General features: G+C 58.3%; 48 protein-coding genes and 1 pseudogene (1 of these 49 only partly in view). 23 read left to right on the forward strand and 26 right to left on the reverse strand.

The annotated features are described in order from the left end of the window. The 3 genes in view from SH410x_RS18290 to SH410x_RS18300 are tightly spaced (at most 10 nt apart) and all read left to right on the forward strand, a layout consistent with a single transcriptional unit that may run on beyond the window. Positions 1-75, forward strand: the final stretch of a protein-coding gene (locus SH410x_RS18290) for a cytochrome c3 family protein (protein ID WP_473669646.1). The gene continues 1,905 nt to the left of window position 1, outside the view; 75 of the gene's 1,980 nt are visible here — the last part of the coding sequence; its start codon lies off the left edge, out of view; its stop codon occupies positions 73-75. Beyond that, positions 72-488, forward strand: coding sequence for a hypothetical protein (locus tag SH410x_RS18295; protein WP_473669648.1), 417 nt, complete (start codon positions 72-74; stop codon positions 486-488). Before SH410x_RS18290 ends, SH410x_RS18295 begins: the two co-directional genes overlap by 4 nt. Before the next feature lie 10 nt (positions 489-498). Then, positions 499-1,251, forward strand: a complete 753-nt coding sequence (locus SH410x_RS18300; RefSeq protein WP_473669650.1) for a 3-keto-disaccharide hydrolase — start codon at positions 499-501, stop codon at positions 1,249-1,251. Positions 1,252-1,427: 176 nt separating this feature from the next. Here SH410x_RS18300 and SH410x_RS18305 read toward each other — a convergent pair whose 3' ends face one another. Genes SH410x_RS18305 through SH410x_RS18320 form a run of 4 tightly spaced genes read right to left on the reverse strand, consistent with a single transcriptional unit; the run spans position 1,428 to position 6,309 of the window. Next, positions 1,428-2,591 carry an AGE family epimerase/isomerase gene (locus tag SH410x_RS18305; protein WP_473669652.1) on the reverse strand — a complete coding sequence of 388 codons (1,164 nt, stop codon included), beginning with the start codon at positions 2,589-2,591 and terminating at the stop codon, positions 1,428-1,430. After that, complete coding sequence (locus SH410x_RS18310; RefSeq protein WP_473669654.1) at positions 2,588-5,194, reverse strand: sodium:solute symporter family protein; 2,607 nt, start codon at positions 5,192-5,194, stop codon at positions 2,588-2,590. Before SH410x_RS18310 ends, SH410x_RS18305 begins: the two co-directional genes overlap by 4 nt. Beyond that, on the reverse strand, positions 5,191-6,114 hold the full coding sequence (locus SH410x_RS18315; protein ID WP_473669656.1) for a dihydrodipicolinate synthase family protein: 924 nt from the start codon (positions 6,112-6,114) through the stop codon (positions 5,191-5,193). Before SH410x_RS18315 ends, SH410x_RS18310 begins: the two co-directional genes overlap by 4 nt. An 18-nt stretch (positions 6,115-6,132) precedes the next feature. Further along, positions 6,133-6,309, reverse strand: a complete 177-nt coding sequence (locus SH410x_RS18320) for a hypothetical protein (RefSeq protein WP_473669658.1) — start codon at positions 6,307-6,309, stop codon at positions 6,133-6,135. A gap of 339 nt (positions 6,310-6,648) precedes the next feature. Between SH410x_RS18320 and SH410x_RS18325 the strand changes: the two genes are divergently transcribed. From SH410x_RS18325 to SH410x_RS18360, 8 genes are all read left to right on the forward strand, one after another. Continuing rightward, positions 6,649-7,779, forward strand: a complete 1,131-nt coding sequence (locus SH410x_RS18325) for a serine hydrolase domain-containing protein (protein WP_473669660.1) — start codon at positions 6,649-6,651, stop codon at positions 7,777-7,779. A 263-nt stretch (positions 7,780-8,042) separates the two neighbouring features. Further along, complete coding sequence (locus tag SH410x_RS18330) at positions 8,043-9,164, forward strand: metallopeptidase (protein WP_473669662.1); 1,122 nt, start codon at positions 8,043-8,045, stop codon at positions 9,162-9,164. Between the two features lie 300 nt (positions 9,165-9,464). Continuing rightward, positions 9,465-10,502, forward strand: a complete 1,038-nt coding sequence (locus tag SH410x_RS18335) for a LacI family DNA-binding transcriptional regulator (RefSeq protein ID WP_473669664.1) — start codon at positions 9,465-9,467, stop codon at positions 10,500-10,502. Further along, on the forward strand, positions 10,499-11,527 hold the full coding sequence (locus tag SH410x_RS18340) for a nucleoside hydrolase (RefSeq protein WP_473669666.1): 1,029 nt from the start codon (positions 10,499-10,501) through the stop codon (positions 11,525-11,527). The genes SH410x_RS18335 and SH410x_RS18340 overlap by 4 nt, the downstream gene beginning before the upstream one ends. Further along, positions 11,524-12,453, forward strand: coding sequence for a ribokinase (gene rbsK / locus SH410x_RS18345; RefSeq protein WP_473669668.1), 930 nt, complete (start codon positions 11,524-11,526; stop codon positions 12,451-12,453). The genes SH410x_RS18340 and rbsK overlap by 4 nt, the downstream gene beginning before the upstream one ends. Further along, entirely contained in the window at positions 12,450-13,415 is a 966-nt protein-coding gene (locus SH410x_RS18350) for a sugar ABC transporter substrate-binding protein (RefSeq protein WP_473669670.1), read from the forward strand. Before rbsK ends, SH410x_RS18350 begins: the two co-directional genes overlap by 4 nt. Positions 13,416-13,505: 90 nt before the next feature. After that, complete coding sequence (locus SH410x_RS18355) at positions 13,506-15,116, forward strand: sugar ABC transporter ATP-binding protein (RefSeq protein ID WP_473669672.1); 1,611 nt, start codon at positions 13,506-13,508, stop codon at positions 15,114-15,116. Further along, positions 15,113-16,057, forward strand: coding sequence for an ABC transporter permease (locus SH410x_RS18360; protein ID WP_473669674.1), 945 nt, complete (start codon positions 15,113-15,115; stop codon positions 16,055-16,057). The genes SH410x_RS18355 and SH410x_RS18360 overlap by 4 nt, the downstream gene beginning before the upstream one ends. Before the next feature lie 111 nt (positions 16,058-16,168). Here SH410x_RS18360 and SH410x_RS18365 read toward each other — a convergent pair whose 3' ends face one another. Beyond that, positions 16,169-16,666 carry a YbhB/YbcL family Raf kinase inhibitor-like protein gene (locus SH410x_RS18365; RefSeq protein ID WP_473669676.1) on the reverse strand — a complete coding sequence of 166 codons (498 nt, stop codon included), beginning with the start codon at positions 16,664-16,666 and terminating at the stop codon, positions 16,169-16,171. A gap of 144 nt (positions 16,667-16,810) precedes the next feature. Continuing rightward, entirely contained in the window at positions 16,811-19,429 is a 2,619-nt protein-coding gene (locus SH410x_RS18370) for a U32 family peptidase (protein WP_473677341.1), read from the reverse strand. A gap of 355 nt (positions 19,430-19,784) precedes the next feature. Between SH410x_RS18370 and SH410x_RS18375 the strand changes: the two genes are divergently transcribed. Then, entirely contained in the window at positions 19,785-20,981 is a 1,197-nt protein-coding gene (locus SH410x_RS18375) for a DUF481 domain-containing protein (protein ID WP_473669678.1), read from the forward strand. Here the strand turns inward: SH410x_RS18375 and SH410x_RS18380 are convergent. Both SH410x_RS18380 and SH410x_RS18385 read right to left on the reverse strand, forming a co-directional pair. Beyond that, positions 20,969-21,430 carry a flagellar export chaperone FlgN gene (locus SH410x_RS18380; protein WP_473669680.1) on the reverse strand — a complete coding sequence of 154 codons (462 nt, stop codon included), beginning with the start codon at positions 21,428-21,430 and terminating at the stop codon, positions 20,969-20,971. The two genes, SH410x_RS18375 and SH410x_RS18380, sit on opposite strands and share 13 nt — an antisense overlap. A gap of 27 nt (positions 21,431-21,457) precedes the next feature. Continuing rightward, on the reverse strand, positions 21,458-22,387 hold the full coding sequence (locus SH410x_RS18385) for a nicotinate-nucleotide diphosphorylase (protein ID WP_473669682.1): 930 nt from the start codon (positions 22,385-22,387) through the stop codon (positions 21,458-21,460). 99 nt (positions 22,388-22,486) lie between these two features. Between SH410x_RS18385 and SH410x_RS18390 the strand changes: the two genes are divergently transcribed. From SH410x_RS18390 to SH410x_RS18400, 3 genes are read left to right on the forward strand one after another with little or no spacing between them, the layout of a single operon-like run. Beyond that, complete coding sequence (locus SH410x_RS18390; protein ID WP_473669684.1) at positions 22,487-23,038, forward strand: hypothetical protein; 552 nt, start codon at positions 22,487-22,489, stop codon at positions 23,036-23,038. Between the two features lie 31 nt (positions 23,039-23,069). Continuing rightward, entirely contained in the window at positions 23,070-24,074 is a 1,005-nt protein-coding gene (locus tag SH410x_RS18395; RefSeq protein ID WP_473669686.1) for a hypothetical protein, read from the forward strand. Next, positions 24,067-24,198 (forward strand): hypothetical protein, encoded by a 132-nt coding sequence (locus SH410x_RS18400; protein WP_473677448.1) that lies wholly within the window; start codon positions 24,067-24,069, stop codon positions 24,196-24,198. The genes SH410x_RS18395 and SH410x_RS18400 overlap by 8 nt, the downstream gene beginning before the upstream one ends. Positions 24,199-24,243: 45 nt before the next feature. On the opposite strand, the pseudogene SH410x_RS18405 reads toward SH410x_RS18400, so the two are convergent. Then, positions 24,244-24,315 (reverse strand): annotated as a pseudogene (locus SH410x_RS18405) (hypothetical protein); the annotation flags it as partial. A gap of 29 nt (positions 24,316-24,344) precedes the next feature. Further along, positions 24,345-24,941, reverse strand: a complete 597-nt coding sequence (locus SH410x_RS18410; protein WP_473669688.1) for a redoxin family protein — start codon at positions 24,939-24,941, stop codon at positions 24,345-24,347. Between the two features lie 334 nt (positions 24,942-25,275). On the opposite strand from SH410x_RS18410, the gene SH410x_RS18415 reads away from it, so the two are divergent. Beyond that, positions 25,276-26,811 carry a hypothetical protein gene (locus SH410x_RS18415; RefSeq protein WP_473669690.1) on the forward strand — a complete coding sequence of 512 codons (1,536 nt, stop codon included), beginning with the start codon at positions 25,276-25,278 and terminating at the stop codon, positions 26,809-26,811. A gap of 116 nt (positions 26,812-26,927) precedes the next feature. Further along, positions 26,928-28,043, forward strand: coding sequence for a tRNA-uridine aminocarboxypropyltransferase (locus SH410x_RS18420; RefSeq protein ID WP_473669692.1), 1,116 nt, complete (start codon positions 26,928-26,930; stop codon positions 28,041-28,043). Here the strand turns inward: SH410x_RS18420 and SH410x_RS18425 are convergent. After that, on the reverse strand, positions 27,994-28,731 hold the full coding sequence (locus SH410x_RS18425) for a thioesterase II family protein (RefSeq protein ID WP_473669694.1): 738 nt from the start codon (positions 28,729-28,731) through the stop codon (positions 27,994-27,996). The two genes, SH410x_RS18420 and SH410x_RS18425, sit on opposite strands and share 50 nt — an antisense overlap. A 179-nt stretch (positions 28,732-28,910) precedes the next feature. On the opposite strand from SH410x_RS18425, the gene SH410x_RS18430 reads away from it, so the two are divergent. Next, positions 28,911-31,073 (forward strand): AMP-binding protein, encoded by a 2,163-nt coding sequence (locus SH410x_RS18430; protein ID WP_473669696.1) that lies wholly within the window; start codon positions 28,911-28,913, stop codon positions 31,071-31,073. A gap of 109 nt (positions 31,074-31,182) precedes the next feature. Here the strand turns inward: SH410x_RS18430 and gatB are convergent, their stop codons facing one another. The 4 genes from gatB to SH410x_RS18450 all read right to left on the reverse strand — a co-directional run bounded on the left by gatB (position 31,183) and on the right by SH410x_RS18450 (position 38,756). Then, entirely contained in the window at positions 31,183-32,679 is a 1,497-nt protein-coding gene (gatB, locus tag SH410x_RS18435) for an Asp-tRNA(Asn)/Glu-tRNA(Gln) amidotransferase subunit GatB (RefSeq protein WP_473669698.1), read from the reverse strand. A 168-nt stretch (positions 32,680-32,847) separates the two neighbouring features. Beyond that, positions 32,848-34,146, reverse strand: coding sequence for a Gfo/Idh/MocA family oxidoreductase (locus SH410x_RS18440; RefSeq protein WP_473669700.1), 1,299 nt, complete (start codon positions 34,144-34,146; stop codon positions 32,848-32,850). A gap of 187 nt (positions 34,147-34,333) precedes the next feature. Beyond that, a complete protein-coding gene (locus SH410x_RS18445) occupies positions 34,334-36,253 on the reverse strand; it encodes a DNA gyrase/topoisomerase IV subunit B (protein ID WP_473669703.1) in 1,920 nt (639 codons plus the stop codon). Positions 36,254-36,317: 64 nt separating this feature from the next. Next, the gene (locus SH410x_RS18450; protein WP_473669705.1) at positions 36,318-38,756 is read right to left on the reverse strand and encodes a DNA gyrase/topoisomerase IV subunit A; all 2,439 of its coding nucleotides are present in this window, start codon (positions 38,754-38,756) and stop codon (positions 36,318-36,320) included. Positions 38,757-39,336: 580 nt separating this feature from the next. Here SH410x_RS18450 and SH410x_RS18455 point away from each other — a divergent pair. Both SH410x_RS18455 and SH410x_RS18460 read left to right on the forward strand, forming a co-directional pair. Beyond that, positions 39,337-39,936 carry a hypothetical protein gene (locus tag SH410x_RS18455; protein WP_473669707.1) on the forward strand — a complete coding sequence of 200 codons (600 nt, stop codon included), beginning with the start codon at positions 39,337-39,339 and terminating at the stop codon, positions 39,934-39,936. A gap of 43 nt (positions 39,937-39,979) precedes the next feature. Beyond that, complete coding sequence (locus SH410x_RS18460) at positions 39,980-40,366, forward strand: hypothetical protein (protein ID WP_473669709.1); 387 nt, start codon at positions 39,980-39,982, stop codon at positions 40,364-40,366. Positions 40,367-40,395: 29 nt separating this feature from the next. On the opposite strand, the gene SH410x_RS18465 is transcribed toward SH410x_RS18460, so the two are convergent. After that, complete coding sequence (locus SH410x_RS18465; protein WP_473669711.1) at positions 40,396-41,820, reverse strand: magnesium chelatase ATPase subunit I; 1,425 nt, start codon at positions 41,818-41,820, stop codon at positions 40,396-40,398. Between the two features lie 273 nt (positions 41,821-42,093). Between SH410x_RS18465 and SH410x_RS18470 the strand changes: the two genes are divergently transcribed. The 3 genes from SH410x_RS18470 (at position 42,094) to SH410x_RS18480 (ending at position 46,669) form a co-directional block, all read left to right on the forward strand. Continuing rightward, positions 42,094-43,878 (forward strand): ABC transporter permease, encoded by a 1,785-nt coding sequence (locus SH410x_RS18470; protein ID WP_473669713.1) that lies wholly within the window; start codon positions 42,094-42,096, stop codon positions 43,876-43,878. Between the two features lie 103 nt (positions 43,879-43,981). Beyond that, entirely contained in the window at positions 43,982-45,865 is a 1,884-nt protein-coding gene (locus SH410x_RS18475) for an ATP-binding cassette domain-containing protein (RefSeq protein ID WP_473669715.1), read from the forward strand. Positions 45,866-45,871: 6 nt separating this feature from the next. After that, positions 45,872-46,669 (forward strand): CPBP family intramembrane glutamic endopeptidase, encoded by a 798-nt coding sequence (locus tag SH410x_RS18480; protein WP_473669717.1) that lies wholly within the window; start codon positions 45,872-45,874, stop codon positions 46,667-46,669. A gap of 16 nt (positions 46,670-46,685) precedes the next feature. On the opposite strand, the gene SH410x_RS18485 is transcribed toward SH410x_RS18480, so the two are convergent. The 10 genes from SH410x_RS18485 to SH410x_RS18530 form a co-directional block, all read right to left on the reverse strand. Then, entirely contained in the window at positions 46,686-47,891 is a 1,206-nt protein-coding gene (locus SH410x_RS18485) for an amidohydrolase family protein (RefSeq protein ID WP_473669719.1), read from the reverse strand. A 182-nt stretch (positions 47,892-48,073) separates the two neighbouring features. Next, positions 48,074-49,120, reverse strand: a complete 1,047-nt coding sequence (gene atpB / locus SH410x_RS18490; protein WP_473669721.1) for a F0F1 ATP synthase subunit A — start codon at positions 49,118-49,120, stop codon at positions 48,074-48,076. A gap of 118 nt (positions 49,121-49,238) precedes the next feature. Beyond that, positions 49,239-49,754 (reverse strand): hypothetical protein, encoded by a 516-nt coding sequence (locus SH410x_RS18495; protein ID WP_473669723.1) that lies wholly within the window; start codon positions 49,752-49,754, stop codon positions 49,239-49,241. Between the two features lie 220 nt (positions 49,755-49,974). Then, complete coding sequence (locus SH410x_RS18500; protein ID WP_473669725.1) at positions 49,975-51,231, reverse strand: hypothetical protein; 1,257 nt, start codon at positions 51,229-51,231, stop codon at positions 49,975-49,977. Further along, positions 51,228-53,159 carry a hypothetical protein gene (locus SH410x_RS18505; RefSeq protein WP_473669727.1) on the reverse strand — a complete coding sequence of 644 codons (1,932 nt, stop codon included), beginning with the start codon at positions 53,157-53,159 and terminating at the stop codon, positions 51,228-51,230. The genes SH410x_RS18500 and SH410x_RS18505 overlap by 4 nt, the downstream gene beginning before the upstream one ends. Before the next feature lie 76 nt (positions 53,160-53,235). Next, entirely contained in the window at positions 53,236-55,035 is a 1,800-nt protein-coding gene (locus SH410x_RS18510) for a type II secretion system protein GspK (protein ID WP_473669729.1), read from the reverse strand. Continuing rightward, positions 55,032-56,084, reverse strand: a complete 1,053-nt coding sequence (locus tag SH410x_RS18515) for a PulJ/GspJ family protein (RefSeq protein ID WP_473669731.1) — start codon at positions 56,082-56,084, stop codon at positions 55,032-55,034. Before SH410x_RS18515 ends, SH410x_RS18510 begins: the two co-directional genes overlap by 4 nt. Before the next feature lie 3 nt (positions 56,085-56,087). Then, a complete protein-coding gene (locus SH410x_RS18520; protein ID WP_473669733.1) occupies positions 56,088-56,513 on the reverse strand; it encodes a prepilin-type N-terminal cleavage/methylation domain-containing protein in 426 nt (141 codons plus the stop codon). Continuing rightward, positions 56,510-57,172: a prepilin-type N-terminal cleavage/methylation domain-containing protein gene (locus tag SH410x_RS18525; protein ID WP_473669735.1), complete on the reverse strand. Its 663-nt coding sequence runs from the start codon at positions 57,170-57,172 to the stop codon at positions 56,510-56,512. The genes SH410x_RS18520 and SH410x_RS18525 overlap by 4 nt, the downstream gene beginning before the upstream one ends. 16 nt (positions 57,173-57,188) lie before the next feature. After that, positions 57,189-57,656 (reverse strand): type II secretion system protein GspG, encoded by a 468-nt coding sequence (locus SH410x_RS18530; RefSeq protein WP_473669737.1) that lies wholly within the window; start codon positions 57,654-57,656, stop codon positions 57,189-57,191. Positions 57,657-57,671 lie beyond the last annotated feature (15 nt).

A 57,671-nucleotide genomic window follows, 5' to 3' on the forward strand; every position in this document is an offset into this window, starting at 1 on the left:
CTGCTCGTCGGTGTCGGATCGGTGGCTGGACTTTTGAAACAGCGCCCCTCCAATGCGGGAGAACCGAAATCATGAAATCCATCCTACGACTCCTGTCGGCGGTGGCCCTACTCGGGATCGTCGCTGGATTGCTGGTGACGTCGCTGGGACCCCACCCACTGCATGGCACCGTCTTGATGGCTCATATGTTTGCCAGTGGCGCCTTGGTATTCGTGTTGCCACTTTTTGCGATCGCCTGGCTGTGGCGAATGTATGATATGACGAGACGCGGCACATGGTTGCGGGTGGGGTATTGGACGTTGCTGCTAACGGGTTTTGCTGCGACTGGAACGATGTTCCTTTCGATGCTACCGATTGCAGGGACAGAGCATCTCCAGCAGTTGATCCAGCTCCACGGTTATGCTGGCTTTGCTATGGTTGTGGCCGCCGTCGTGTTCGTTTTGGGTTGGTATCTCGCCAGCCGGACTCCGGTTCAGTCTTCGAAATAAAGTGAAATAGATGACAATTAGGTTTTGGTTAGCCATCGCGATCGTTCTCGCGGCGCATTCGGTTCCTGTGAGTGTGGCAGAGGACACGGTCCCTTCCACGGGTGTGAATTCGGAAACAGCAGTCCGCGCGATGATGGATGACACGGGGCCCGGTTGGCGCTCCTTGGGGGAGTCGGATTTCACAGCCGTTAACAGCGCTGCGGATACTTGGTCGTGGGTCGAGGGCACACTGCACTGCACAGGGAAACCCGTCAGTGTTCTGAGGACCAGCGAACCGGTGAAGAACTTTGAACTGGTCGTTGAGTGGATGCATGAGCGGGCGGCGGGCAATTCGGGTGTCTTCGTTTGGACCACGCCTGAATCGATCGAGAAACTGACCAAAGACGGAAAGCCTGGGTTGCCCGCTGGTATCGAGGTTCAAATCTTGGATCATGGTTACACGGACATGATCAAGGCACGCGGCGATCGCACCGATTGGTTCGGCACGAACGGGGACGTCTTTGCCGTGCGAGTCCAAATGACACCGTTTCCACCACTCTCTCCCGATGGCAGTCGTAGCTTCCCACGCAAACACCTCGCCAAAGGGCACGGCCACTGGAATCAGTATTATGTCCGGGCCATCAACGGCGAAGTGCGATTGTGGGTCAATGGCGAAGAGGTCTCCGGCGGGACCGACATCAAACCGGCTCAAGGCTACCTGTGCCTGGAAAGCGAAGGTTCGCCCATTCAGTTTCGAAAGATTCGTATTCGCGAGTTGCCGTAGCCAGCCACTGGAAACCACCGCTGGGCTGAGTTTCGTTTCGTTAGTCTGGAGGGCGACAGAGTCGACGTCGGCTTCGCAGCAACGTTCTCCAGGCTAAGGCGTCGCAGACGCCACGGTTGGTCGGGCATCGCTGAACGATCCGCGGCAAACCACCAGAGGATCGATCCCGTCGCCCGCTAACTCAGCAATTTCCAGCAAACCAGTTGCATCCGCGGCAGATGGAATGGCCCTTTCCATAGATTGCCTTTTAATCGAGTGCTAACACTGCCGTCGCGATGCAAGTAGCCGTACCACTCGCCATGCACGCGGTCGGGAAAGTGTTTATATGCCCACCCATGCGCCATCGCGTGCCAGTCCAAGTACTTCTGATCGCCGGTGAGTTCGTAGGCGAGCAGCGTCGCGATGACCGTCTCATTCTGCGGCCACCAGAATTTCATGTCATGCCAATACTCGGAGACGGGCAGTCCTTTGACATCGACAAAATACCGCATCCCACCGAACTCGTTGTCCCAACCTCGCTCCCACATCCAATCGAGCATCTTCAATCCCATCTCGATCAGTTCCCGATCGCAGCGAATCTTGCCTTCGAGCATAATGAACCACGCCCCTTCAATCGCGTGTCCAGGGTTCAGCGTTCGACCGTCGAAGTGGTCTAGGAGTTCGCCATGGGTACCGACCGTTTCCATCACACATTCAATGTCCTCGTGAAGGTGATAGCGGCGGATCAACTCGATACTGTCATCGATCCATTGATTGGCTGACGCCAGCCCAATCGAATCTCGCAGTTCTTGGGCAGTCGCGATTGTGATCATCGGGAAACCGATGCCCCGCGTCGGCCGCGTGTTCGTGAATTTCGGTTCGACGCCCTGTGGGTTCTGGTTGTGGTCGATGAAGCGATTGAACGTACGAATCGCCTTCTCGGCGTAGTGCGCAAGCCCCGTCGCTTTGGCGAGCTCGCCATAGGCAATCGCCGCGAAACTTTCAGAGAATGCGTAACGACGCTTGCGAATCGGTTGGCCATCGCGAGCGAGATGAAACCACATGCGACCATCGGCCGGATCGTAGCAATGCTCGTCGAGAAAGCGGCCGCCGTGGATTGCGAGGTCGAGCCATTGATCACGTTGCTCGACGGTGTTGTAAAGTTCGCCGAGCAGCCACGTGAACCGTGCCTGTTGCCAGACGCCTTTGTCGCTATCGATAACGCTTCCGTCGCGGTCAAGAGACATCATGAAACCGCCATATTCACGATCGACGCAGTGGTCAATCCAAAATGGCAACGTGTCGCCAAGTAGACCGTCACGATAGGTTCGCAGCAATTCGCTTCGGCGTGTGGCGTTCACAGTGTTGATTCCACGTTAGGGGCATCCGGCGTGCCGAGCCGTTTCACCCCGAGGTCATGAATCGTAAGGCCCGCAAGGTTCACGGAATCGGCCTTACCCAATAGGCTCGCCGCATAGCCCACCCCGAAACAAACGGTGATACCGATCGTCGTGTATAGGTAGCCATTGACGGACGTGAATCGCCAGAGAACGAACATCGTTGCGGCACCCACCCAGGCACCTGTCATGGCGCCCGTCCCGGTGGCACGCCGGGTAAGCGCCCCGAGGGCGAATAGCCCGCCGAGGACGCCCATGAACAAACCGATCACGATTAGAAACGCATCAAATAAGGATTTGATGTCAGGGTTCACGAACACAACCCCCAGCAGCGTGCCGATGACGCCCACGGTCAACGTGCACAGTCGAGCCGATCGGAGGTATCCACGCTCAGACGTGCAGGCATTCAATGGACGCAGGAAATCCGTCACCACCGTGCTGGCGATGGAATTCATGCTGGTGGAAACCGTCGACTGCGCCGCCGCGAAAATCCCTGCGACAATCAATCCGGCCAATCCGATCGGCATCTCGCGCGAGATGAACAGTGGAAACACCTGGTCCGTTGTGATGGTGGGATCGAGTTTCTCGGGATGCGATTGATAAAAAGCAAACAATGCCGTGCCAATTGCAAAGAACAAGATAGATGCCGGAATGGACAAGATTGCATTCGTCCATATCGATCGGGCTGCGAGGCTCGGCGTGGCCGTTGTCATGTAACGCTGCACGACCGCTTGATCCGCGGTGTACGAGGAGAGGTTCTGACCGAGCGCGCCGACGACGATCACCCACAGCGCAATTTGCGATTGCGTGGCGTCGAGGTGCCAGTTCGCCATGCGAAATTTGTCCGCGTCATTTGCGGATGCCAGGAAACCGCTGGCACCGCCGTCGACGCCCGAGATCAACAGCACCATGGCCAGCACCGCACCACCGAGCAGCACGAACGTTTGAATCGTATCCGTCCAAACGACCGCTTCAATGCCGCCCATGGTGCAGTAGACGATACTGAGCACACCCATCAATAGGACGGACTGCACCGGAGTCATGGGGGTTGCGATGGCGAGTGCCAGGCCGGTTAGCGACATGACAACTGCCATCCGGAAAATGTGAAACAGCAGAAAACTGGCACTGCCAAATATTCGCACGCGACGATTGAAACGCTTTTCCAGATATTCGTAGGCACTCGTCGCATCGATCCGACGAAAAAAGGGCATCGCAACATACACCGCCACAATGGCAACGACCGGAATCGTCATATTGCCGACCAGGTAAACCCAGTCTTGCGCGAACGCTTTGGAGGGCAAGCCTGTGAACGTCAGTGAGCTCAGCATCGTGGCAAAGATACTGCATCCAGCCGCCCACCACGGTATCTGCATCCCGCCACGAAAAAAATCGTTCGTGTCCTGATTGCGGTTGGTGAAATAGATCCCAACACCGACCATGGACAACAGATAGCCGAACAGGACCGTGTAATTGACAATGCCGAAGTGATGGCCTGCGGGGACGACCGAGACGGCGTAGACGTGTGGTGAGCGAACTCGCGGCCGAACCTCGCCACCGGGAATCACGAAGGAATCGCCCCATTTCACCGCCGTCGTGGTAACCAAATTTTCCGGCACGCTGCCCGCATCGATCCACGTATCGGTGATGGTGTGGTAGGCCAATGCTTGTTTGATGAATCCAGGATGGTCGTCCCGGAGTTCGTCGCCCTTGAAAAAGAGCTCTTCCGTAGCTCCACCAAGTACGAAAATGTGGCTCTGGCCCGCCGCAATGCTCGTCCCTGCCATCACACAGCGAGGGACCTCTTTGCGTTGGCGCCATGACTGCGCCGCCGGTGAATACTCCCAAACATCTCGTAGGAACTCAGTCTGATCGCCCATCTGACGCCGGCCACTGATCACATACACACAGTCGGCATAGCCATTGTGCTGAGCAGCGGTCAAATTAAACGCGCGCCGAGAGCCGGGGCACTCCGGCAGTTCACGCCACTGAAAAGCCTGGGGGTCGTTTCGTTTCGAGAGATCCAGCGACCACAAATTGGACATCGCCGTATCGAGCGACGAATCGCTCTGCCCGCCTGCCAAATAAATCGTCTCGCCGATCAGCGTTGCAGCGCCGAATGCACAGGGTCGAGGCAGTGGCGGGTAGTTCCGCGTCGCAATCGTTCGTGTATTGCCATCCCACGTCAATAAAAAAACGTCGCGGAACGTTTCCGAGGCATCGTTCCCGCCCATGCAAACGATTCCATCCGGCGTCGAGACAGATGCTCCGTAAGCGATTGATCGCGGAAGCCTGCCGGCGTCGATCCATTCGTACGTGTCACCCTGTTTGGTGAGCACACGAACTTGGTCATGCCAGACTTTATCATTCTCCCAAACAGGTGTAGGGAAATTGGCACCACCCGCGACGATCAATGCATCTTCATGGACACCCGCGAACGATCCAGCAAACCCGAGTTCGTCCGGAATGGCAGGCAATTCAGACCATGCAAGAATGTCCGCCCCCCGAGCACCAGAAAGCCCACCGACTGCGAGCGAAAGGGCGGCGATTACGGCGTAGAGGAATTTCATGAATCGCTATTTCGAGACCAATCGAAAAAGCCAATCGACTCCAGGTTCTCTCGGAGCTTCGTGGAATCACTCTTTGTGAGGCGCCCCTGCGGCAATCGACAGCCCCCGACGTCGAACCCCTCCATCGCCAGCACCGCCTTCATGGCAGCGTGAAATGGATAGGCCCCGATCGCCTGGATCATCTGAATCGAATTCGATTGCAATCGGCGTGCTTCGTGGACGTCGCCCTTTTCAAACGCTGCGATTAGTCTCCGGTAGAGTGGCGCGGCAATGTTGTAGGTGCTGCCGATCGCGGCGGTGGCACCGGTCGCCAAGGCGCCCAGCAGCATTTCGTCACAGCCCCACACAACATCAAAATGGCCGCCCTCGATTTCGAGGCACTGTTGAAATTCAAATAGCTTCGTATCGGTATATTTCAATCCGCAAAGATTCGGGATTCGCTCGCGACCAAGCTGCAAAAACTCAGTCATTGCCAGTGTCGAACCGGTCAGGATGGGGATGTGGTAGTAGTAAAACGGCAGTGCGGGGGCACCTGCGGCGATTTCGCCCATGCAATCAACGAGCGTTGGAACGTCGCTGACGCGGAAGTAGGAGGGACAGGTCGCTGAGATCACATCCGCTCCGATTTGCTGGGCATGTTCGGCCAATCCGCTCGCCTCGCGAACGCTGTTATGGCCGACTTGAACAATCACAGGCACTCGGCCTGCTGTTGCTCGCACGTAGGCTTCGGCAACACTGCGTCGTTCATCACTCGATAGCGACATGCCTTCACCTGTGCTGCCGCATACATACAGTCCAGTGACGCCCTGGGCGAGCAGATGATCGACGATCGCGGGGACGATGTCGAGATTCAAGTTGCCGTTAACATTCAGCGGCGTATAAGTGGCGGCGATGAGGCCACTGAGCGGTTTCGTTTGCATCGGGAGCGGGTCGTTTTTTTAGGCGCAAAGTGATGCCGTAATCACGTCACGGTCGGGCTGGAAACTCACTTTGAGGGTCCGCATATTACTCGTTCGTGACACGATCTGCCAGCTGAGCTTGTCGCTGACGTTCGAGGCCTGCGCTGACGCGGCATCCCCTTGCTTGAGCGTGGGGGTCGCTCGTGAAATCTCCATGACGATGAAGCCGGGTGATTTCCGATCACGATTCGATGTCGCGTTTCGTGTTCCGTCGACATCTCGCTATGATATGTCGATTGGTCATTGAGTATTGCCCCCGTCGCATGCGATCCCGAGTGCGAACGCCATTCACATTGATGTTTCTGTTATCCGGATAGGATGCACGTGTTCCACCTTCCCGCCCCGAATGAGCGTTCCAAATTCAATTCCTGCGATATGAAATCACTGCTGCTGCCGTGTGTTTTTTGGCTTTTGGTGACCGTCGTCACACGCGGAGAGGACTTAGCTATCGGTGATTGGGCGAAGCACGGTCTTGCACCGGAGGCAAGGTCATCATTGAAATCTCATTTGCGAGAGAGTGTTCGCAAGGGCCTCGTTCCGGGCGGCTCGATTCTGTTGTTGCACCGGGGCGAAGTCATCTTTCGCGAGAGCTTCGGTTATGCGCATCTGCGCCGGGAGCAACCGTTCTCCGCCGCTGTGCCGTTCCGAATTGCGTCTTTATCAAAACCCATCATTGCCACCCTCGCGGTCCTGCTCGCTGATCAGGGGCACCTTGATTTAGACTCGCCGATTGATCGGTACCTGCCGTCAGCGACGCGTTTGCGGCTGGTCTCCGGCGATCGACCGCAACGGCTGCCAACGATCGCTGAGTGCCTGAAACACACCGCCGGGTTCATCTCCGACTACGACGAAGGCGGGCGTCCTTGGCTGGTGTATACCGGCCATGGAAAATCACTTGCCGAAGTGGTCGAGATCGAGACCGCGATGCCGATGGCGCGTCCGCCTGGCCAATCGTTTGCCTACAGCGGCATTGGATACGACATCGTGGGGAGAATTATTGAGAGCGTTTGCGATCGACCGCTCAACGAGGTGCTGCAGCGAGAGCTCTGCGAGCCTGTGGGCATGACCGAGACGACGTATTATCCGGATGCGGCGGTTCGCCAAACGATGCCGAGTTTCTATTGGCAGTGGCGTAGCGATGGAGGTTTTCGCCGGCAGCTCGATCGCGAGCCGATTCCTGATGGTGACTACAAGAGCGTTGGTGGCGGGGTCGTCTCGACCCTCGATGACTTGGCGCGTTTCCTGTTATTGCATCGCAGCGGCGGACGTGTAGGGGATCGCTCGCTCGTCGACACAGCCGCTCTCGAACGCATGTATCGACGTCAAAAACCAGGTGCGTTCTACGGACTCGGCTTTACGCTCGGCCCCAAGGGTGACGACGCGCTCACAGAATGGATCTTTCACAGTGGCTCGAGCGGCACGATGATGTGGTGGGATCGCCAGCATGACGTCATTGGAATTGTCGCGACGCAGCACACTCGAAGTGCCGGTAGGAAACTTCCACAAACCAAACCGCTGATTCCGCTCGATGCGCCGACTTGGCAGGCGACGACCAAGTCCCAGTGGATCGACCCCATCTTCAGTGAAACCCGCTCTCGGCATGATTCAAAACCTCATGCTCAATAGGGAACGAGCGGGAAATTACTGTCTGATATCGTGGTTGAATGCTCTGCGGTCGACCATTCCGAGCGCGGAGCGTTCGGCCACTTATTTCCCGCTCGTTCCTAGGCGAGAGACAATCAGTCGCTCGCCGTCCACACCCACGTTCGATCCACCGCGTGAAGCGGGAAGACGGGAGCCGCACCGTTTTGCTCGGACGCGCCGACCGCGGTAGGTTTCATTCACAGCCGTCTCCGACTGTTTTTGCTTGTTTCTTTAACCCCTGACCGATGGCATCCATCACTATGAGTTTCAACCGTATCGTGTTGGCGAGCCTATGTGCCGCCACAGTCGTCTTTTCATCCCTCTCGGCGGCAGCCGATTTTGACTGTAACTATCCCGATGGCACCTTGGTTCGGCATCCGGTCGTGTTGTTGCGGGGAGCGCTGGACGAGGAGCCTGTGAGCGAGCAATCGCCACAGGTCCGCGTAGGCGATTCCGTCTCGCCCTCGATTTGGCAGGCGGGCCGGTTCAAGGCACTGGTGCGGTTGAAGGAAGGGGCAAACACCATCTCCATCGGCGATCAAACCTTCACGCTTCGCTATCAACCCGCGACGAATCCACACTACGTGCGGTTGGTTTGGATGACCGACTCAACGGGCGAAACGGAGTTCGCAACCCCTACCGATCAAAGCCCGCAGGATTACGCGGCGAAACTGGCGACGGCGGCTGAATTGATGCAGGCGTTTACCGCCGACCGGATGATGGCACTGGGCCTGCCCCCGCAAACGTTCCGTCTCGAGCGGGATAGTAACGAGCGGCCGATCGTCCACACCTGGGCTCAACCTGAGACCAAAGAAGCCTACTACGCGATGGACTCACAAGATTGGTGGCAGGACGTGCGGAGGTGGATCAACCGTGAACATCCCGATCCCATGGCCAAGAACGTCGTCTTGGCCGCGTACACTCGCAAGGATCCGGAGTCAGGGGAAATGAAAGCTCATACGGCCCTGGGCGGGGCCAACCTCGGTTTATTTGGCAGTGCGTCGGTGTTCAGTTGGCCCAGTTCACTGGAGCAATCGCTGCAGTGCTTTCAAGACCCCACGTCATATGCGACCACCGCGATCCACAATGACAGCAACGGGCGAGATGTGATTTGGGGCTTGGCGTCGACGACGATCGGCGCGACGCTGCACGAACTGTCTCATGCGTTTGGATTGCCCCATTGCCAGGACAATCTGTGCATCATGACGCGAGGATTCGATCACTTTAATCGTGCGTTCACGTTCGTTGACGCCCCGAGTCAACGGAATCGAAGCGAACGTGAATTTGATCTGGATCATGAGGCGCACTTCGGAACCGAATGCACGTCCCAATTGACTCAGTCGCCTTGGTTGAACGCGGATGAATAAACCTCAACGTCCACTCAGTGACTCTGTATTTTCAATACGGGCGAGATCCTTCTCGGTAGGGATCCGGCGGAAGAGAAACGGCCGAACACTCTCGACCTCGAAGCGTTCGATCTCGGAACATTCGACCTCGAAGCGTTCGACCACAAGCTCAGACGGCAGTCTTCCGCCCGTTCGGAAGCTGTCCGCAGTGGATCCGGTGTGCTTGCGACTGGTGATGAGGGCAGGTATTATTGCCCTGCACAACCGGTTGTGCAGAGTGATTGTGCAGTGCGGTCACCGGATAATCCGTCAAACAATGCCATGGCGATTGAAACCTCATCAACCATCACGCTCAGCGACGTCGCTCGCGCTGCGGGCGTGAGTGTTTCGACGGCCTCGCGTGCTCTCAATGGGTTGGAAGCGAAGTATCGGATTTCCAAACCGACCGCCGATGAAGTTCGACGCGTTGCCGGCCAGCTCGGATTTCGGCCCAATCAGGTGGCTCGCACCTTTCGCTCGCAGCGCAGTGGTTTGGTCGGGGTCGTGGTGCCTGACATCGCCAACCCCTTTTTCTCGGCAATCGCACGGGAGGTCACACTCGCCGCTGAGCAGCATCGGTACTCCATTTTGATCGCCGATAGCCAGGAATCGACATCGCGTGAGCAGAAGTTGTTGCAGGAGTTCGTCTCGCGACAAGTCGAAGCGCTTGTGGTCTGTCCGGTGGGTGTCGAATCAAAGCACCTTGTCGCGATCCATCAATCGAAATTGCCACTGGTGTTGGTCGATCGTGTTTTTCCGCAATGCGAGATGATGCAGGTCACCTCGCAGCATCAAACGGGTGCAGAGCTCGCTGCGAAGTTGCTGCTGGCCAATGGGCATCGTCAGATTGGTGTGCTGCAAGGTCTGCCCGGCACTTTGCCGAACGATGAGCGTTTGCAAGGGCTGCGTGAGACGTTGCGTGCGGCGGGCATTCCCTTTAATCCACAGTGGGTGTGTGGCGATCATTTCACCGAATTCTCGGGATACGAATCGGCGAAACGACTGCTAACCGAACATCCTGAAATCACAGCTTTGTTTGCCTTGAGCACGCCCAATGCGCTCGGTGCATTGCGAGCCGCTGCGGCGCTCGGACGTCGTGTTCCGGATGACTTGTCGATCATGACATTCGACGATTCACCCTTTGCCGAGTTCATGCGGATTCCGTTGTCAACGGTTTGCCAGGACGTTCAAAAGCTGGGCGAGAAGGCTGCGTCGCTGGTCGTTTCCGCATTACGAGATGGGCGGATGCCACCGCCGAAACTTCAACAAGTTCAAGTAAGAGTTGTCCAACGTTCCTCGATTGAAAGTGCCAGATTATGAAAACGAAGGTTCATTGCTCGATCGCCACGCTTGTGGCGGGTTTGATTGGCGTGCTGCTTCCTATCCCCGCCCACGCGGCCGAGCCGCAGCGGCCGATCCCATTGATTTTTGATACGGATATTGGGAATGACTGCGACGATGTGCTCGCGATGGGGGTGATTCATGCATTGCAATCTCGCGGTGAGTGCGAGTTGTTGGCTGTAACCACAACGAAAGATCACGAGCTCGCGGCCCCATTTACCGACGTGGTCAACACCTTCTACGGTCGGGGCGACATCCCGATTGGGGTTTGCCGCAGCGACGTGACGAACAGCGCAGGGCGATTCAATGTCCTCGCCGAGAAGCGAGATGGCGGCGACTATCGCTATCCGCATGACTTAATTTCTGGCAAACAGGCACCCGATGCCGTCGCCGTGCTCCGTAAAGCCTTGGCGTCGCAACAGGACGGTTCGGTGGTGATCGCGCAAGTGGGCTTTTCGACGAATTTGGCAAACTTGCTCGCATCGGAGGCTGATGAATACAGCGATCTCGATGGCGTGTCGCTGGTCAAGAAGAAGGTGCGACTCCTGTCGGTGATGGCTGGAGCGTTCACGAACGATCACCCCGAGTACAACATCATCAAAGACATTCCTGCAGCAAAAAAGATCGCCACTGAGTGGCCGACCCCCATTCTCTGGAGCGGGTACGAAGTGGGGTTGGCACTGCCCTATCCGCACGCCAGCATCGAACTGGATTATGCCTATGTCCCGCATCATCCGCTCGCCGAAGCGTACCAGCTGTACAATCCTCCGCCGCATGATCGCCCCACTTGGGATTTGACTTCCGTCCTGCAAGCAGTGCGGCCAGATCATGGCTATTTTGACTTGTCGGCCCCTGGCCGAGTTTCGATCGCCGACACCGGTGTGACGACGTTTTCGGAAGACGAGAATGGGCGCGATCGATACTTGATCATCGGCGACCAGCAGAAATCTCGCGTGATCGAGGCGCTGGTACAACTGTCGAGCCAGCCTCCGGCGAAACCATGAACCCCAACGGTCCCAAGATAGCCGTACTTGGTTCGATCAACATGGACTTGGTCGTGCGCTGCAACACGATTCCCATACCAGGGCAAACCGTGATGGCGACTTCGTCGAGTGAGTTCTGCGGCGGCAAAGGAGCGAACCAAGCAGTGGCGGCATCCATGGCGGGCGGAAACGTCGCCATGATCGGATGTGTCGGCGGCGACGCGTTTGCGGGTCGGTTGATCGAAAACTTGCAGCAGCACGACATTCGAACGGAACATGTCCGACGCTCGGCTGGAGATCCCAGCGGTCTGGCTGTGATTGCCGTCGATGACACGGGCCAGAATTCGATCATGGTCGTGGCGGGTGCGAATGATCGCATCACGCGTGATCAAGTTGAAAATGCCCGATCGTTGATCGCCCGCAGCGATGCGTTGCTGGTGCAGTTGGAGATCCCGGTTGACATGGTCCTGGATGGAATCGCGATCGCCAAGCAAGAGGGCGTGAGAGTGATTCTCGATCCGGCCCCAGCACCGTCAAATTGTCCTGCGGAGCTGTTTCAAGTTGACTTGTTGTGCCCGAACGAGTCGGAAGCGGCGGCGATGGTGGGTCATCCGGTCGAATCATACGAGCAAGCGACCGCAGCAGCTCGGCTCTTGCAAGCCCAAGGGGCAGTGAACGTTGCGGTGACGATGGGAGATAAGGGTACGGTACTGCTCGCAGGCGATCGGCAGCATGTCATTCCCGCATACCGCGTCAAGGCGCTGGATTCTACGGCCGCAGGCGATGCGTTCGCTGGGGCCTTGGCGGTGCATTGGTCGCAGCATGGTTGTCTCGTCGACGCCGTGCGGTTTGCAAATGCAGCCGGCGCTTTGGCGGCCTCCCGCCGCGGTGCTCAATCGAGCATGGCGTCTTACGAAGAAATAGAAGCACTTTGGAGAACAAAATGAGATTATGTCTATTGGTATTATTGCTGCTCAGCGGTTGCAGCGCACGCACGGCGGATCGAGACGCCCCCGATCGTCCAGCAGCGGAGGACGTCAACCAGAAGCCTCGGGTGGCTTTGATTATGAAATCCTTGGCCAACGAGTTCTTTTCGACGATGGCCGATGGGGCGACAGCGCACCAGAGTGAGCACGCTGAGCAATACGACCTCGTGGTCAACGGCATCAAAGACGAACGGGACTTGAGCCGCCAGGTGGCGTTGGTGCAAGAAATGGCAGCCAGCGGCGTCGATGCGATCGTGATCGCGCCGGCCGATTCGAAAGCGATCATCCCAGCACTGCGGCGAGCCATGTCAGCCGGTGTTGTCGTCATTAATATCGATAACAAGTTGGATGCGGAGATGCTCAAAGACGAGGGACTGAGTATTCCGTTTGTGGGGCCGGACAACCGTGCGGGTGCAAAAGCGGTCGGCGACCACTTGGCTGGGAAGCTGACTCAGGGCGATGCTGTTGGCATCCTCGAGGGACTGCAGACGTCCGAAAACGGTCGCCAGCGCAAGGCGGGTTTCGAAGACGCGATGAGCGAAGCGGGTATGAAAATCGTCGACAGCCAGTCCGCAGAATGGGAGATGAGCAAAGCCAATACGATCGCGTCGTCGATGCTGAGCGAGCACCCCGAGATCAAGGCCATCCTTGCGGCGAATGACAGCATGGCGATGGGAGCGATTGCGGCGGCCAAGAGCGTCGGCCGCTCAGGCGATGTGATGATTGTGGGCTTCGATAATATCGCTGCTGTTCAAGAAGCGATCCGCGACGGCAAGATTTTGGCGACCGCGGACCAGCATGGCGATCAATTGGCTGTCTTTGGAATCGAAGCGGCGTTGAATCTGCTATCGAATTCAGAGGGCGAATTGAACGATGTTGAGACCCCCGTTGATCTGGTGACGGCGGAAACGCTTCAGAAATAGCGGGCAAATGGTAGCGGAACCCGCTGCGCTCGGAAAACACACTGACCGGCCGCCGAGCGTTCGGCCACATTCCACCAAGAAACATTGCCCATGAACTCACCACCACCAATCCTCGTTGTCGATCAGCTCACCAAACGGTATGGCTCGGTGACGGTGTTGGATCATGTGAGCGTCGGATTTGCGGCGGGCGAAATCCATGCGCTGCTCGGTGCGAACGGGGCTGGCAAGAGTACGCTTTGTAAAATCATTTCCGGTTTGGCCGTGAGGTCAGGCGGGGCGATGCAATTCGACGGCCAGACTTTTGATCCCCACAACAAACAGTCAGCGGAAGCGAATGGCATTCAAATCGTACAGCAGGAACTGAACCTGATCGGTTCGCTATCGGTTGCCGAGAACCTCCTGCTGACCCGGATGCCCGTGCGTTGCGGCTTCATCAATCGCCGTCGCCTTCACGCCCGAGCCCGTGTCGCGTTGGACCGGCTCGGTTTGTCCGATATCGATACCCATGCGATGGTGCACTCGCTCGGCGTTGGACATCAACAGATGGTTGAAATCGCAGCGGCGTTGGACCAGCAGTGCCGATTGCTGATTCTCGATGAGCCGACTGCGGCGCTGAGTGGTCGGGAGACCGAGCGATTGTTCGAGCACCTCAGTCAACTCCGAGACCAAGGGGTTGCGATTGTGTATATCAGCCATCGGCTGGAGGAGGTTTCGCGGATGGCCGATCGCGTTACTTTTCTGCGAGACGGCCGATTGGTTTGCACACGAGAAACCGCGACGCTCAGCACCCGAGAAATGGTCGAGTTGATGAGCGGCGACGAAGATGCGTCGCATCTCAGTGATTTCTGCTCTCACGCAACGGCCCGGACCGCTTTGCGAGTGAGTGACCTCACCCGATCCAACGTCGTCCGAAAGGTATGCTTCTCGGTCTGCGAAGGTGAACGACTGGGGATCGCTGGACTGGTCGGCTCGGGACGCACAGAGCTATTGCGATTGATCTTTGGCGCGGATGTTCCGACCGATGGCGAAGTCTACCTGCGAGATCAGACCGAGCCGTGCCGGTTTCGACACCCTGCTGATGCGGTTGGGGCAGGGTTGGCGATGGTCACGGAGGATCGCAAGCAGAATGGGCTGCTGTTGCCTCAATCCATCCGCGTCAACGCGACGCTCGTGGCTCATGGTCAAAGTCATCGGCAACGCGCGAGCGAAGTCACGTCTCAACAACCCGATGCCGGTGAGCCCCGGGATGATCATCGGTTCTCGCATACCAAGCTCAGTCGGTGCGGCTGGATTCGCAAGTCGCGTGAGAAAGCGAATACCCAAACGATGGCAGATCAGCTGGAGATTCGCTGTGCGTCAATCGAACAATCCGTCGGAACATTGAGTGGCGGAAACCAGCAGAAGGTCGCTGTGTCAAAGTGGCTGATGCAGGATGCGAACGTGTATTTTTTCGACGAACCGACACGCGGGATCGACGTTGCCGCACGCCAGCGAATCTATCAAGTTTTGGAATCGCTCGCGAAAGCTGGCAAAGCGATCGTGATCGTCAGCAGCGATCTCGACGAACTTTTGGAAACTTGCGATCGGATCGTTGTGATGTCCGCCGGAAAGATGGTTGCTGATTTTTCACGCGAGCATTGGTCGCCCGACGCGATCATGCAGGCCGCGTTTTCGGGATATTTATCGGGTGAGACAGTATGAAGGCTGCATTGCTTCAATACGGTGGTTTGGTTGGTGTGCTGGGCTTGCTGATCTTGTTTTTCAGTCTGCGTAGTGAGAGTTTCTTTCAAACCAGTACGGCAATCCTGATCGCCAATCAGATTCCTGAGCTGACGTTGATCGCCGTTGGCATGACGCTGGTCTTGGTCATGGGGCAGATTGATCTCTCCGTTGGGTCCGTGATGGCGCTGTCGGCCGCAGTGTTGGGGACGTTGATGTCCGAGCACCAGTGGCCTCTTTGGGCCGCGATTCCCGCCTGCCTTTTGACCGGTGGAGTCTGTGGACTGTTGACGGGAACCATTTCGGTTTCGTTTCGAGTTCCGTCCTTCATTGTCTCGTTGGGAATGCTGGAAATCGCCAGAGGTGCGACGCGCAGGATCCTGGACTCGAACACCCTGTCGATCGGCCGAGAGATTGCCGTCGTCAGCGAGCCGATTGAAACGTTGCGTCTGTCGCCTATTTTCTTGGTCTCGCTGATCAGCGTCATTGCTGCGCAGTTGCTACTCACTCAAACAGTGTTCGGCCGATTCTGCGTCGCGATCGGTACCAACGAAGAGGCGGTGCGGATGTCGGGCATTCGCACCAAGCCGTATGCGATTGGGGTGTTTGTGATCAGCGGAGTTTTATGCGCGCTGGCAGGACTGGCGCCCACTTCTCTCATGGAAGCCGCTGACCCGGGTGCTGGAATTGGCATCGAGCTTTCAGCCATCGCGGCCTGTGTGATCGGCGGGACGAGTCTGATGGGAGGGCGGGGGAACGCCATCAGCACGCTGCTCGGAGTGCTGATTATCGCCGTCCTACAAACAGGGCTCAGCCGCATGTCGGTCGAAGACGAGAACAAGCAAATCGTGACGGGAACCGTGATTATTATCGCAGTCCTCCTCGACACCCTGCGTCAGAACTGGGGCAGGCGACGCGAGTAACGCTGTCCCACACGATGCGTGAAACTCATGGGACTCGCGATGCTCCCTGACTCGGCGTGGTGGCCGCAGCGTGATCGCCGAGTCGTGATGCAGCACGCTTCTGGACCATCGCTATTTCTGCTCGAAGGTTCCCTGGAGTACGGTCTGATCGAGCACGTGGCCATCGATCGCGTTGAGAAGTGTCGCCTTGGTCGCCTCCGATGCACTGAGGCTGATCTCTTGATCGAGTGCATACAAATGGAAACGATATCGATGCGGGCCGCTTCCCGGTGGCGGTAAGGGTCCGCGGTAACCCACATTGTCTTGATCAAAGCAGTTTGTGCCTTGGAGGGCGATCACTGGCGCAGACAACTCTGCCAGTTGTGGCACGCCGTCCGGCAACTCGCGTGTATCAGCAGGTAGATTATAGATCACCCAGTGGACCCAAGGCCCTTCTGGACGTGGGTTCGCACGGCTGGGGGCATCGGGATCGTCACAAATGATCGCAAACGATTGTGTGTTTTCAGGAGCATCCGACCACTGGAGCGTTGGTGAGATATCGTCGCCGATACCGGTGTACTTTGCGGGGATCGGATGGCCTTCTTGGAACGCAGTGCTGGTCAATTTCATGTGGGATACTCCTCAGTATTACGGAAAATCGGTTTCGCTGGAAACATTTTGCGATCATGCCTCAGAAACGAACAGGGCCCATGCGAACGACCTGGGGGCTCCTCGCTGAACGCTGCTCGATCAGAAACTGATATCGCCGAACGATCAGAGTATGGCAAGCGGATTGCGTTTGGCTTCCAAGGTTCCGCGGGTGACACCGACCCGGTTGTCAGCTGCTAGACTTCGCCACACGTCGGGGCCGCTGACCTGACCCTTGAGTAACTGACGGTACAACTGGATCGTTTTCTCCGCCTGAGCCGCCGACTCGTCGAGCAACTCGATACGAAAACAACCGACGCCGCGGTCGATCAGGGACGAGACCACGTCGGCGGCACTCTGCGGGGTGGCGTTGTAGAGAGTGTTGCGGCAGGCGATGTCGGCCTGCAAAACGTGCATTTTGCCGACACGATCTCGCAACTGCACGACGTGCCGGTCACAGGGACGCCCACAATTAGTCTTGTTCGTTCCCGGTGACAGCACGCTGCAGAAGACACAGTGCTCCATATGGAACATGGGCATGTGCTGGTGCATGACCATTTCGATCCAGTTGCCTGGGGTCGCCGCAATCAAACTGTCGAGTTGATCCGCATTGAGATCGTACGACGCGGTCACTCGCTCGACTCCGCGCCCGATCAACCATTCGGCCGCGCGATGATTGGCGACGTTCAGAGAGAAGTCAGCTACGGTCGGGACACCTGCGACGATGGCCGCATCGACTGCCGCCAGGTTTCGTGCCAGCATGCCATCAGGCTCATACTTCAAAATCTGCCGGATCAGGCCCATCTCGCCCGGTTTCTGCATACGGATCGAAGCGATCCAGGTGGGCACGCCGGCGGCACGACCGATGCGGACGGCATCGCGATGCGTTCGAACATCGTGAAAGTCCGCGATCACAGTATCGACGCCCAGGCTGACGGCCGCTTCGAGCTGTTCGATCGTCCGGCACAGCACCGACAACTTGGGCGGAGCGGCGTCTGGTACACGGGAATCATCTCGCAATCCGCATGTCAACGCGACACCCGCTTCGACGTCAACGCTACGAACGGAAGGTGCCTCGAGTAAAGCCGTCAGATTTTCGACTAACTCGCGCCGGGCAGCATTGATTACCGCCAGCGGCACGATGGGAGCGCCGGTGATCTCCGCATCCAGCCGCCCAAGATGGAACACGGTGCCACCGAGCCTGCCGAGTTTGTCGACGAGGACGTCGTGAGTGATCGCATGTTTGCGTGCGGCCTCAAGAGGCGAGTCGGAAACCACGTCGCAGCGGATCGGCGCGATATCGGTCCCGAGCAGACTGCCAGGAACGATTCCTGTCAGCCGCAGTGGCTCACCAACTTTCGCTTCCACGCGAAAATCGATTGGTTGAGTGCGGCGTGGCTTCCCACCGAATGTCGCCGCGAGTTTTTTGTTGAGTTTGGGATCATCGTTCTTGAAGACGATCGCGTCGTCTTCGATGCGCAGGAAATCGATGGAACCTCTCGCGAAGCCGATCCAGACATCACTTCCCGACTTTGCCACCTTCAGTTTCGCATTGGCACTCCCCGATGAAGGATCCGTCGGTCGACGATGGAAGGCGATCGAATAGATCCGTCCGCCCTGATGGTTGTCAGCGAATCCGCTACCGGCGTAGGCATCGTCGCGGGCTGTCGGCGGCAGCGAGGCAATTGCTAAACCGTCACCAAGGGCAATGTCGGCGGCCAGTGTCACGCGGATTTCGTCACCGCGAATATCGAGAACTTGGCCCAGCACGATCCCCTGCTTGGCCGCTCGCACGCCCGGCACGAGCCGTTTGTGATCGTTGCCCTCCAGCCAACCGGGGGCGAAACCGCGGGAAAAGGAGAGTTCCATTTCCTGCCGGTCACGTTCGCTCATTCGCACCACGCCCTCAGCAACCGCCTGATCGATGGCGCGGCGGTAATGGCCAGTGATATTGGCAACGTATTCGGGCGTCTTTAATCGCCCCTCAATTTTCAGGCTATCGACGCCCGCGGCGATCATGTCGGGAATCGCTGCGTAACCCGCCAAATCCTGCGGGGAGAGTAGGTAACGCACGTCTCCCAGATCCTGGTCTTCGCCATCGCAGACGAGGTCGTACGGCAATCGGCAGGCCTGGGCACATTGCCCCCGGTTCGCACTCCGCCCGCCCAGCGACTCGCTCGTCAAACACTGGCCCGAGTACGCCACACACAAGGCACCGTGGATGAAAGCTTCCAGCGGCATCGATGTGGCGGACCGAATCTTGGCGATCTCCGCGACCGACAATTCCCGCGCCAGGACAACCCGGGCCAGCCCCAGGTCCGCGGCAACGGCAATTGTTTCGGCGGACGTGAGGCTCATTTGCGTGGAGGCGTGAATCTCAAGTTCGCTGCACATCGCTCGGACGACTCGGGCGACCCCAAAATCCTGCACCAGGACCGCATCGACTCCTGCCTCGGCCACGGCCGTGACCACTTCGATGAGCGACGGCATCTCGTTGGGAAACACCAGCGTATTGAGCGTTACATAGCCACGCACCCCCCGCCGGCGAAGCATTCGCATCAGTTCAGGCAAGTCCCCCAACCCAAAATTGGCGGCTCGCGAGCGAGCATTGAAGCCACGATCGACCCCGAAATAGATCGCATCCGCGCCGTTTTCAACGGCCGCCTCGGCGCAGTCCCAACTGCCCGCTGGAGACAATAATTCGGGAGAGATCAAGGCCGGTCGGTTTTCGAGAGTGGGTTCCATTTCCTCAGGATACCCGTAAATCGCAGCAAGCCCAGAGGCAAGGGCGAGATTCACGAACGCGATTTTGGTGCGGGTCCTCGTTGGCACAACGGACGGAACCGTCTGAGTGGCACGAACCTCTCTTTCCCTCATCCCGCTGCTTTGCTAGTTAGGCACGCATCACCTAAGCACATGCGAGTAAGTTCTGCACAGGTGCTTAGCAACGCGGGATCAATAACTGGCATAGTGGATCTTGTTAAAGATCCATCCAGAACAGGATCTTTAACAAGATCCACTACGGTAAACCCGTCACTTATTGTTCCTGGTGTCCTTAGAACTCGCCTCATCGAATCCACTGTTGTTTTTTCAGGAAGCTATGCCCAGCCAACCCAATCACCGCCGGGCGAGCGGAATCGATGTCCATCGCATCCCGCTGGTCTGCGTGTTACTGGTGCTATGGGCGAATTCGCCGATTGCGGCTCAGCAGTCACTGCCTGCGCCAATGTCGCCATCGCCGCAGACGTCGCCCGTACCAAGCTGGCAATCGGGGCGATCGAGTTGGAACGGCAGCGGCTACGAAGCGCTGCCTGCACCGGCCCCGGCACCCTCACGCTCGCCATCACCGACTCTCGCAGCGCCAGAATTGCCGACGGAGTGGAACGAAAATTTCGGACTGTCGCAGCCGCCCGGGCAAGTCTCCGTGATGGAAGAATTGCCGCCCGGGGACGTCGTCGGCGCCGCCGAAGATGTTGTTTTAACGGACTCGACCGGGGCTCTTGCCGAAGTTGCCGCTGACATCGAGCCGGACAGCCTCAGTGATTTGCCCATCGGCGCGGCCCTCGCCGAGGCAGCTCCTTTGGAGGAACCACCGCTGCAGGAAGAAATTGTCCAGTGGTACGCGATCCCCTGGCGATGGGTGACCAAGGGCTGGACCAGTCACGCCGAACTGGGGCTGAACGGGAGTTACGGAAATGCGGTCACGTCCGCCATTCAAACCGGACTGGAAATGAACCGTAAAACCGATCTCTACACACTCGGGATCGATTTTAACTACCGCCAGGCCAGCACCCAGAAACGCAATACCGAGGACAACGCACGCCTGAATATCGAATACGACCGCCTGCTTGGAAAAACCAAATGGACGTCATTCGGCAAACTCGGCTTGGCCTACGACAAATTCAAAGCCTTCGATCTGCGTCTGAATATGAATGCCGGTTTCGGCTACTATTGGCTTCGCAACGACCAAACGAACTTGATCACTCGCGCGGGTCTCGGTGCATCGAGAGAATTCGGTGCTCCCATCGACCGGTGGACGCCCGAAGCGGTGCTGGGGTTGAACTACGATCGCCAGCTCTCTGAGCGTCAAAAGGTTATTGCAAAAGTGGACTATTTCCCCAGCCTGCGTGACTATCATGACTATCGCGTCGTGGCCGACTTAGCATGGGAAACCTTGATTGATACCTCTGAGAACCTTTCACTGCGTCTCTCCGTGACGGATCGATACGACAGCACGCCGCAAGGTGCGCTGCCCAACGACGTGTATTACGCGGCACTGCTGCTCTACAAATTCTGATCAACCGACAACGATTCTTTTCCATCGCTGGACAGGTCGAGTCGATCGCCTTGGGATGGCTGTTCAGCGGATTGAGTGTACCCGGACGTTGCTCGGCGAACGCCATCACCTTGAACCGAACGCTCGCCGACTGCGCGACGAAGGCTCGCGAGCGATTTCTCGCACGCTGCCTCGCGTGCGATCAGTTGCCGGTGCATCGCGTTGCATTCTTCATTCCTAGCACGATGCCGGTCAGACACATCGGGCGGAGCGGGGCACGATTCGAAGTCTCTTCTGAGTTTTCCCGAAAACTCAACCAACCCGTCGACGAGTCGCTGCTTTTCTGCGAGCAAACGCATCAGTTCGTTCATGCGAGTGTGCGCAATGGCCGTTTCCTGTTGGGTGGTTAACTCGAGCAGTTGCGTGAGTTGAGCGTGTCGTGTCTCGATCGTTTTTTCCAGGTCGTTCATTGCCGATGCCCATGGTTCCCGGGATTTTCACGCCCAATCCATCCCCAAGTCCAACGAGGTCGCTTGGTGGGTTAACGCTCCGCTGCTGATCCGGTCCACGCCTGTCGCGGCGACGTTTGCGATGGTATCGATCGTGATATTGCCCGACGCTTCGAGTTCGACGGCAACACCGGCGGCGTCGCGAGCGGCGACGGCGGTCCGCAGATCCTCGAGGGAGAAATTATCCAACAGAACGATATCGATCCCACTGCCGAGTATCGTTTCCAATTGATCCAACCGATCGACTTCGATCTCGACGATCGACGGGGCGACGAGATGGTTCATCATACCGCCCCGCATCGCTACCGCTCGGTGTGCGGCTTCCGCAGCGCCCAGCGGTTCGTCGCGGCCGCTCGGCTCGTTGCGAGACTGCCCCAGCGCCAAGTGATTGTCTTTGATCAAAAAGCCGTCGAATAGCCCCGTCCGGTGATTGTGACCGCCGCCACAGCGAACGGCATATTTTTCCAGTCGCCGCATCCCAGGGGTTGTCTTGCGAGTGTCGTACAAGCGGGCGTTCGTTCCGTCTAGCTCGTCGACATACCGCCGCGTTAATGTCGCGATCCCGCACAGTCGCGAGAGCAGATTCAGCGTGACCCGTTCGCTCGTGAGCAGGTCGCGAGCGGATCCGGACAGTCGGACCAGAGCCGTCCCGGGCGAAAACGACTCGCCCTCGCCGATCAGGACTTCGACATCCAAGTCAGCATCAAATTCGTTGATGATCCAAGGGGTCAACGCGATTCCTGCCGCGATTCCGTCGGCACGCGAAACGATCTGACATGCGCCGCGACGCTCAGCATCAATCATCGCTACCGTCGTCCAGTCGACCGCGATGTCGAGATCCTCGGCAATCGCCAGCCGCACGAGCTGCCGCAAGTCATTTTCGAGACGTTCGTCAATCTCAACAGGGGTATAATCCACGGGTGCAGGTTGGGAGTTCAACGTCGACCTTTCGGTATGTAGTGGCGATTTGGTACCAAGCGTCCTGAGCGGCATCTCAAAGATGCCTGCGACCTCGGAATGATGAATATGATAGGCGAATACAAGATTAACCGTACCACCCGTCGCTGCAGCGTTGGCAATCGGCCGCTGCTGCCGGGGGAATATTATTACAGCGTCGTTTCCGGGGATGACGAAGAGTTCCGCCGGGTCGATATCGCTGCGGACGCGTGGACCGGCCCGCCGGAGGGTTGCATCGGACATTGGAAGAACCGAGTGCCGCTGCCCGAGGAGAAAAAACGCGAATTGGCTCCCCCTGAGGTCCTGATCGATTTGCTGCGGTCGATGGGAGATCAACCGGCCATGATCAAAATGCGCTACCTGCTCGCTCTGATGCTGCTGCGAAAACGGCACCTCAAACCTTACGAGGACGCCTCACTGATTCGTGCCGAGCCAGCCTCGAGGGAGGAGCCGTCCGCTGTCGCTGCGGAGCCCTCGTCCCGGAATCAATTACAGCTGGAATCGAGTGCGGATGGTTCCGTCCTCACGATCGAGGTAGCTGACATTGCCTCGACCGAAGCGGAAAGTCTACAAGAGCAACTTGTCGATCTACTTTATCGCGAAGTGGAATGATCCAATATTGGCAAGGGAGCCAGTTTTCGCAATGCATGATGCACCCACCAGCACGATCCTTGCCACTCTATCGGCCGTTGTTCTGATTTGCTGCGGTGGCTGCCCACGCGCGGTCACGGTCGCCAATTTGCCGCCCCCGCCAGTCGTGCTGCCTGAAGCACCTGACATCATGGCGCTCGCAGCGGCAGTCAACCGCACCGATACGATTCGCGAACTGTCGACCAACTCAGCCACGCTCGATGTACTGAGCATGACGGCGGTGCCGAAGCTCTCTGCGACGATGCATCTCCAACGCGATCGAAATTTTCGGCTCAAGGCCAGCGTGCCCCTGATTATGGGAAGTGGTATCGACCTCGGCAGTAACGCCAACGAGTTTTGGTTTGAGGTGCCCGAAGGAATGTCGCAAACCCTCTACTATGCCGACCATGAACAGTACGCAAGCAACCTGGACCGGGCGATTTTACCCGTTGACCCGAGCTGGCTGATCGATGCCATTGGACTGGCCCAACTCGACCCGAACACCGTTGTCGCAGGTCCGGTGACTCGCACCGATGGATTGATCGAGGTCCGAAACTCGGTGCAAACCCTCGCGGGTACCTATCAACGCGTGTGCTTCATCGAGCCCTCTGCTGGCTACATCTCTCATCTCTTCTTGTACTCCCCCGACGGTCGCTTGGTGGCCAAGAGTTTTGCCAGCGAGCATGAATACTTCGAGGGTGTCAACTGCGTTCTGCCGCACCGCGTGAAGATCGAACTGTTCCCCGCTGCCGGACCACCTCTGGCGATGCAGTTGCACGTCGCTACCTACAGCATCAATCAATTGCTCTCGGGCGACCCGCAACTCTTCACCATGCCAGCGACCGCAAACCGAGTCGATCTACTGCAGATTACGGGCGTTCCACCGACAGCCAACTATGTGTCAACACCGAGTCCGTCCGCATGGGCGCAACCGACCACGACAGCGGCAGGCAGGCCGACCGAGTACCGCGCCGCCGCCCCCACGGGGCCCCCGCTACGCGGCATCCGCTATGAGTAGCCACGCTCGCCAGAGCGTGGTCCAGACAAGCGTCGCCGTACCGACGGTACCGATGCCCGTCCAAATTGCGTCGCTCGTACCGATCCTGATTTCTGTCACCGCGATCGCTAAACGCGATCGCTAAACAATTGAAGCTCGCAACCATCGCGACGAGCGTGAACACACTGGGCCACAGTCGTGTCCAGCCTTCGGTGCACTTCAAGCCAATTGCCCAGAATATTTCCAGGCAACCGGCGATCACCAAATAAACTCATGCCGTGGAAGGGTTCGTTACAGCGCCGCGAGAACATCGTCCGCGCTCACGCGGCCACGATGACTGTCGCTAATCTTGACGAACGCAATCTTGCCAGACTTATCAACGACAATCGTTGATGGATAGGCAGTCTCTCTCGGCGCATCCCAACGCAGGCCATAGGCATTGGTAAACTCGTAGCCCGGATCGATCAAGAAAGTAAACGGCTTGGGCAACTTCGTGCCGTGCAAAAAGTCATCGGCACGTTGGGCGAGTTGCGATTCCGCACCGGGGTAAATCAAGAGGACGCGGGCACCTTTGGCTGCAAACTGATCAGCGTGCTTGATCAAGTTAGCGACTTGGGCCGAGCAGGCGGGGCATTGATAGCCAGGAAAGCCACGCAACACCACGACGACGACTGGCCCGTCGGCATTGACCTTACTCAACTGCACGTCACCCGATAGCTGCCCCGCGACTGCGGGGAGTTCAAAGTCCTTGGCGGACTCACCCTTCTTCAATCCCTCGCGTGCCGCTGCGACAGGGTCGGTCGCAGATGTTTCCGCCATGGCGGGAAATGCAATCGCTGTGGTGAGCAGGAACGTGCAAAATGCACTTCGGTGGATTCGAGTCTTCAAGGAATACCTCTGTCAATTCAATCGGGGAAAACGTGGCGAAATGGGTCCGCAAACGGATCGCTGCGGCATGCTATTGTGCAAATGGGCATTGGCCGCGGCGATCCGCCGGCATGGGGGTGCGTTCCCTAGAATCTTGCAAAGGCTCACCATTTTCGGAGAGGCGTGATTTCAGACTTCGCTGCGGCGCGACGCCACTTTCGCGGGCCGCGCCATGGAACGACGCCGGAGTGACTGCCACGGCTTGCGGCCATGAAATGTTTGTCCCACCCCCGCGAAAATGTGTAGAATCATGGGCGACGCTCTGCCAGTTCGGTACACCGACAGGAGACTTGAAATGAGACATCCTCACGACATCAACGAACGACGCACTTTTTTAAAAACAGCCGGGATTGCTGGCGCCACGTTGTCCATGGCTGAGTTTGGGTTCCTGGGCCGGCTACCGACTGTATCGGCTGCCGATGCGCGGCTGCCGTCCGAGGCAGTCGCATTCTCTCCGGACATTGAACCCCTGGTTCGCTTGCTCGAAGACACGCCGCGTGAGAAAGTGGTCGACACGTTCGCCGCCAAGATTCAGTCGGGGACGAGTTACCGGGAGGTCTTAGCCGCCTTGCTGTTGGCGGGCGTGCGGAACATTCAACCTCGCCCGAGTGTGGGGTTCAAGTTCCATGCGGTCTTGGTCGTGAATTCCGCGCACCTGGCCAGCCTCAATTCTCCGGATTCCGATCGCTGGCTGCCGATCTTCTGGGCGCTCGACTATTTCAAGTCGTCGCAGGCCCGTGATGTGCAGGAAGGCGACTGGACCATGTCGGCCGTCGACGAAGCCAAGGTTCCGCCGTCGCACCGTGCCAAGGAAGCGTTTACGGAGGCAATGGACACATGGGATGTGGAGGCTGCCGACACCGCAATCGTTGCCCTCTGCCGGACGGCCTCGGCAGCGCAGGTCTTCGATATCCTGGCCCACTATGGCTGCCGCGACTATCGCAGCATCGGACACAAAGCGATCTATGTCGCCAACGCATACAGGACTCTCCAGTGCATCGGATGGCGTTATGCTGAGCCCGTGCTTCGCTCGCTCGCCTATGCACTACTCAATCACGACGGTCAACCCAACCCATCGACGACGGATCTCGAGCCCGATGCGGCCTGGCGAGTCACACAGACGCGACTCCGCACGCTTCCCGGCGATTGGAATCGGGGCCATCTCGATGCGGGGGCAACCCGGTCCTTGCTTGATACGCTGCGCAGTGCCTCGCCCAGCGACGCGGTCGCAGCGACGGCTGAGTTGCTCGCCGGCGGCGTGGCGCCCCAATCGATTACCGACGCGTTGTTCCTCTCTGCCGGTGAAATGCTCGGACAGCAGCCCGGGATCGTCTCGTTGCACTCCGCGACGACGACCAATGCGATGCAATACGCCTACCGCACCGCGTTTGGGGACGAAACTCGCCGTGAACTACTCCTGCAAAACGCCGCATTCATCCCCTACTTCCGTGAATCCATGAAGTCGCGGGGGAACGTGGCATCGAAAACAATTGAAATTGCCACGACAGTGGACAAACCCGGTGAGGCGCCGAGCGTGGACGAAATCTTTGCCACGGTATCGAGTGACCGCGGCCGAGCCGCTTCCGAAATGCAAACCTTTTTGGCGTTGGGGGGGCGGCCCGAGTCGCTCATCGACGCGGCTCGGCGGTTGGTATTCCTGAAGGGCAACGACGCCCACGACTACAAATTCAGTTCAGCCGCGTTAGAGGATTTCTACGCCGTCTCGCCGCAGTTTCGCAACGCGTACCTCGCCAGTGCCGCGTACCTGTTGCCGGGTAGCAAGGATCGCGACAACGGACTCGTCCAGCGAGTCGAAAACGCTTTGGCGTGAGCGGTCCAAGGGACCGTGTGGGAAAACAGGTCGTCCAACGGCCCGCCGTCGACAATTCCGAAACGCTGACGGGGGGAGCGTGACGTTAAGCCTGAAGTTCGCTAAGATCCCCCCGCATGTCACCGCCCACCAAACGTTGTTTCCGCTGTTTCCGCCCACATTCACTTTGTTTCTGTGATTGCCTCACGCCGGTCGATCACCGCACGTCGGTGATCATCCTGCAGCATCGTCGCGAACGCTTTCATCCCTTCAACACCGCCAGGATTGTGAGCGAGTCGCTGCAGCAGTGTGAACTGATGGTGGCATACAACGAGGAGCTCGCCGCGAGATTTGAGTCGTTGCCGCTCCACGACGATGTCGGGCTGCTCTACCCGGGACCGAATGCCGAGTTGCTCAGCGAGTTGCCGCCGGACCGTCGTCCGAGTCAATTGGTTGTGCTCGATGGGACCTGGCATCAAGCCAAGACGTTGTATCGGGATATCCCGCGATTGCAGGAACTTCCGCAGTACCGACTGGCCCCTTCCTCGCCGGGCCGCTATCGGATCCGTCGCGAGCCGAACGCCCACGCTCTTTCAACGCTCGAGGCGACCGTATCTGCGCTGACGGCACTGGAACCGGACAACTCAGAATTGGCGGGACTGATATCCGTCTTTGACCGCATGATCGGCGACCAACTCAGGGAGACGACGACGAATTGGCGTCAGAACTCGCGTCGCCGGCGCGGCTCGGCGAATGTCCCGAGAGTCTTAACGGGTGACTTAGGGAATATTGTGGTGGCGTATGGGGAGCGTGAATCGGGCCAGCCTCATCCGATCTACTGGACTGCGATGCGGCTAGGCAGTGGAGAGCGTTTTGAATGTGCGATCGAGTCCACTGCATTTGAGAATACGCAATTGATGGATCACTTGCGGCTCGACAAACAGGTTGCCGAAACGGCCGTTAGCGTGGACGAGTTTCGCAATCGTTGGCGAGCATTCTTGCACGCGGGCGATCGCGTTGCGATGCAGCATCATGGCACCGCAGACCTGCTGCGGAATATCGATGCCGATTTCGCACCGACGGTGATCTTGAAGTCCGTCAATGTGCCGGTGTCGTTGAAGAAAAACGGCGAGGCGGCCCCGACACCGGAGATTTCGCGAGCTCACGAGCGGCTGCAAACGTCGGTCGAATACGTTTATCGCCTCAATTCGCTGTATCAAAATACCGACGAACCAACGGCAGCACGCGATTGAATTGGGCAATCGGAAAGAAGTGATCCCCGGAGAGCGATTCCAGCTTGAATGAACCGCGGGTTCGCATCTGCCAACCTTGCATTTTCGCCGCGGTCGCGCGCCCATCCTGCGCCCCCGCGAGCGCCAGAATCGGAACGTTCAGAGCCTTCGCTTTATCGTCGACGTAGGACTCCAAAAGGGTCAAATCGTGGCGGACGGTGGGCAAGAACAGTTCCATGGCCTCCTTGTTCTCACGCAGCGATTGCGGGATACCACCATAGCGGCGGTCGAGCTGCTCGGCAAAGTCGGCGTTTTCTAAATGGACGATCGAGTCCTGTCGAGAAATTTGGTCCGGCGGCGACATCGCCATCACCGCCACGCCGCGGGTCGCACAGGACTGGGCCACGCAGTACGCCAGCAGGGCACCGAAGCTGTGACCGGCCAGCACGGGAGGGCGAGGCAGCTGCGGCAGTTCGGCTACCAGAATCGAGATCAACTGCGGCAGCGAAGCGGGCATCGCTTCGGCAAAGCGTGCCTCACGACCAGGCAGAGCGGCGGCGAAAAGGTTGACGTCAGATGGAAATTGCTGGCATTGACGCACCAAGGGCGACGCTCCACCACCCGCATGTGGAAACCAAATCACCGTTTCGGCAGAATCGACGGGTTCGCCTATCCGGCGATACCAGGGCTGCGGAGGGGCAGTTGTCATGACGTCAGGTAAACCCGCAATGGAATCCGGCGAATGTTTTGTGAACTCGTTCATCTTTTCAGGCACTGCAAGGGGTCCTATGCTATCGCATGACCATCCAATGAACGCTTCAGCTTTTTTTGCCAGCGATTATCTCAAGAGCTGTTTTTACGCAATTCACCTCTGACATCCTACCGCCCATGCTTCGGAATCCGGCCTCGGCTGCTCAAAGGACACCTCGTTGGCAGTCGCTGCCGCATCTGCTCCATGAGCAGGCCCAACGACATCCTGATCGACCCGCATTAACTTTCGTCGAAGACGACGGCAGTCAATCGACGTTGACTTATGGCGGTCTGCATGACCGCGTCATGGAGCTGTGCGCTCGCATTTGCGACGTGATGGGGCGTCGTGGCACTGATGGTCGGGATGCGGCTGAGCGGGAATCCGCGGATCCTAGGCGCGGAGAGCGAGCACTACTGCTATTTCCCCCCGGCCTCGAATTCACCGTCGGTTTTCTCGCCTGCCAGTACAGTCGGCTCGTTCCCGTGCCGACCTGTTTCCCCAAGCCGGGTCGGGCGATGCCACGATTGGACTCCGCGGCCAAAGACTGTGCTCCCAAACTGCTCTTGGCCGATGCCAAAACGTTGGCAGCGATTGATCCGAAACGAGTCAGTCCAGCGGTCAACTCGTTGCTCACGTTGGCTACCGATGCGCCCCGTACCACTCCGTTCGCGAACGATCCAGGTGCGAGTCTCGCTCAAATCGAGTCCACGGACCTGGGGCTGCTGCAATACACGAGCGGGTCGACGAGCGATCCCAAAGGCGTCATGGTTTCGCATGCGAATTTAATGGCCAATTTAGAGTCGATTCGCCAAGCCTTTGATCTGCACCGGAGCGATGCGGTCGAGGAAGACTACACATCGGCTGTGTTCTGGTTGCCACCGTTTCATGACATGGGTTTGATTGGTGGGATTCTCGAAGCCATCTACCTGGGCGGGCACACGACTCTGATGTCCCCAGGTTCTTTTTTGGCAAAGCCAATGAGTTGGCTCGCGGCCATTTCCAATACAGGTGCGACCATCAGCGGCGCGCCCAATTTTGCGTACGAGCTATGCCTGGATCGTATCACCCCTGACCAAGCCGCTGAACTGGATTTGAGTCGTTGGGAGGTCGCTTTTTGTGGCGCCGAGCCGATTGCGGTGGAAACGCTCGATCGGTTTGCTGCTCATTTTGCCGCCGCAGGATTCCGCGCCGGCGCGTTCATCCCTTGCTACGGATTAGCGGAAGCGACCCTGTTGGCTGCGAGCAGTCGTTCGAACCCAAGCGTTCCGAGGCTCCATGTTGATCGCGACAGCCTGTCACGCGGTCGCGGGACGCCTGTCGGTGAAGACCATCCGCGAAATCAAACTCGGACAATCGTTTGTTGTGGAGAACCCTGCGTCGGCATGCGGATCGAGATCGTTGCCCCCGACCGGTGCACACGGCTGACCGATGGCGAGATCGGTGAGGTTTGGTTACAAGGCGAATCCATCGCTCAGGGCTACTGGCAACGCGACGACATCAATGCTGACCTGTTCAACGCCCGTATCGCTGACGATGAAGCGGCCGGAGAATTCCTTCGCACCGGAGACCTGGGCTTCATTCATGACGGCTGCCTGTACGTGACCGGTCGTTCGAAAGATGTGATCATTCTGCGCGGTCGGAATCATTTCCCGCAGGACATTGAAGCCTCCGTGCAGCGCGCGCTCGGTGACGAGGTGGTCAGGTGCGTTGCCTTGGCGACCGATTCCTATGTCGGAGAAGCCTTGTCCGTGGTCGCTGAGATCTCGCGGCATGTCGACGATGCATTCCTCCCGAACCGAGTGCGTCGCGTGCGCCGGCAGATCATTGAGGAGCACGAGATTGACCCGCGGCAAGTTGTCTTGACCCGTCCCGGCGCGATTCCAGTAACCACCAGCGGGAAAGTTCAGCGTTCGGCGTGTCGTCGTTTGCTCGAATCCGATGAGATCAACGCCCGCTACGAATGGTCCCGCTCAATCCTTATTGACCAAGGCGTGCCGGAGAAATTGCCAGCATTGCCGCAGTCCGTCGATGAGGATTCACGCGACGATGCGACACAGCAAATCGAAGCCTGGATGATGGCATGGCTGATCCATCGGAACGGTATGGACGCACGTGACGTCTGCCCTGAAACTCGCTTTGCTGATCACGGATTGGATTCCATGTCGGCAGTCGAACTGAGTGGCGAACTGGACGATTGGCTGGGCGTCGAGTTGACTCCTGCAGTGGCCTGGAATTATCCCACCCCCGCAAAACTGGCTGCCTATCTCGCTGACGAAATGGCGAAAGCAAAAGTGCACTGATCAATGCAGGCAAGGACGTTGCCGTATGAGCAGCCCGACGTGCCTCAGGCACTCCAATGGGCCGTGCCGCCAACACTCAATCAGACGCAACTTCACACAGGCTGCTTACCTATGCATCTGCAATCAGATCGAGCAGGGTTTGCCGGACCGCTTGCGGGTTGGCGTTAGGGTTTTTACCGCGGGCTTTCCCAATCAATGCACCAACGGCTTGTTGCTTTCCTGCTTTCACGTCCGCAACGACCTGCGGGTTAGCCGCTAACAAATCGCGGCACAGTTCGAGCAAGTCGTTGTCGTCAACCGATTCGATCCCGAGTGCCGCGAGCGCCGCATCGACACTGACATCGTGATCGAGCAAGTATTCAAAGACATCGCGTGCCCGTGCATTATCCAGTTTGCCATCGACAATTTTTTGAATCAAATCGCCCAACCGAGCAGGCGGGACGGGAAATGACTCAACGTGAACATCGCGTTCCTTGATCGTTCGCATGACCTCTTGCATCATCCACGACGATGCCTTCTTTGCGTCACCGCTGTGTTCCGCAGCTGTTTCGAAGTATGCAATCATCGGGGGGCCTTGATTGACGATCACGTCGGCATCGTAGAACTTCAGCCCGTATTGGTCCTGCAGCCGAGTCCGTGTGACGGCGGGCAATTCGCCGAGCGACTCACCGATCTCCTCAATCCATTCCCGTGGCAACCGCACCGGCAACAAATCGGGATCGGGGAAGTACCGGTAATCCGCGGATTCTTCCTTCTCGCGTTGCGGAAAGGTTCGCTCGCCGACGTCGTCCCAACCGAAGGTGCGTTTGGGGGCATCGTCAATCGTTTTTCCTGAATCTTCCCACTCGATCAGTTGCCGCTCAATTTCGTAGTCGATCGCACGCTGCACGTTGCGGAAACTATTGAGGTTTTTGACCTCCACGATTGGCGTGGCGACTTTCTTGCCATCGACGTCGAGGTGCAGGTTCACGTTCGCATCGGCGCGCAAACTGCCTTCCTGCATCTCGCAATCCGAGACATCGAGGTGGGTGAGCAGCAGTTTGAGCTCGCTCAAGTACTCCTTGGCTTCGGCGGCCGAACGCAGGTCCGGCTGGCTGACAATCTCCAGCAGCGGAGTGCCGCAGCGATTCAGGTCGATCTTCGTGTCCGAAACGCCCGCAGACTCATCGTGGATACTCTTGCCTGCGTCCTCTTCCAAGTGAGCGCGGATGATGCCGATGTGACGTGTCGAATCAGGATCGGCGGGGTCAGCGATGTTGAGGTAGCCATCGGCACAAATCGGCAGATCGAATTGGCTGATTTGGTACCCTTTGGGCAAATCGGGATAAAAGTACTGTTTGCGATCCCACTTCGTCAGTGGCGGAATCGAGCAATTCAATGCGAGTCCCGTGCGGACCGACAACCGGATCGCCTCGCGGTTGATCACCGGCAGCGCCCCCGGCATCCCCAGACACACGGGACATACCTGTGTATTGGCGGGCATCCCGAACTGGGTCGTGCAGCCACAGAACAACTTGGTCCGCGTCTTGAGCTGGGCATGCACTTCCAACCCGATGACGACGGTCACGGGATAGCGGTTCGCGGCGAGGCGGTTGGTGGTCGACATGTGGATTCGAGTGAGAGGGGCGAGAAGTATGCGACGTTGCCCAACATACCAGACTGAAAAAACGGAGAACAGGCTTCCACCGTGTCGTCATTTCCCGACTCACCCGGCCTCGCTTCCCCAAACCCCGGACGGGCGTCCGGGGTCACTGCCTGGCGTCGCGGTCTCGTCTCAGATCTCCCAGCCTTGCCGGTACGGCGTGCGGATCAGGGACTGGGCCTGGGGATTGTCACCGGTTGTCATCGTCTCCGCGTCCCAGGTGAATCCTTCGGCGCGATAGGCCACATTCCCGAGCAGGACGGATTCGGCCATCGGACCGGTGTAGTCAAAATTGCAGGTCGCTGCCGGGCCGCCTTTGCATGCGGCAATCCATTCATTGTAGAAACCGGGCGAATCGGGAACGAAGGGCTCAGGGGCTTTGAAGTCCGCAAACTTTTCCTCTGGATACAACTTTCGGCTGCTGAATCCACATACCAGGATCCCGTCGCTGCCCATGAACACGGTATTCATTCCCTTTCCGGAGAGGCCATGCTTCTTCAGCAAATCATTGGGCGTGCCGAGATACCAGTTCAAATCAACGGGTGCGTCTTGATTCGTTTCGTGAAACCGATACGTGACATGCATCGACTTCGGCGTTCGCAACGCATCGACGGGCGGCCCGACTGCGTCGACACGATTGGGGTATTTTAGACCGAGAGCCCAATACGGGATGTCCAGAATATGGCAGCCCCAGTTGCCCGTCTCGCCCGTCCCAAACTCCCACCAAAAACGCCATCCATACGGACAGATCGTCGGTTCGTAGGGGAAGAATTTGGCCGGCCCAACCCATAGATCGTAGTCCAGGGTTTTGGGGACCGGTGGTTTTGAGGTCGGCATGTCCGGCATTCCGCGATCGCCACCGATCCAACTGTGCACCTCGTGTACTTTGCCGATCGCCCCCGACTGGATCAGTTCCACAACACGGTGCATGTTCGGAATCGCATGGCGTTGGTTGCCAAGCTGGGTGGCGAGTTTCTTCTCCCGCGCCAGGTCGCACAGCGTGCGTGTTTCGAACACATTGTGCGCGAGCGGCTTTTCGAGATACACGTTCAGGTCGTGGTGCATCGCGATACTGGCCGGATGAAAGTGCGAATGATCCGGGGTGCTGATCACGACGGCATCAAGTTCCTCGCCGAGTTTGTCGAACATCTTGCGGTAATCCTTATACCGCGTGACGTTTGGAAACTTTTTAAACGTGCCACCGGCGCGAGCTTCATCGACATCAACAAAGGCCACCATGTCCTGGCTCTGAACACCTGAAACGTTCGCGGCCCCTCGCCCGCCAACACCAATGCAAGCGATCCGAAGCTTGTCATTGGGACTCTCCGCTGCCGAGATCCTCCGCCCGGACGCGCCGTGATAGAAGGCCAGTCCAGCGGCAGCAGCGGTGGATGTTTTTAGAATATCGCGACGCGAATGTTTATTCGTCATGGCTCAATAAGTCTCGTAGTGGAAGGTACACGTTAGTGGCAGTCGTTTTCATGATAACATGCCGGTTCTCAATAGTGGATCTTTTAAAAGGTCCTGGCCTGCTTTCAGGCACCCCAGTGCTGGAGGATCTTTCACAAGACCCGTCTTTCACAAGACCCGATACACAACGGGGCGAACTGAGCGACGCTTAGACGTCAATCTCGCTGGCGTCCTCGGCCCGTTCCATAATAAATCGGAACCGTGCGGAGGCATCGCGGCCCATCAGGTCACTGATGGCTTTGTCGGTCTCGAGATGATCGTCAATTTCGACTTTCAACAGTCTCCGTTTGCTGGGATCGAGCGTCGTGTTCCAGAGCACCTTCGGATCCATTTCGCCAAGCCCTTTAAACCGAGTGATTTTGGGTTCGGCGCGACCGCCATGTTCGCCGACGATTTGATCGCGGGCAACTTCATCGGCGGCCCAGTAGGTTTCTTTGCCAATGTCCACTCGATACAGCGGTGGCACGGCGATATGCAAGCGTCCATCGGCGATCAATGCTGGCATGTGACGGTAGAAGAACGTGAGCAACAGCGTCGTGATGTGATGCCCGTCCGAGTCGGCATCGGCGAGCAGAATGATGCGGTCATATCGCAAGTCAGGCAAATTGACATGGGCGCCGATGCCGCAGCCGAGCGTGGCGATCAAGTCTTGGATTTCCTTGTTATCGAGAATCTTCTTCATGGTCGCTGACTCGGTATTGAGCACCTTGCCGCGCAGTGGCAAGATTGCTTGATAGTTTCGATCGCGTCCCTGTTTGGCACTCCCGCCAGCCGAGTCACCTTCGACGATGAACAGTTCGGTTTTGCCTTTCCCACCCGAGACACAATCACCCAGCTTGCTGGGGAGCATCACGCGTTTGGAGCCTCCTTTACGCGACACTGCGTCGCTGGCCGCACGCGAGGCGGCCCGGGCACGGGCCGCCGCGATCACCCGCGCGATCACACCGTCGGCGATACTCGGGTTGTTATTGAGCCACTGCTCCATCGCACCGCGGACGTGCGATTCGACGAATCCCTGCGCCTCGGGATTGTTCAGTCGATCTTTCGTCTGACCTTGGAACTGAGGCTCGGCGATGAACAGCGAGATAATCGCGATCAAGCCTTCGCGGATATCTTCGTGAGTAATTTTCACGCCGCGTGGGGTCAGATCGTGGGTGTCGATATAGTTCCGGGCGGCCTTGACGAGGCCACTGCGAAAACCGTTCTCATGCGACCCTCCGCTGGCCGTCGGTATCCCGTTGACGTACGACCGCACATGCTCGTCGGTCGATTCGGTCCACTGGAGCGCCACTTCGAGACGCTCGTTTTCGTCGATCCGGTAGGTAAACGGCGTATCATGGATCGCTCGGGCGCCGCGTTCTTTGACGACTTTCGAGAGATAGTCAACGATGCCGTTTTCATGCAGGTAGGTGACTTTGGTCCCGGCGACTTCGTCGATGTAGGTGACCTTGACGCCACGATGCAGGAACGACGCGGTTTCGAGTCGGGCGGCGATGGTCTCGCCATTGAAAGTCGTTTTGGGAAAGATGGTCGGATCGGGTTTGAACGTGATCGTCGTTCCTGTCCCGCGAACGGCACCCTTAAGTTTCTGCAACTTAGACGTCGCGACGCCCCGCGCGAACGTCATCCGGTACTGGGCCCCATCGCGTTTGACGACCGCGACGAGTTCTTTGCTGAGCGCGTTGACGACCGACGCGCCGACACCGTGCAAACCGCCGGAGGTTTTGTAGTTAGCGCCTTCGAACTTGCCCCCCGCGTGCAGCACGGTCAGCACCATTTCGAGCGCCGGTTTCTTGGTCTTGGGATGCTTGTCGACGGGAATCCCGCGTCCGTTGTCGCTGACCGTGATCGTTTGTTCGTCTTTATGCAGCGTGACGTTGATCTCGCTGGCGTAGCCGTTCATGGCTTCGTCAACCGAGTTGTCGACGATCTCCCAGATCAAGTGATGCAGCCCCGTCGAATTGACGCCACCAATGTACATCCCCGGACGCTTGCGGACGGGATCGAGTCCCTCGAGCGCGATGATGTCTTTCGCGTTATACGTGCTCGGTGGAGTTGCAGTCGACATAATTGGAAGTAGGGAAGAGGGGAAGAAAAGGGTTCAGGCATGAGCGAATGGCGAGTCGCTCTTGCTATTCGTCAAAATTCTTGGGTGGCTCAATGGGGGCTTGGACGATTTCGGCAATCTTGCCGTTCTTCTGCAGTTCGATACCACGCCCACCCCGTGACGTCGTGCGGTATTTGGCCGTCGAGATTGTCTTTCTCGCCCCCCGGTTCGTGACGACGGTCATGAGGTCTCGGTCGCCGACGGACGTTTTAAAACCGAGCAATCGATCGGTGGTGGCGAGCTTGATCAACAGAACACCTTTCCCCGCACCGGAGAGATAATTGACTTCGTCGACCGGGCAGACCATCGCGCGGGCGTCGGCCGAAACGGCGAGCACGGTTTCCGTGCCATGCACCGTGACGACGTCTACGATCGAAGCACCCGGGGTCACCCGGGCAAAGCGGCGTCCGGCACGGGTCGAGGGTTCTCCGAAGGAAGGCAAACCAAAACGGAGGCTATAGCCATCGCTCGAGACGGCAAAGGCATGCGTTTCGGGATAGTACACGCCTTTGGGATCTTCGCTGATGTTGCCGATGATCCGTGGATCGAAAGACATCGCCGCGACGATACGTTCGCCGTCTTTGAACTTGAACAGCTTTTGAATCGGCTCACCAAAACCGGTCGAGGCGGGAATGTCTTGCATTCGAGCGGTGTAGCAGACGCCCAGCGAACTGAAGAATGCGATCGTTTCCCGCGTGTTGCCGGCCACGCACGCGAGTACTTGGTCGCCCTGGCGAAGCCTGCTTTTGGCAGGATCGGCGATCAGTTTCTGGCGTTTGACCCAGCCATCGACGGTGACCATCACGTGACAGTTCTCAGCGATGATGAAGTCTTCTTCCGTATATTCGACCTCCTCGGTCGGTACGATGATCTTGCTACGTCGGCGACCTTGATCGCCTTTGCCGTACTCCGTGACGAGCGAGTTGAGTTCGTCGCGAATGATATTCCAACGCCCTGACGAACCAAAGTCCTCGTGGTCATCGGCCAACAGTTTCTCGATCTCTCCGACGCGTTTGCGTTTGGCCTTGAGTTCATCGAGGATCACGTTGATTTCCAGACGTGCCAATCGATAGAGTTTCAGCTCGAGGATGGCATCGGTTTGCTCGGCATCGAGACCACCTTTCTCAGCGGGAAACCGTTTCATGATCTTGGCTGCCGCATCGGCTTTGCCGTCGCTAGCGCGAATGATCTTGATGATTGCGTCGAGCGCATCGAAGACAATCGCGAAGCCTTCGAGGATGTGGATCCGCCGCAGCAAAGAGTTCAGCTCGTTCGTCAAACGCGCTGTCAGCACGTCGAAACGGAACTTGAGGAAGTACCACAAGATCTCTTTGAGCGATAATCGCCGCGGCGAACCGACCTCCGGGTTCTCCGTCGGTGTCAGACACGTCAAATTGACATTGAAATTGGTCTGTAGCGGTGTGTGTTTGTAGAGAAACGCCAACACTTTTTCTGGGTCCGCGTCCTTTTTCAGCAGCAGATCGACGCGAATGTCTTCGCTCGACAGATCGCGGACTTCCTCGACCAACGGCAGTTTGTTCGCATAGACGAGCTCGGTGATCCGCTCGACCATCTGCGCTTTGTTAACACCGAAGGGGATTTCGGTGATGCGGAGAATATCACCGGACTTCGTGGACTCAGCGACTTGGCCGACACCGCGAAGTTTGATCGTGCCGGTACCGGTGGCGTAAATTTCCCTCAGTTCGTCCTTGGTATTGACGATCAATCCACCGGTCGGGAAGTCGGGGCCTGCGATCGCGTCGGCAGCGACGAGTTGATAGTCCTTGATCTCAGGATCACGGAGCAGTTTCAGCAGTGCGTTGCAGACTTCCTTCAGGTTGTGCGGCGGGATGTTTGTGGCCATGCCGACGGCGATGCCCGTGGCCCCGTTGACGAGCATGTTCGGAACTCGCGTGGGCAGCACGACGGGCTCTTCCCGGGTACCGTCGTAGCTCGCCTTGAACGCCACCGTTCGCGTCGCAAGGTCGGCGAGCACCTCCGAGGCGATCGGCATCATTCGGCATTCGGTGTACCGCATCGCCGCGGCGTTGTCACCATCGATGCTGCCGAAGTTGCCGCTGCCGTCGATCATTGGCATCCGCAGCGAAAACCACTGACTCATCCGCACGAGGGCTTCGTAGATCGAACTGTCACCGTGGGGGTGGTAGTTACCCATCACGTCACCGACGACCTTGGCACACTTGCGGTGCTTCGCCGTGGAGTCGAGTCGCTGTTGGAACATCGTGTACAGAATCCGCCGCTGGACCGGTTTGAGTCCGTCCCGCACATCGGGCAGTGCGCGGGAGGTGATCACCGAGAGCGAATAGTTCAGGTAGCGATCCTGAGCCGCCATCCGCAGAGGAATGTTCTCGATTTCACGAAACATGGATTCGTCGGGGACGCCGCCCCGATTGGGTTTTCCATTTTTCGTGCTGTCAGAGGAGGAAGAACGCCGTTTTGCCACGCCTGGTGGTTCCTGTCGTATTGGTGTGCGAGCGAATGTGCTGTCCGGGGCCGAGGTTTGGGGGTTATAGCGACCCTGTGCCTAGTAGCGAAACCCTAACGGCTGTCCCGTTAAAGGGATCGGACTGAAACGCCGCGAACTAAAGCGATTTCTGAATGCAATCTGACAACCGTCGACCGAGGGGGATAGACCGACCGGATCACCGCATCGTCGTTCACGCCGTTTTCAACGGCTTGCCGCTGAGGAGCCAGCGTGACGTCACCTGTGTCAACGATTCCGCGGCTCTCAAACGCATTCCACGGTTCTCAAACGCAGGGGGGGGGGAGACGGGGAGACTGGACAATTTGGTCTGGTCTTCAGGAAGCGGAGATGCAGAAGAAAACTTGCGCAATGCAAAAGCATTGCACCCCCAGAGGTTTAGCGGTCCAGCGCTAGCCCATTTCTGACGAATATGCGGATTCCCCCTAAACTCAGGGTCATAGCGGCGACTAGCGAAGATGTGATGATTGGCGGGCGGGGGAGCCGAAAACATCCAAAGTAAACATCTCATCCCAGGTCGTCGTTCAGGAGGAACGCGGATATGAAGCGAAACATCAATCAAGCTGTGGCGACGGCGCAAAGAGCCACACGGCGCTACAAGAATGTCATGGTCGCACTGGCGGCGTCGGCGTCGTTGATCTCCGGCGGTTCGGCGGCCCACGCCTTTGGCGGCCAAGGTCACTTCGGCGGCGAGCGAATCGTCAGCTCGCGAGTCGTCAGTGATACCGTCGTAGGCGATACCGCAGAGGGCGTCACAGGCATTTCCAACAACACGACTTCCGGGGGCGATTGTGCCAATGGAAACTGTGGCGGGGGGGCCGGCGTCGGTGGTGGAGTGGCACAGGGGCGTGAATACGGCCAACCTGACCTGTTCCACAACTTTTACACGCAAGGTGCCGCCAACTCGGCCAATGCACAGATGTACGTCTCGCCGGTGCCAGTACCACCGAATATGGGCCAAACGTACATCACGTATCAGCCATTTCACCCGCATGAGATGCTTTATAAGCATCATGACCGATTCCATAACTATTATGACGGTGGACGCGGGATGAATCGGACGCACGTTTCGTATTACTACCCACCCGTCCGGACGGGTCTCAGCAATTTCTACTGGAACGTGCTGCGAATTCCTCGCTAGAGGACGCACCCGCCTAACTCATTCACCGATCAGGAACTCTGTCATGATGCGAAAAACGCTACTCACTTTGGCGGTCTCCGCTGCCGCCGCGTGCGGCGGGGCCACAGCAACAACGTCCGCCCAGGCTGGCGATTTTTATGGGATGACGAATGTTTGGAACATGAACTACGCCCAAACGCGGCCGTGGCATGGCAACTATTACTACGCTCCCTACGGTCAACCGACGGCCCTCGTTGTGCCGCCGACCGTTAGCATGCGTCAAACGTATTCATGGGGTGTCAGCCAGAACTTGATGTACCCGGTCCATTCACAATTCGGCCGCAACGCATCGACACCGGGCGCAGCGCAGCCCGGCCAATTTCAGCCGACCCCAAATTGGCCCAGCCACACCGATCAGTACGGAATTTATTACGTCCGCGGCCCTTGGTGAGACGTCGGGCTGGACGCGTTGGCGATCGATCAAGTTTCGTAGTGGATTTTGCCGTGCTTTTGAGAACGGCTGATTTTATCGAGGCTATACAGTCCGGCGAGGATGAACTCGACGCACGAAGCCCGCATCGCCTCGTTTTCGCTCGCGTTGACTTCGAAGGCACGGTCCCATGCCGGTGGGACGTTTTGCAATCGCTCGGCGTATTGGCTGCTAGGCAGCATATCGCCGACTTCCACGCGGACACCGCCGCGAAAGATTTCCGCGATCTCGGCCAAACCGTGTTCTTCGATATATTCACTGAAGACAATCTGGATGGCTTCGGCGATCACGTTGTCGAGCACTTGGCGCTCACTCATTTGATGGGTGCCCATCAGATCGAGTTCGAGTTTGCCGAGTGAGCTCGCGTAGAGATGCCCGAGATCGCTGATGCGGGGCACCGCGGGTGACTCGCCGTGGACGATGCCGCGTTGGCGCGCCGCGGCGACGATGGTGCGGAAGTTGGCGAGCGAGAACCTGGCCGAGACCCCCGAAGATTGGTCCACATATTTGCTCTGCCGCGCCCGATGGGTGATCTCTTCGATGATCTGGTACATGAACAGCGGCACGTGAACGGGGTATTCACCACCGAGATCGTCGCCAATCTCCTGCTGGAGGATCTCGATGCCCTGCTCGCGTTCTACCGGATAGTGGGTTTGCACGATCGTGCCGATGCGGTCCTTGAGTTGCGGGATGACCTTGCCACTGCGGTTGTAGGTGGCGGGGTTCGCCGAGAACAGGATCATCACATCGACATCAAATCGAATGGGATAGCCGCGGATCTGCACATCGCGTTCTTCGAGAATATTAAATAATCCGACTTGGACGAGATCATCGAGTTCGGGCAATTCGTTCATCGCAAAGATGCCCCGATGCATGCGTGGGATCAATCCCAGAGCGAGGGCTTCCTCGGAGCTCATGCTGACGCCCCCGGTGAGTTTCGCGGGATCGATCTCGCCGATGATGTCAGCAAACTTTGTCCCCGGGCTGAGCCGTTCGGCGTAGCGTTCACTGCGGGGCCACCAAGCGATGGGAATGTCGGCGGGATCTTGCTGCTCGACGAGTCGCCGTCCGGCCGCGGAGATTGGCGCCAGCGGATCCTCGTGCACCGGCAAATCGGGGTGATCGATGTAGGGGATGTAGGGGTCGAGGAAGCTGACGAGCTGTCGCATCAAACGGCTCTTGGCCTGCCCTTTTTCCCCCAGAAACAGCATGTCATGGCCGGCCAAGAGGGCCAGATTGATCTCGGGGATGACGGTGTCCTCGTAACCCACGATGCCGGGAAAGAGTTCCTCACCAGCGGCGAGCTTGCGCGAAAGGTTATCGCGAATTTCCCGTTTGACGGTTTTCGATTCCCAGCCTTGGCTGAGCAGGTCGCGGAGGTTGGTGGCTGCGGGAGGGGCGGAATTCGTGCTCACGGGGGCGTTCTCGTTAGGAGAAAGTTCGAAGTCGAAAAAAAGTCAGTCAGGTCGGATGTAGTCGTGCAGCGTCCAACGACCAGTTCCTGAGCTGGGCCGCACGCCACTCTACACTGAATTAAATGTGTCGACCTGCCTAGCGGTCGAGCGTTCGAGCGATCGGAGCGGGGCAGCGACAGGATACGGAAAATGGTTTTTCCGCAAACCAAACGGGGCCGGACTACGTAGCCTCCAGACCTATCAATCTTTTTCCTTCGTTTTGAGTTGCCGAGCATGATCGCTGGCCCATTCGCCGCCCACCTGTCGCCGATGTCGTTCCTCGATTCATTGGGCACGTCGCTGGATTCGCTGCTGATTTTCGGGGCCATTGGAGAATGGTTGCCCTCGTTTGCTACCCCGATTTGGGTGCTTTCGATCGGGTTGCTCCTCGGCGCGATCGCCGTGACGGTGGTGTTTGGGGTTCTCGCGCTGCTTTCGTATGTGCCCGCTCTCGGCACACTGGCCGATTCGCCTAACCGGGGCGTGACCGTTTCGCTCATCGCGGGAGCGATCATTTCAGCAATTCTATGCATCATCTATTTGCCGCAGGGGGGCGATTACCAGCAATTGTTGCTGCTGCCGCTGATCACGATTGGGATCGGGTTGGGATTTGGGCTGATCTATGGGATGTGGCATCGCACCCGTAGTGAATGCATCTTGATGTTAGGCGAGGGCGTGATGCCGTACCTGCTCGGTACGGCGGGAATTTTCGCCGCGTTCGGATTACTGCTGACTCCGTTTATCGAAAAACCACAGCAAATTCTGGCGAGCATCCCAGCGGTGAACGTGTTCAGCGACGGCACCCAGGTGGAAATCGCGACCATTGCACCGGCATCGGGCGACGATTCAGAGTATTTGCCCGCGAAGATCAACTACAACTTTCGCAGCGTGGCGGAATTAACCATCGAGAGCGACAAGAAAGTTTTCTTGGCTGACTCACCCGATCCAGCGACGTTCTCGCGGGCCCCGGTGGAACTGAACCCCGGTAGCAGCGAGGCGGTCAAGTACCGATACCAAGACCGGGAGGCGCCACCGATTCCTGGCGACCCCAGCAAACTGCATATTTACAATCAAGAAATCGACCCGGCGCGGGTGGTGTTTACCTTCAAAAACTTGCCACAGATCCCTCAAGCGTCTTCGATCGTGTTCACAGCGATCATCTTCTTCTTAGGGGTCACTGGATTGCTGGCGATGCGACAGGCTGCCCCCCGTGTGTGGGCACTGGCCCTGTCGACGGCGAAGAATGAGATGGCTCAGCCGCTGTATCTGCTGCTGCTCTCATTGGGTGCGTTCGGGATTTTGCTGTTTGGGATTTTCCCGTTCTACACGCTCGGCGACGACATTCGGTTGCTCAAGGACAGTGCCGTGACGCTAATCATGATCATGGGCATGTTGCTGGCGGTATGGAGTGCGGGGACCTCGGTCAGCGATGAAATCGAAGGCCGGACGGCACTCACGGTGCTGAGCAAGCCGGTGAGCCGGCGATCGTTCGTGTTGGGAAAGTACGCGGGGATCATGCTGAGCGTGTTGGTGTTTTTCGTAATCCTCTCGGCCGTCTTGATGATCGTGCTGAGCTACAAGCCCATTTACGACGCGCGTGAATCGAGTGGGGCCACGCCAATGTGGCAGGTTGGCCACGAAGAGATCATGACCACGCTGCCGGTAATCGGTTTGTATTTCATGGAAACAATGGCGATCGGTGGCATCGCCGTGGCATTGGCGACGCGATTGCCGCTATTGGCGAACTTCATTACCTGTTTCTCGATCTACGTGATTGGGAACCTGACCAGCCCACTGGTAGCGGCGGCCAAGGAGAACACGGAGCTGGTAGGGTTCGTTGGGAAACTAATCGCCGTCGTCGTGCCCAACTTGAACTCGTTCAACGTCCAGGCAGCGGTCGATTCGGGCAACGCCGTGCCGTTGATCTACCTTGCCGGCGCGTTCAATTATCTCTTTGTGTTCGTCGTCGCCGTGTGGATGCTGGCGATGTTGATGTTCGAGGATCGCGACTTGGCGTAGTGATTCATGCCCAGAAAACACCTGCCGACCTGCTTGGTGTAGAATTAGTTTTTAGACGATTTGAGCGGGTCAACGACGATTTGAATCATGAGGCTGGTGGAACGTGAATCGATTTGCAACTTTGGATCAACCACGCCGAGAAGCGGCGGCCTCGGGCGCCGTGTTTCACTGGTTCTGGGCGATCGTCGCGGGGCTATTTGTCCCCGTCTTGATCGTCCTCTTTGGGATGGTCGCGGCGCTCGTGGACGATGGCGAACTGGCCCATCGTGAGGGTGGTGTCATCCAGCGTGGACTGATGGATTCGCAAGTCGAATTGGGGACGTATCTTCACATCCCTTTGACGCAGTCATTTCAATCTCAGACCCCGTTCGCGCAACTGCTCCAGTTGGTTGTCTTGTGCGTTTCGGTCGCGGGCATTATCTGCCTTTCCGTTTGGATCAATCGCTGGTCGTCGGATAGCCGCACGCGGAATGTGGTCAAAATGCTGCATCAACGTGTGCTGCAGCAGAGCCTGCGGCGCAGTGAAACCGAGGGTGCTGCGGCGCAACGATCTCGCGCGAATCAGTTGATCAGCAAAGAGCTTCCGGACCTGACGACGGGCCTGTCGCTCTGGTACCGAGTGATCCCGCGAAGCGTCGTGATCTTGGTCGGATGCGTGGCATTGGCGTTGCTCGTGAATGTCTGGCTGGCCATTTTGGCGGTCATCAGTGGCGCAGCGATATGGTGGCTCTACTCGCGACTGCGGAGCACCGGTTGGCTGGAGATGTCCCAGTTCGAGATCTCTCAGTTGCGTGAGCGACTCGTGGGTCTGATTGGCGACGCGCCGATGATGGGGCGTCTCCAAGCGGGCGGATTGGCCGAGCATGCCTACGAAGCGGAACTGGACGCATTGATGAGGCGGGTCGCCGCCAGTGACTCCAGACTGGGCCGTGTGTGGCCGCTGCTAATGTTCGCCAGCAGTATCGCAATTGCCGTCCTCGTGATGGGACTGGGTGCCAATATTTTGCATGGTGAACAGGGACTGAGTTTGCCAGCCGCCTTGGTGCTAGGCATGGCATTGACGACCGCTGCCCTCTCGGCAACCCGGCTGAACGAGCTGGCCCGACAACTCAAACACAGTTCGCATGCCGCTGAGGCGGTCTACCTCTATCTGCAGCGTGGGGAAGATGTTGCGCCGAGCGAACGCCTGGTCGGGATCGCGGGGCTACGGGAATCGGTCGAACTGCGAGACGTGTCGCTGTCCGATACGACCGGCAAACCGATTTTGCGGGACCTGAGCTTGTCCCTGCGGCCGAAGTCACTCGTCGCGTTACTCGGTTCCGATGATGTTTCGACACAGTCCTTGACGGAGCTGCTGATGGGTTTTGGCAGGCCCCAACAGGGAGTCGTTGAAATTGATGGCGTGACGCTCAAAGACGTTCACCCCCAGGCTTTGGCCAAGCAGGTCATGTGGGTAGCACCGGATGGGCCACTCTGGGAAGGCACGATCACTGAAAACTTGATGTCCGGCGTGAGCAAGTCCGTCGATAAGCGAGACATGGTCAATGTGCTCGAACAGCTCGGTATTTACGAACAGATCACGCGACTCAATGACGGACTCGATACCATGGTGGGGCCTGTCACGGATCTTCGTGATGGTCGCTCGAGCGATGGGCTGTCGATGATGTCTCGGTATCTGCTAGGCATCGCGCGGGCGATGCTACATCGGCCAGCGATCGTACTGGTCAAGGAACCACCGGCACCGACGGAACACGTCAACAATGATCCATGCCTGGTCGCGCTGCGGAGTCTTGCTGATTCAGGATCGCTCGTGCTCGTATTACCACGTCGATTGCAAACCCTCCGCCAAGCTGACCGCGTGGTGCTGCTCAATGGACCCAACCTGGTAGGCGAAGGTGGCCATGCCGAATTGCTCAATACCAGTGATCTGTATCGCCACTTGAACTACCTCTTGTTTAATCCCTATCGCCATCGCGCGGGGGCATAAATCAAAGTGTCGGATTCGGAGAGTGACGAAGAGCCACAGACGGCTGATTCCCTGTTTCGCACGGCGGTCGTTGTCGAAGCTGGGCTGGGCTTGCTCGCGGTGGTCTTGGGATACCTGTTTGGCCCCGACCCGAGGCAACTCGTTCCGTCGATCGATCAGTTGCCCGCTTTGGCGGGAGGCGTCGGGCTGGGGGTGCTGGCAACCTTCCCACTGCTGCTTTTAATGGCGGGCATCCGCCGCGTCAATCATCCCGCCGTTCAAGAGCTGGAGCAGCTAGCAGATCACCCGATGATGGGTTTGATGCTGAAAATGGGGCCGCTCGAACTGCTCGCGATCAGCCTGTGTGCTGGCGTCGGTGAGGAGCTCCTATTTCGCGGTTGGTTGATGCCAGCCATCGCCGGAGTCCTGCAGGGCGAGGCGGTCACGCTCTTGCCTGACAATGCGGCATTGGTACGTCCATGGTGGGCCTTCGGCGGATATGCCGCCGAGGTGTTTGGCGTTCAGTCCGCGGGCGCCAGCAACATCAGTGAGGGTGCTGCGATGACCTGGTCGGGATTCACCACATGGTGGGCCAACTCGATCGGCTGGGAGATGACGATCGGTTGGATTGCGTCCTCGATCGCGTTCGGTTTCGTCCATCCGATCAGCAAGCTCTACGTTGCCGTGACCGGGTTGATGGGTTTGTATTTTGGCGCCTTGCTGATCTTCAGCGGCAATTTGATGATCCCGATCATCGCCCATGCCCTCTATGACGCAATTCAGCTATGGGTGGCGTCGGCGGAAGCCCAGTCGGAATCCGAATAGAGCGTCGACCGGGCGCCTACGACATGTCCACCAAGCTCGCGTCGGCGGATGCGAGATCGGCGTAGAGCGAAGCCACAGTCGTCGCAGTGGTAGGCACCGACGCGAACGCCGCCCTGCGGCCATGCCGCAGCGTTCCGTAGCGATCATCTCGCTGCATTGCCGCAGCGCCACCCTGGGTGCCCAGCCACAGGACGCTGGCGGGTGATAGATCTTGGCGGTGATTGAGCAGATATCGCACCTCTCGCCAGAGTTGCAGGTCCGGGTTGCTGGCCCTGGAATCAGTTCCCAGGGCGACATTGACGCCGGCGGCGAGCAGGGCGGCAACGGGGTGTGGAGCGTGGCCAAAGTAGGCATGAGTGCGCGGGCAGTAAACGACGCTGAGCGTTGGGTGCCTGGCCAGACGCTCGATTTCCTCGGCACGAAGATCGTTACCGTGAACGATCGACGCTGCAGGGGCGCGGGCGAGTAAATCAATTAGCCACGTGATCGGACATGGCATTGACCAGGGAAAATGGGCTGCCACATCGAGCCCGAGGGACTGCAAACTTCGAGCGAATGGGCCCGTGCCGTCCTGCAGCAACTCTCGCTCGGCAGGCGACTCAGCCACGTGCATCGCAAGCGGGCAACCGGCCTGGACAGCACGATCAACGCAGCGGCTGATCAGCTTCGGTGGTGCCGAGTACGGAGCGTGCGGGCTGATGCCGCTGGCACCCCGATGGGAATCGAGATGTTGGTGTGCTGCTGCAAAGCGTTCATCGGCGCGACCCGACGATAGGCCCAGAACCTCCGCGTACGACAGGATCTCGGCGTTGGCGGACGGTGCCTGCCATGGTGTCGTTGCGATCTCTCCGATCAAGGTGGTGCCCGACTCGGCAGCTTCCGATGCTCCGCTTTCGATGACGGTTGCCGACGAATTGACGATGAGATTCTCGCCCTCGACACGGCGTGCTCGTGACTGGATGACGTCGATGATCCAGTCGGCGAGTTCCATCGCGGGCTGGCCGATGGGCTGAGCGAGGTCGCTGAACTCGAGATGCGTGTGTGCGTTGACCAGGCCAGGTAAGATTGCGACGTCACTGAGATCGAGGTGAATCGATTTATCAGGCGTGAGCGTGCCGATACGGACAATCCGTCCATCGGCAATGTCGATGAACCCATTCTCGATCGGCGGGCTGGTGATCGGGACAATCCAGCGTGCCCGAAGGGTGATCTCGGTGTTCACTTACGTTGCTGTCGCCCCTCCGAGCCTTGCAATCATCCGACGCACGCCTGGTCCCTGGAGACTCACGCTCCAGGCGAAATGCTGTCATCGCTCGGCGACACTTGCGGATTCAGACCCGGAAATGCGGGACGAAAACTCGCTATTTCCTGAAATATCGCAAACGTAGCGAAGCCGAACCGGGATTAGGCACCGGCCGGGTGACTGGCGCCTACGGCGGGACTGATTCGGCCTGGATCAAAGATCTTGTCCGGGTCCATTTGGTTGGCGTCGTCCATCGCATGAGCATCGTCGTCGAGATGCTCGTCATGTTCGTGGACGGCCATCGAAGCGATGAACAGCACGGTCAAAAATGTGAAAATGAACGCTTGCAAACAGCACACAAACAATTCCAGTAGCGTCAGGGCCGTGCCCACCAAGACCACGGGAATGCTGACAGCCAGGGCCGTTCCATCGCCCGCGGCGCGGGCTGCAAAAATCAATCCGATGAACGCGGCGAGCACAAGGTGTCCGGCCATCATGGTACCGAAAAGCCTCATCGCCAAAACGAAGCATTTGATGAGGAGGCTGAGCACTTCGAGCACGTACAACATCAACGCGATCGGTAGCATCATGATCCCACCGTCCCAACCGATTGGGTTGAAGTGGTTGAGGAAATCCTTCAGGCTGGTTTCGCGGATCCCGATGAAGACGATCGCAAAGAGCGACGTTAGGGCCATCATGCCGGTCATCGAGAGGTTGCCGGTCGCACTGCCACCCCAATGAGAAAAGTGTGTGTCGCCGGTGATCATCTGCAACATGTATCCAAACGGAATCACGCCGAGGATATTGGCGAACAAGATGAAAAAGAACACCGTCCAAATGTAGTAGATGTACTTGTCGGTTAGCCCACGCAAGTTCGGGTAGGCGACCTCATCGCGAATGAACGCGCAAATCGTCTCGAAGAGCTGCGAAATCCGACCGCGGGTTTGATAGCGACCGAGTCCCTCGCCGTGGTAGATGCTGATCCGACGCGAGCACAGCACGCCGACGACGATCAAGCACAACGCCGCAATGGCGGACATCATCAAGTGATTGGTGATGAAGAATTCGTAGTAGCCGTTGTAAATCCCCATCGCGGGGATGCTCGTGTCCGCGTCGCCTACTGGTACTCGCAACAATGGTGAGTGGACGAGCGAATGCGGGATTGCGTGATCGGTCGGGTCTTGGCCGGCAGCAAGCAGGTAGAACATGAGGAGCGTGAAACGACAAGGAGGGCGGAAGAAAACGGGCAGAACCCACTAGCGGGCTGTCGATTTACAAACCCGAAGCGCTAGCGAGCAACATGATAATCTACATGACGATCCAACATCAGGACACACGGATCTGACGCGATAATACGATGACCTCGGTCAGCAACAGGACCAAATGCCATCCCAAAACCCAAATTCCGATTTGTGTCGGTGAAGCATCCATGTAATAACTGCTGGCTAAAAACAACGCAACTGTCCCGGTGATGCGAATTAGCATTCCCGCTAGAAAAGCGTGTCCGAGACGCTCCACCGCGATCGCATGGGGCGAGAGTTCCGCATTTTCCGTTCGTTCGGGCGGCACTTCCGCGGAAATATCGGGTTCTGGCATCCGGTTTTCCGGAATCGAAACCGTCCAGCCCGGTACGGTCGCGGCGATCGCGATCAAGCCGCTGATGCCCGCGATGATCAGCAGGTCATCGGTGCGGATGTTCGGCGATGCCGTCGGCTCGTGCTCGTCGCTGGCTGACCGTCCCGCCGCAGAGGACACGACGACCATCGCCACTGCGACAATCAACCACACTGCCGCGATGCATTGGAGGACGGTTTGATAAGGGCGGACGACTGTCGACGGCATGAGTGGAGCGGTGCGGGAGAACATGGGGACGTGGTGGATTCTGCCGCAAACCCTAACGGGAAAGCACTCCGACGAAAACGCGGGGCGCTGGAAATGAGCCGCCCATGACAAAATCACATGGCAGACCATGGCCATCGCGTTGCCAGCCAGGGACGTAGGAACGCAGACGGGCCTCTTGGAGAGGCCATCGATCCCCACACACCCCGCTAGCCCTCACTGCTCACGACGAGCCTTCGAGCACATCGCTGAGTTTGCCGGCGGGACGCAGTTCGTAGCTCTGGCCATTGATTTCCAAGGTCACCCGACGGGCGCTCACGCCGGTGACTTTGCCGCTGATCGATCCGATCTCGAACTCGTCACCGATCTTTAGCTTCAAGGTTGTGCCTCGCGTTCGTACGTTCATCCAGGCCGTCCAGTCGTCGCCGCCTTGAACGAGCGCGGTCAGGAACGTTTGCGTCGCGTCATCAAATCCAGGCGCGGCTGCCGGCGGTGCCGGTGCAGGGGGAGGAGCCTGGGTTTTGAGCATCAGCAACTGCGTCGTTTGCCGGTGCGGGTAGCCATCGTCCGTCGCGGTCACCTGTACCTCAAACTGTTCGATGGCCTTTGCATTGTCACTACCGTTCTCATCCGTCGTTTGGGCGGGCGGTGTCACGACCAACTTCGCCGACTCGGCATCCCACCGGACCCACTCGGGCAGGTCGCCTTGAATACTCACATTGACGCGGTGGTTCTCCGGATCGCTGAACTTCAACGGCACTTCGTTCTCTTTCCCGTGATACACGACCATTTGAGCGGTGCCTTCAAACTGCGGTGCTTGATTGGGCGGTTGGAAAAAGTTGCGATTCAAAATGGCTTCTCGCGACGCATCGAGCGAACGCGTGATCCGCCACGAAGGGTGCTCGCTCGGAGGTGCCGGCGCCGCGTCGGCGATGTTCAACGCGATCGCATCGATCATCAGCACGAGACTGAGCATCTCGGAATTCGCTTCGGTATTCCCTGCGGCTTGCCGGAGAGTTTGACGCACAGGGGCAAAATTGATCTCGCGAATCCGGTGCAGTTGGTCGCGGCTCTGAATCGCGTAGACTAAATCGACAACGCCCTTCATATCCGTCTTGCCTGAAACGCGGAACGCGAATTGCGTGTAGAGCTCATCAACGGGGCCACTGCCGATCGGATCGACCACCGCATCAGCGACTCCGAGCCGGCCTACCGTGCTCAACAACCACGCCTGGTAGCTGCTCTTGGCGACTTCCGGATCGCTCGATAGCGAACGGACTTTGTACTCACCGAGCTGCCGCTCGGCTTCCGCACCCGCCAGCAGTTTGGCTTGCAGGTCGTCAGCCTCCTTGACCAGAGAGTTCAGACGCCCCTGACGAAATTTGATAGCGTCGCGATATTGATTGAATCCCCAGTTCAATGCAAACACGACAAACAGACCGCCAATGCCAATCGATAAAATACGTTCACGCTGAGTCATTGGATTGCCTCCGAGTCGGATGGGCTGTCGGACGGTGTTTCAGTAGCGGGCGCCAGCTCAGTCGCTGGCGCGGATTCGGTAGCCGGTGCGGGTTCAGCCGCCGCTGGTGGTTCAGTAGCGGGCGCGGGCTCACTCGTCGGTGCCGGTTCAGTAACCGGCGCCGGCTCAGTCGCTGGCGCGGATTCAGTAGCCGGTGCCGGTTCAGCAGTTGCTGGTGATTCCGTTGCTGGTGCTGGCTCACTCGCTGGTGCCGGTTCCGCAGCCGGTGCGGGCTCAGTCATCGGTGCCGGTTCAGGTGCGGACTCAGCCGCTGGTGCGGACTCAGCCACAGGCTGCGGTTCTGCTGCCGGGGGTGCTTCCGGAGCTGGCGACGGTGCGGTCGCTGGTGCGGTCGCTGGTTCCGTGCTGGGTTCGCCTTCGGTGCTCGGTTCGCCCACGGCCATCATTTGGGCATAGCGTTTTTCGCGGACCGCCTCGGGCGCGAGCCGAATGGTTTCGCTCATCTTCCAGCGGTAGGCATCTTCGCTCGGGAGCTGGGTGACTTTGTCGCCGGTGACTTGATGGGCGGCGTCTCGCATCACCGTTTCAAATTGTTTGATCACATCGGGCGAGGTCACCAACCCGGTGACAACCATTCGTCCACCGCCACCGCGGGAATTAGCGGCCGCCAAAACCTCCTTGACGATCAACTCGTCTGAGGGAGGCATGGAAACGGCGAGCTGCTCGAACTCGTCCAGCCAATTGACATCGCTATCGAGAAACTGATCCACCAATTCGGTCCGCTCGATCATTTGATCGGCGGCTTTGGTTTTCGTTCGAAGCTCTTGGTTTGCCGCCGTTTGGCGATCAATTTGTGTCGTCAGGCGGGACAGATTCCCCCATAGCAACCACCCCAAGCCCAATACCAGCGCGGCGGGGAGCCCAACCATGATCGCCAGTTTTCGCTTGTCGGTCGACGCCTCGACGGTTTTACGCGGGTTGAGGAAATCGATCAACTCATTTTCGTGGCCATTGTCGGCGACGAGCAAGCCCACCAGGGGCGCCAGTCGGCCCACCATTTCGCCGGTGGCCTCACGGATTCCCGAGTCGGTACCGACCAGTTCGAGGGGATCGAGCAGACGCGTTTTGCAGGGAGTCTCCTGTTGACCGGAGAGTCGCTCGGCAAGCAGTTTCAGTTCCTCGCCGTGTCGTTCGGCGCGGCCCCACATGACGACATGGCAGTTGCTGCCTGCCGCACCGCCAGCGATCATGCTGCGGCGAATTTCTCCGGCCAGTGACGCCGACCGCGACTTCGTCGTGGCCGCATCGCCGTCCGGCAATCGTACCGATCGCACGAAAGTAATCTCGCCGTGGCGGAGCAGGACGATCTCCGCTTCATTGGCCACCAAGTCGATCAACGCCACCACGGGTTCATCGCCGTCACTGCTCTTGGACAGATCGGCGAGCACGTCGGACGCTTTGAGTCGATAGAGCGCGGCCGCTGCGATCGGGCGCAAGCCCACACGGTCGAGCGTCCATCCGGCTTTCTCGACCGCCTTCCGAATCGGCGTCAATTGCGTCGGCCCGGTCGCCGCGACGATGGCATGAATCCCTGTTTCGTCGGTATGCGTCGTGATGAAATCGATTTCCGCGTGATCGCCCGCTGAGGCGAATTGCCGAATCGCTTGGAATCGCACGATGTCCGGTAGTTCTGCGATCGGCACCGGTGGGAACTGCATCTGCCTCAGCTCAGCACGGTCGCGGCCAATGGCGACGAGCACGTCGCTTTTCTCTAGCGAATACTTGCGTGACAACTCGGCGAGAGTGGCCTGCAGTCCCTCCTCACCGATGGGCACTACGGCGGCGGCACGGATGCGAATTCCGCGTGCTGACCGGTCTGCGGCCACCATGCGGACTTGTTCGTCGTCCCAATCAAGTGCGAGTTTCATAACAGACTATCGAGATATCGAATTGAATATATTTTGTAAGGACTAGTTTAGTCGAATTGTTCACAACGAACGAATTTTAGGGCAGAGTTTGTTCACCGTTCCCACCCAACACCGACATATCGAACCCGCGCCCGAGGTGCGACAAGTTTCGGAACGCGACCACGCGAGGGTTGGCCGTCGTTGCGTCAATAATCACTTCACCACGCACGGCCAAGCCGGTCGCTTCATCAAACCCAATCACCTGGGCTCGAAAGACGTCACCACCGGCGGTCACGAGCGGCAGGAGTGCACGCATTTGGTCGAGCGTCACCAACCCTTCGGTCAGCGGCCAAGCCGCGTGGGAGCGATCCGTTGAGGTGCTCCCTGTGTGGACGCCCCCGCCCGCACCTCGCGTCTCGACCAGTGCCGCCATGGTGTCGACATCCAGCACGGGGATGCCCATCAGAATCTCCGCGGGGGCTTCATTCAAGTTGATCCGCCCCGGCAATGATTCAACGTCCTGAGTCGACAACTGGTCCATGAGCAGCGGCAGGTACTCACTCAACATGGCGGGGTCATCTAGAAACGGCGACGCGTAGGTGGTTTGTTCGACCGTGACTTCGGCGCCGATCAAATCGAGCACCTGGTTCAGTTGCACACCGGCACCAGCGGTCAAGTCGAGCTTCGAAATCGCGTCGGCTTCCCAGGGCACCGGGGTGGATGCCGCGTCTTGTTCGGTTGTCGATGCGGTGACCTCGTCCCCACCGGCTGCCCCGGCCGCCTCTGCTGCGGCCATCATCGCCGCGGATTTTGCTATCGAGGACGTGCCCGACATCCGGTACGCGACGATGAATGATGCATACTCATCATCGCCCAGAGCAACGCTGAGTTCGTCATAGAGCACTTCGAGGTCGTCGCCGTTGACGTTAACGCGAGGTTCCCCGGCAGAGGTCAGGTTGTTCTCGGCACCGTGAACGGTCAGATAGTTCGCCCACCCCAAAGCTCCGGCTGTATCGATGTTCGCCATCGTACGCTGTTGCTCATCGAGATCCAGCACACCATTGCGGTTGGCATCGGCGCCAAACAACAGCTGGGGAGTGACGCCCCGAACGAGCAACAACTCTTCCACGCTCTGCAGAGGTTTGTTGGGGCAACTGTAGGGCGATGGTAGCGACGAATAATACTCGTCCTCGCAACCGGCCGGCCGAGGCTCGGTGTCCGTATCGATCCAGTCCAAAATGGCATTAGCGATTGGTTCGGTCATACCCGGAAGGGTCAACAACAAGTCAACGGCGACGTAGCTCGTCTCGAGAGACTCGGAATCATCACTCGATGCGTCGGAATCGTCTCCCAGAATCCCACTCCCATCGGACTCAAGACTTCCGCCGGCCAGTGTGGTCAGCATGCCGATGGCGGCGGAGTTCTCTTCCAGAACCAGCAGCGAGTTGACGTTGATGCGGGCCGACTCGTTCTGCAGCCCATAGCGAATACCGCCGAGAGACCCCGTGTCAGTCAAGCTGGGGGCCACGACCGTGTATCGCTGCACCGGACCGTCGGCGATGTTGGTAATCGCAACCCCCCGAAATTGCATCGCATTGTTGTACACGCCGCCCGCCGCATCACGATCGATCGGGGGACTGGCGAGCGTCAAACGAATCGCCTCGATCCCCGAATCCATATTCAGTCGCGACTGGACCAGATCGCCTTGCAAGTACGCGGTTTCATCCGCGGCGAGCATCAATTCGGCGAACGAGTAGACCGCCATCGTCGAGATCGCCACCACCACGAGCACGAGCACGAGGAAAAAGCCACGGCGATTTTTTTGCCGTCGCGAACGGCAATTCAAAGTGAGGCGATCGACAGGCCGTGGCCCATTTTGATCCTGATGCACACTCATATCCCTGTCCCCTCGCTCGCCATCGTGTCAGTTTCTTCCGTCGTCTCTTCGGCGTCTTCAGGATGGCTCATCGGGAGGTAGATCACGTGCGTGTAGGTGTTCACCGCTTGGGTTTCTGCCAAGTTCTCCGAGCCAAATGCACTGTCGCCGCCAATCTGTATGGTCACGCGAATCGCGGGCGGCAGAAAACCGACTGTGTCAGTGCTGTAATACGTCATCCAGTTGCCGTTCTCGTAGTACTCGAACTGGATCGCCGTCACCTCGGTGCTGATGACTTCACCTGCCGAGGTGAGTCGCGACAGGCCGCCCGTGGACGAGGCATGGGAGGTGATCGCACGGTCCAACTCACGGCGTACCAGACCGCCGGATGCCAGTGCAGCGGAACTCGCAGCGTTGCCCATACCACTGGCCGTGGCGAGCTCTTCCAACGGATCCATGCTCGCTCCTGCCCCAGGGGGCTGAACGAAATAGCTGACCGTTTTGATATCACTCGGACGATCGAGAAGTTTGCCGTTGGAAATCGCCAGAGCGGGGTCAAGGACGGACTCCTCCAGACTCGGTAAACGACTGATGTCAATTTGCAGTTGATTGGAACTACCGATCAGTCCGGGTGACTGCAGCACGCTGCCCCCGAGACTGGCGTCGAACGACTCGCCGTCGGCGGGCTCCTCACTGCTGGAGTCACCCTCGGTGCCACTCAAACCGGAGTCTTCTGGAAGTGAATCATCCTCACTGTCACCCGCTGTATCGTAGCTGAGGCTGAGCCCCAAGAGTGGCGACGATGCAGACGACAACACATCACCGAGCGGTGCCGTGTCGACCGGACGCGTCGTCAGCGTCATCCGCAAGTCATCTTCGATCATCTGGAGCACGGCCGAAGCGACCTGTGAATTTCGGTAGACTTGTTCGGCAGAGGCCATCTCTCGGACATAGAACGAGATTGCCCCGCTGACGAGCGTCATCAGCACCACGCACATCGCCAGCGTCAGCAGCATTTCGAGCAACGTGAATGCGGCGCGTGACGGCTTATCAACATTCGACTGATTCATCACCTATACCTCCGCCTCTTCGTCGCCAAGACCGAGCAGTGGATCGATCATCCATCGCGTGATCGAGTATGTTGCAATGGGCGTCCCACCATTGGGGTCCAGGGCCTGGACGGTGATGCGGATCGCGAGCATGCCTTGCACGGGTGCCATGACCACATCCACTTGGTATTGGAACGGTGTCGTGCATTCCGAGTCAACGGCGGCGACCGGCGTCGCGGGGACGGACGCAGGCTGGAGATCACTCGCTAAAATCATTGCCAATTGGCTCTGCGCGATCAGTCTCGCCTGAGTCAAATGTTCGGCCTCTCGAGCCGCATCAGCACCCTTCATCGCGATGGTCGATAGGATCCCCAGCGAGCCGCCTAAAATCGCTAAAGCCAACAGCATTTCCAGCAGTGAGAAACCCGATCGTCGGTAGGTGGGCCTCACGGGGTCTCCCTCAGCGTCACATCACCGGTCAAACCGCGAAGCTGCACACGCACGACATAGCTGTCTGCACTCGCATCGGCGGCATCGTCATCCGTTCGGTTGCCGATGGTAATGATCGCATTGCTGGTTTGACCGGTGGGATAGAAATAGATCACCGGGAGCGTGCCCGATACGGTTTCGCCATCTGTGGTCGCGACGGGCACGGGAGCACTCAACAGCGCCGCCTCCATCGAGCTCGTTCCACCCACCGCTGAGGTGACGACGGATCGCACAACCACATTCTCAGGCAATTCGATCGTCCATCCACCCGACGTCGGTGCCGCCGTGTTCGCTGTCACACCCATCGCCTGTTTCGCACCGGAAAGCAAGGCCGAGGGGCCCGCTGACGAGTCGGAGGACTCGTTGGTGTCCGCTGCGGTGAACTTGGGAACAACCATCAGTTCACCTGAATTGGGATTGGACTGCACTGTCATCACGCGACCCTCACGGATTGCATGAACTCGCAACCGGGTCAGTTCCGCGCGAATCTGGTCACCGGCACGCACGAGCTCCCGATCGCCCAGCAAGCTGCCGGCAATCGGGATCACCATTGCCGCAGCGGCCGCGGCGATGACCATCGCGAGTAGAAGTTCCAAAAGAGTGAAGCCGGCTGTTTTCATAGAGATCCTGATCGCCCTATCTGCCTTCGACGATAATGTCGTCCTCAGTATTCATCTGACCGTCGAGTCCGCCACTGCGGATCTCGAATTCATTGCCCTTGGCGCTGAAGTCAAAATCGTTGCCCCAGGCGTCGACGGGCACTGATTCAATGATCGGCCCCACCCACTTCGCCTTCTTGGCCGAATCGCTCGGGCCGTCCTTGAGCTGTTCGAGCGAGTCGGGCAGCGTATTGGTTTTGATTTTGTACAAGGTAATGCTGTCTTTCAGCGAATTCAGCTGAACTTGGGTCGCATTGATATCCGCGTCCGATTTGGCACCGAGAAGGTTCGTGCCCACAATCCCACCGAGCACCACCAAAATCGCCAGCACGAGCAGCAGTTCGAGCAGCGTGAAGCCGCCGCGAGCAGCCCGAGCGCTGCGAGCACGCGAACGGGAGGGACGGGAAGTGATCGAGGACAGCGTATGGGGGCGGCGGTGAGACATGATTGGTGTTCGGGT

The sequence above is a fragment of the Rhodopirellula sp. SH410 genome, from assembly GCF_055811895.1.

Bases quoted from the DNA above. Each gene is read 5' to 3' on its own strand.
- SH410x_RS18295 (WP_473669648.1), top strand. From the start codon at position 72: ATGAAATCCATCCTACGACTCCTGTCGGCGGTGGCCCTACTCGGGATC.
- SH410x_RS18300 (WP_473669650.1), top strand. From the start codon at position 499: ATGACAATTAGGTTTTGGTTAGCCATCGCGATCGTTCTCGCGGCGCAT.
- SH410x_RS18310 (WP_473669654.1), bottom strand. From the start codon at position 5,194: ATGAAATTCCTCTACGCCGTAATCGCCGCCCTTTCGCTCGCAGTCGGT.
- SH410x_RS18315 (WP_473669656.1), bottom strand. From the start codon at position 6,114: ATGCAAACGAAACCGCTCAGTGGCCTCATCGCCGCCACTTATACGCCG.
- SH410x_RS18320 (WP_473669658.1), bottom strand. From the start codon at position 6,309: ATGGAGATTTCACGAGCGACCCCCACGCTCAAGCAAGGGGATGCCGCG.
- SH410x_RS18330 (WP_473669662.1), top strand. From the start codon at position 8,043: ATGGCATCCATCACTATGAGTTTCAACCGTATCGTGTTGGCGAGCCTA.
- SH410x_RS18335 (WP_473669664.1), top strand. From the start codon at position 9,465: ATGGCGATTGAAACCTCATCAACCATCACGCTCAGCGACGTCGCTCGC.
- SH410x_RS18340 (WP_473669666.1), top strand. From the start codon at position 10,499: ATGAAAACGAAGGTTCATTGCTCGATCGCCACGCTTGTGGCGGGTTTG.
- rbsK (WP_473669668.1), top strand. From the start codon at position 11,524: ATGAACCCCAACGGTCCCAAGATAGCCGTACTTGGTTCGATCAACATG.
- SH410x_RS18350 (WP_473669670.1), top strand. From the start codon at position 12,450: ATGAGATTATGTCTATTGGTATTATTGCTGCTCAGCGGTTGCAGCGCA.
- SH410x_RS18355 (WP_473669672.1), top strand. From the start codon at position 13,506: ATGAACTCACCACCACCAATCCTCGTTGTCGATCAGCTCACCAAACGG.
- SH410x_RS18360 (WP_473669674.1), top strand. From the start codon at position 15,113: ATGAAGGCTGCATTGCTTCAATACGGTGGTTTGGTTGGTGTGCTGGGC.
- SH410x_RS18365 (WP_473669676.1), bottom strand. From the start codon at position 16,666: ATGAAATTGACCAGCACTGCGTTCCAAGAAGGCCATCCGATCCCCGCA.
- SH410x_RS18370 (WP_473677341.1), bottom strand. From the start codon at position 19,429: ATGGAACCCACTCTCGAAAACCGACCGGCCTTGATCTCTCCCGAATTA.
- SH410x_RS18375 (WP_473669678.1), top strand. From the start codon at position 19,785: ATGCCCAGCCAACCCAATCACCGCCGGGCGAGCGGAATCGATGTCCAT.
- SH410x_RS18380 (WP_473669680.1), bottom strand. From the start codon at position 21,430: ATGAACGACCTGGAAAAAACGATCGAGACACGACACGCTCAACTCACG.
- SH410x_RS18390 (WP_473669684.1), top strand. From the start codon at position 22,487: ATGATGAATATGATAGGCGAATACAAGATTAACCGTACCACCCGTCGC.
- SH410x_RS18395 (WP_473669686.1), top strand. From the start codon at position 23,070: ATGCATGATGCACCCACCAGCACGATCCTTGCCACTCTATCGGCCGTT.
- SH410x_RS18400 (WP_473677448.1), top strand. From the start codon at position 24,067: ATGAGTAGCCACGCTCGCCAGAGCGTGGTCCAGACAAGCGTCGCCGTA.
- SH410x_RS18415 (WP_473669690.1), top strand. From the start codon at position 25,276: ATGAGACATCCTCACGACATCAACGAACGACGCACTTTTTTAAAAACA.
- SH410x_RS18420 (WP_473669692.1), top strand. From the start codon at position 26,928: ATGTCACCGCCCACCAAACGTTGTTTCCGCTGTTTCCGCCCACATTCA.
- SH410x_RS18425 (WP_473669694.1), bottom strand. From the start codon at position 28,731: ATGACAACTGCCCCTCCGCAGCCCTGGTATCGCCGGATAGGCGAACCC.
- SH410x_RS18430 (WP_473669696.1), top strand. From the start codon at position 28,911: ATGCTTCGGAATCCGGCCTCGGCTGCTCAAAGGACACCTCGTTGGCAG.
- gatB (WP_473669698.1), bottom strand. From the start codon at position 32,679: ATGTCGACCACCAACCGCCTCGCCGCGAACCGCTATCCCGTGACCGTC.
- SH410x_RS18440 (WP_473669700.1), bottom strand. From the start codon at position 34,146: ATGACGAATAAACATTCGCGTCGCGATATTCTAAAAACATCCACCGCT.
- SH410x_RS18445 (WP_473669703.1), bottom strand. From the start codon at position 36,253: ATGTCGACTGCAACTCCACCGAGCACGTATAACGCGAAAGACATCATC.
- SH410x_RS18455 (WP_473669707.1), top strand. From the start codon at position 39,337: ATGAAGCGAAACATCAATCAAGCTGTGGCGACGGCGCAAAGAGCCACA.
- SH410x_RS18460 (WP_473669709.1), top strand. From the start codon at position 39,980: ATGATGCGAAAAACGCTACTCACTTTGGCGGTCTCCGCTGCCGCCGCG.
- SH410x_RS18470 (WP_473669713.1), top strand. From the start codon at position 42,094: ATGATCGCTGGCCCATTCGCCGCCCACCTGTCGCCGATGTCGTTCCTC.
- atpB (WP_473669721.1), bottom strand. From the start codon at position 49,120: ATGTTCTACCTGCTTGCTGCCGGCCAAGACCCGACCGATCACGCAATC.
- SH410x_RS18495 (WP_473669723.1), bottom strand. From the start codon at position 49,754: ATGCCGTCGACAGTCGTCCGCCCTTATCAAACCGTCCTCCAATGCATC.
- SH410x_RS18500 (WP_473669725.1), bottom strand. From the start codon at position 51,231: ATGACTCAGCGTGAACGTATTTTATCGATTGGCATTGGCGGTCTGTTT.
- SH410x_RS18505 (WP_473669727.1), bottom strand. From the start codon at position 53,159: ATGAAACTCGCACTTGATTGGGACGACGAACAAGTCCGCATGGTGGCC.
- SH410x_RS18510 (WP_473669729.1), bottom strand. From the start codon at position 55,035: ATGAGTGTGCATCAGGATCAAAATGGGCCACGGCCTGTCGATCGCCTC.
- SH410x_RS18515 (WP_473669731.1), bottom strand. From the start codon at position 56,084: ATGAATCAGTCGAATGTTGATAAGCCGTCACGCGCCGCATTCACGTTG.
- SH410x_RS18525 (WP_473669735.1), bottom strand. From the start codon at position 57,172: ATGAAAACAGCCGGCTTCACTCTTTTGGAACTTCTACTCGCGATGGTC.
- SH410x_RS18530 (WP_473669737.1), bottom strand. From the start codon at position 57,656: ATGTCTCACCGCCGCCCCCATACGCTGTCCTCGATCACTTCCCGTCCC.